The 57,171-nt window shown below is 63.0% G+C and carries 50 protein-coding genes, 1 tRNA gene and 1 riboswitch (1 of these 52 only partly in view); of the genes, 29 read left to right on the forward strand and 22 right to left on the reverse strand.

What is annotated here, in order from left to right; translation table 11 throughout:
* Positions 1-176: 176 nt before the first annotated feature.
* The 9 genes from bcaP to PQR42_RS37030 form a co-directional block, all read right to left on the reverse strand.
* The gene (gene bcaP, locus PQR42_RS36990) at positions 177-1,568 is read right to left on the reverse strand and encodes a branched-chain amino acid transporter BcaP (RefSeq protein WP_408390377.1); all 1,392 of its coding nucleotides are present in this window, start codon (positions 1,566-1,568) and stop codon (positions 177-179) included.
* A 305-nt stretch (positions 1,569-1,873) separates the two neighbouring features.
* Entirely contained in the window at positions 1,874-2,530 is a 657-nt protein-coding gene (rqpR, locus tag PQR42_RS36995; protein WP_408390374.1) for a response regulator transcription factor RqpR, read from the reverse strand.
* Positions 2,531-2,540: 10 nt separating this feature from the next.
* Positions 2,541-3,410: a sensor histidine kinase gene (locus PQR42_RS37000; protein WP_408390371.1), complete on the reverse strand. Its 870-nt coding sequence runs from the start codon at positions 3,408-3,410 to the stop codon at positions 2,541-2,543.
* 432 nt (positions 3,411-3,842) lie between these two features.
* Positions 3,843-4,613: a ferredoxin--NADP reductase gene (locus tag PQR42_RS37005; protein WP_408221150.1), complete on the reverse strand. Its 771-nt coding sequence runs from the start codon at positions 4,611-4,613 to the stop codon at positions 3,843-3,845.
* A gap of 658 nt (positions 4,614-5,271) precedes the next feature.
* The gene (locus PQR42_RS37010) at positions 5,272-6,231 is read right to left on the reverse strand and encodes an ABC transporter permease (RefSeq protein WP_408390368.1); all 960 of its coding nucleotides are present in this window, start codon (positions 6,229-6,231) and stop codon (positions 5,272-5,274) included.
* 36 nt (positions 6,232-6,267) lie between these two features.
* Complete coding sequence (locus tag PQR42_RS37015; protein ID WP_408390395.1) at positions 6,268-7,239, reverse strand: ABC transporter permease; 972 nt, start codon at positions 7,237-7,239, stop codon at positions 6,268-6,270.
* A gap of 55 nt (positions 7,240-7,294) precedes the next feature.
* Positions 7,295-8,869: a sugar ABC transporter ATP-binding protein gene (locus PQR42_RS37020; RefSeq protein WP_408390392.1), complete on the reverse strand. Its 1,575-nt coding sequence runs from the start codon at positions 8,867-8,869 to the stop codon at positions 7,295-7,297.
* A 435-nt stretch (positions 8,870-9,304) separates the two neighbouring features.
* Positions 9,305-10,324, reverse strand: coding sequence for an ABC transporter substrate-binding protein (locus PQR42_RS37025; RefSeq protein WP_408390365.1), 1,020 nt, complete (start codon positions 10,322-10,324; stop codon positions 9,305-9,307).
* A gap of 113 nt (positions 10,325-10,437) precedes the next feature.
* Positions 10,438-11,490: a LacI family DNA-binding transcriptional regulator gene (locus PQR42_RS37030; RefSeq protein ID WP_408221174.1), complete on the reverse strand. Its 1,053-nt coding sequence runs from the start codon at positions 11,488-11,490 to the stop codon at positions 10,438-10,440.
* A 338-nt stretch (positions 11,491-11,828) separates the two neighbouring features.
* Here PQR42_RS37030 and PQR42_RS37035 point away from each other — a divergent pair, with 338 nt between their 5' ends.
* Complete coding sequence (locus PQR42_RS37035) at positions 11,829-12,809, forward strand: aldose 1-epimerase (RefSeq protein ID WP_408390362.1); 981 nt, start codon at positions 11,829-11,831, stop codon at positions 12,807-12,809.
* Between the two features lie 24 nt (positions 12,810-12,833).
* On the opposite strand, the gene PQR42_RS37040 is transcribed toward PQR42_RS37035, so the two are convergent.
* Both PQR42_RS37040 and PQR42_RS37045 read right to left on the reverse strand, forming a co-directional pair.
* Positions 12,834-13,631, reverse strand: coding sequence for an endonuclease/exonuclease/phosphatase family protein (locus PQR42_RS37040; RefSeq protein WP_408180397.1), 798 nt, complete (start codon positions 13,629-13,631; stop codon positions 12,834-12,836).
* 88 nt (positions 13,632-13,719) lie between these two features.
* Positions 13,720-14,247, reverse strand: a complete 528-nt coding sequence (locus tag PQR42_RS37045; protein WP_132376357.1) for a hypothetical protein — start codon at positions 14,245-14,247, stop codon at positions 13,720-13,722.
* A 269-nt stretch (positions 14,248-14,516) separates the two neighbouring features.
* Here PQR42_RS37045 and PQR42_RS37050 point away from each other — a divergent pair, with 269 nt between their 5' ends.
* The 4 genes from PQR42_RS37050 to PQR42_RS37065 all read left to right on the forward strand — a co-directional run bounded on the left by PQR42_RS37050 (position 14,517) and on the right by PQR42_RS37065 (position 19,174).
* Positions 14,517-15,494, forward strand: a complete 978-nt coding sequence (locus PQR42_RS37050) for an AAA family ATPase (RefSeq protein ID WP_408221160.1) — start codon at positions 14,517-14,519, stop codon at positions 15,492-15,494.
* A 505-nt stretch (positions 15,495-15,999) separates the two neighbouring features.
* Positions 16,000-17,106, forward strand: a complete 1,107-nt coding sequence (locus tag PQR42_RS37055; protein WP_408390359.1) for an NAD(P)/FAD-dependent oxidoreductase — start codon at positions 16,000-16,002, stop codon at positions 17,104-17,106.
* A gap of 208 nt (positions 17,107-17,314) precedes the next feature.
* Complete coding sequence (locus PQR42_RS37060) at positions 17,315-17,626, forward strand: high-potential iron-sulfur protein (RefSeq protein WP_408221164.1); 312 nt, start codon at positions 17,315-17,317, stop codon at positions 17,624-17,626.
* 255 nt (positions 17,627-17,881) lie between these two features.
* On the forward strand, positions 17,882-19,174 hold the full coding sequence (locus PQR42_RS37065) for an MFS transporter (RefSeq protein WP_408221166.1): 1,293 nt from the start codon (positions 17,882-17,884) through the stop codon (positions 19,172-19,174).
* An 86-nt stretch (positions 19,175-19,260) separates the two neighbouring features.
* On the opposite strand, the gene PQR42_RS37070 is transcribed toward PQR42_RS37065, so the two are convergent.
* Both PQR42_RS37070 and PQR42_RS37075 read right to left on the reverse strand, forming a co-directional pair.
* Complete coding sequence (locus tag PQR42_RS37070; RefSeq protein ID WP_408390356.1) at positions 19,261-20,781, reverse strand: amidase; 1,521 nt, start codon at positions 20,779-20,781, stop codon at positions 19,261-19,263.
* A gap of 266 nt (positions 20,782-21,047) precedes the next feature.
* Positions 21,048-21,746, reverse strand: a complete 699-nt coding sequence (locus PQR42_RS37075; RefSeq protein WP_408219283.1) for a dienelactone hydrolase family protein — start codon at positions 21,744-21,746, stop codon at positions 21,048-21,050.
* A 254-nt stretch (positions 21,747-22,000) separates the two neighbouring features.
* Between PQR42_RS37075 and PQR42_RS37080 the strand changes: the two genes are divergently transcribed.
* The 3 genes from PQR42_RS37080 (at position 22,001) to PQR42_RS37090 (ending at position 25,822) form a co-directional block, all read left to right on the forward strand.
* Complete coding sequence (locus tag PQR42_RS37080; protein WP_408390353.1) at positions 22,001-23,104, forward strand: NAD(P)H-dependent flavin oxidoreductase; 1,104 nt, start codon at positions 22,001-22,003, stop codon at positions 23,102-23,104.
* A gap of 423 nt (positions 23,105-23,527) precedes the next feature.
* Complete coding sequence (locus tag PQR42_RS37085) at positions 23,528-24,673, forward strand: branched-chain amino acid ABC transporter substrate-binding protein (protein WP_408219277.1); 1,146 nt, start codon at positions 23,528-23,530, stop codon at positions 24,671-24,673.
* 132 nt (positions 24,674-24,805) lie between these two features.
* Positions 24,806-25,822, forward strand: a complete 1,017-nt coding sequence (locus PQR42_RS37090; RefSeq protein ID WP_408390350.1) for a cupin-like domain-containing protein — start codon at positions 24,806-24,808, stop codon at positions 25,820-25,822.
* Between the two features lie 21 nt (positions 25,823-25,843).
* On the opposite strand, the gene PQR42_RS37095 is transcribed toward PQR42_RS37090, so the two are convergent.
* Positions 25,844-27,055 carry an MFS transporter gene (locus PQR42_RS37095; RefSeq protein WP_408390347.1) on the reverse strand — a complete coding sequence of 404 codons (1,212 nt, stop codon included), beginning with the start codon at positions 27,053-27,055 and terminating at the stop codon, positions 25,844-25,846.
* Between the two features lie 212 nt (positions 27,056-27,267).
* On the opposite strand from PQR42_RS37095, the gene PQR42_RS37100 reads away from it, so the two are divergent.
* From PQR42_RS37100 to PQR42_RS37110, 3 genes are all read left to right on the forward strand, one after another.
* Positions 27,268-27,930 carry a HugZ family pyridoxamine 5'-phosphate oxidase gene (locus tag PQR42_RS37100; protein ID WP_408219267.1) on the forward strand — a complete coding sequence of 221 codons (663 nt, stop codon included), beginning with the start codon at positions 27,268-27,270 and terminating at the stop codon, positions 27,928-27,930.
* 399 nt (positions 27,931-28,329) lie between these two features.
* Positions 28,330-28,632, forward strand: a complete 303-nt coding sequence (locus tag PQR42_RS37105; RefSeq protein WP_132376344.1) for an H-NS histone family protein — start codon at positions 28,330-28,332, stop codon at positions 28,630-28,632.
* 307 nt (positions 28,633-28,939) lie between these two features.
* Positions 28,940-30,193, forward strand: coding sequence for a cation diffusion facilitator family transporter (locus PQR42_RS37110; protein WP_408390344.1), 1,254 nt, complete (start codon positions 28,940-28,942; stop codon positions 30,191-30,193).
* Positions 30,194-30,240: 47 nt separating this feature from the next.
* Here the strand turns inward: PQR42_RS37110 and PQR42_RS37115 are convergent, their stop codons facing one another.
* The 3 genes from PQR42_RS37115 to PQR42_RS37125 all read right to left on the reverse strand — a co-directional run bounded on the left by PQR42_RS37115 (position 30,241) and on the right by PQR42_RS37125 (position 32,060).
* Positions 30,241-30,699, reverse strand: a complete 459-nt coding sequence (locus tag PQR42_RS37115) for an Lrp/AsnC family transcriptional regulator (RefSeq protein WP_012431468.1) — start codon at positions 30,697-30,699, stop codon at positions 30,241-30,243.
* 90 nt (positions 30,700-30,789) lie between these two features.
* On the reverse strand, positions 30,790-31,419 hold the full coding sequence (locus PQR42_RS37120; protein ID WP_408219263.1) for a 3'-5' exonuclease family protein: 630 nt from the start codon (positions 31,417-31,419) through the stop codon (positions 30,790-30,792).
* On the reverse strand, positions 31,416-32,060 hold the full coding sequence (locus PQR42_RS37125) for an MBL fold metallo-hydrolase (RefSeq protein WP_408219261.1): 645 nt from the start codon (positions 32,058-32,060) through the stop codon (positions 31,416-31,418). The genes PQR42_RS37120 and PQR42_RS37125 overlap by 4 nt, the downstream gene beginning before the upstream one ends.
* Between PQR42_RS37125 and PQR42_RS37130 the strand changes: the two genes are divergently transcribed.
* Together PQR42_RS37130 and PQR42_RS37135 are read left to right on the forward strand one after the other, a co-directional pair.
* Positions 32,059-32,550 (forward strand): hypothetical protein, encoded by a 492-nt coding sequence (locus tag PQR42_RS37130; protein WP_408219258.1) that lies wholly within the window; start codon positions 32,059-32,061, stop codon positions 32,548-32,550. The genes PQR42_RS37125 and PQR42_RS37130 overlap by 2 nt on opposite strands.
* Positions 32,551-32,697: 147 nt before the next feature.
* Positions 32,698-33,300 (forward strand): septal ring lytic transglycosylase RlpA family protein, encoded by a 603-nt coding sequence (locus PQR42_RS37135; protein WP_408219255.1) that lies wholly within the window; start codon positions 32,698-32,700, stop codon positions 33,298-33,300.
* A 127-nt stretch (positions 33,301-33,427) separates the two neighbouring features.
* On the opposite strand, the gene rsmI is transcribed toward PQR42_RS37135, so the two are convergent.
* Positions 33,428-34,306 carry a 16S rRNA (cytidine(1402)-2'-O)-methyltransferase gene (rsmI, locus tag PQR42_RS37140; protein ID WP_408390341.1) on the reverse strand — a complete coding sequence of 293 codons (879 nt, stop codon included), beginning with the start codon at positions 34,304-34,306 and terminating at the stop codon, positions 33,428-33,430.
* On the opposite strand from rsmI, the gene PQR42_RS37145 reads away from it, so the two are divergent.
* The 7 genes from PQR42_RS37145 to PQR42_RS37175 all read left to right on the forward strand — a co-directional run bounded on the left by PQR42_RS37145 (position 34,305) and on the right by PQR42_RS37175 (position 38,223).
* Complete coding sequence (locus PQR42_RS37145) at positions 34,305-34,808, forward strand: YraN family protein (protein WP_408495124.1); 504 nt, start codon at positions 34,305-34,307, stop codon at positions 34,806-34,808. The two genes, rsmI and PQR42_RS37145, sit on opposite strands and share 2 nt — an antisense overlap.
* A 217-nt stretch (positions 34,809-35,025) precedes the next feature.
* Positions 35,026-35,613, forward strand: a complete 588-nt coding sequence (locus PQR42_RS37150) for a phosphoheptose isomerase (RefSeq protein ID WP_408219246.1) — start codon at positions 35,026-35,028, stop codon at positions 35,611-35,613.
* 26 nt (positions 35,614-35,639) lie between these two features.
* On the forward strand, positions 35,640-36,434 hold the full coding sequence (locus PQR42_RS37155; RefSeq protein WP_408390338.1) for a BON domain-containing protein: 795 nt from the start codon (positions 35,640-35,642) through the stop codon (positions 36,432-36,434).
* Complete coding sequence (locus PQR42_RS37160) at positions 36,431-36,781, forward strand: c-type cytochrome (protein ID WP_408219240.1); 351 nt, start codon at positions 36,431-36,433, stop codon at positions 36,779-36,781. The genes PQR42_RS37155 and PQR42_RS37160 overlap by 4 nt, the downstream gene beginning before the upstream one ends.
* A gap of 76 nt (positions 36,782-36,857) precedes the next feature.
* Positions 36,858-36,933, forward strand: a tRNA-Ala gene (locus PQR42_RS37165).
* 338 nt (positions 36,934-37,271) lie between these two features.
* A riboswitch (SAM-I-IV-variant riboswitch) is annotated at positions 37,272-37,376 on the forward strand.
* Positions 37,377-37,404: 28 nt separating this feature from the next.
* Positions 37,405-37,833 carry a DUF3293 domain-containing protein gene (locus PQR42_RS37170; RefSeq protein WP_408219237.1) on the forward strand — a complete coding sequence of 143 codons (429 nt, stop codon included), beginning with the start codon at positions 37,405-37,407 and terminating at the stop codon, positions 37,831-37,833.
* A 252-nt stretch (positions 37,834-38,085) separates the two neighbouring features.
* On the forward strand, positions 38,086-38,223 hold the full coding sequence (locus tag PQR42_RS37175) for a hypothetical protein (RefSeq protein ID WP_408392290.1): 138 nt from the start codon (positions 38,086-38,088) through the stop codon (positions 38,221-38,223).
* 114 nt (positions 38,224-38,337) lie between these two features.
* Here PQR42_RS37175 and PQR42_RS37180 read toward each other — a convergent pair whose 3' ends face one another.
* Complete coding sequence (locus tag PQR42_RS37180; RefSeq protein WP_408392294.1) at positions 38,338-40,011, reverse strand: methyl-accepting chemotaxis protein; 1,674 nt, start codon at positions 40,009-40,011, stop codon at positions 38,338-38,340.
* A gap of 462 nt (positions 40,012-40,473) precedes the next feature.
* Between PQR42_RS37180 and PQR42_RS37185 the strand changes: the two genes are divergently transcribed.
* The 7 genes from PQR42_RS37185 to PQR42_RS37215 all read left to right on the forward strand — a co-directional run bounded on the left by PQR42_RS37185 (position 40,474) and on the right by PQR42_RS37215 (position 48,711).
* A complete protein-coding gene (locus tag PQR42_RS37185) occupies positions 40,474-41,046 on the forward strand; it encodes a TetR/AcrR family transcriptional regulator (protein ID WP_408392287.1) in 573 nt (190 codons plus the stop codon).
* Between the two features lie 57 nt (positions 41,047-41,103).
* Positions 41,104-41,979, forward strand: a complete 876-nt coding sequence (locus PQR42_RS37190; RefSeq protein ID WP_408392284.1) for an SDR family NAD(P)-dependent oxidoreductase — start codon at positions 41,104-41,106, stop codon at positions 41,977-41,979.
* Between the two features lie 142 nt (positions 41,980-42,121).
* On the forward strand, positions 42,122-42,823 hold the full coding sequence (locus tag PQR42_RS37195) for an NAD(P)H-binding protein (protein ID WP_408392282.1): 702 nt from the start codon (positions 42,122-42,124) through the stop codon (positions 42,821-42,823).
* 165 nt (positions 42,824-42,988) lie between these two features.
* Entirely contained in the window at positions 42,989-44,521 is a 1,533-nt protein-coding gene (locus PQR42_RS37200) for a sensor domain-containing diguanylate cyclase (RefSeq protein WP_408219222.1), read from the forward strand.
* Between the two features lie 88 nt (positions 44,522-44,609).
* Positions 44,610-45,224: a DUF2239 family protein gene (locus PQR42_RS37205; RefSeq protein ID WP_408219219.1), complete on the forward strand. Its 615-nt coding sequence runs from the start codon at positions 44,610-44,612 to the stop codon at positions 45,222-45,224.
* 423 nt (positions 45,225-45,647) lie between these two features.
* Positions 45,648-47,213, forward strand: coding sequence for a methyl-accepting chemotaxis protein (locus tag PQR42_RS37210; protein WP_408219216.1), 1,566 nt, complete (start codon positions 45,648-45,650; stop codon positions 47,211-47,213).
* Between the two features lie 190 nt (positions 47,214-47,403).
* Positions 47,404-48,711, forward strand: coding sequence for a solute carrier family 23 protein (locus tag PQR42_RS37215; protein WP_408248672.1), 1,308 nt, complete (start codon positions 47,404-47,406; stop codon positions 48,709-48,711).
* Positions 48,712-48,842: 131 nt separating this feature from the next.
* Here the strand turns inward: PQR42_RS37215 and PQR42_RS37220 are convergent, their stop codons facing one another.
* On the reverse strand, positions 48,843-50,498 hold the full coding sequence (locus PQR42_RS37220) for a Na+/H+ antiporter (protein ID WP_408392279.1): 1,656 nt from the start codon (positions 50,496-50,498) through the stop codon (positions 48,843-48,845).
* 373 nt (positions 50,499-50,871) lie between these two features.
* Between PQR42_RS37220 and PQR42_RS37225 the strand changes: the two genes are divergently transcribed.
* Both PQR42_RS37225 and PQR42_RS37230 read left to right on the forward strand, forming a co-directional pair.
* The gene (locus PQR42_RS37225) at positions 50,872-52,143 is read left to right on the forward strand and encodes a sensor domain-containing phosphodiesterase (RefSeq protein ID WP_408219207.1); all 1,272 of its coding nucleotides are present in this window, start codon (positions 50,872-50,874) and stop codon (positions 52,141-52,143) included.
* Between the two features lie 119 nt (positions 52,144-52,262).
* A complete protein-coding gene (locus PQR42_RS37230; RefSeq protein ID WP_408392276.1) occupies positions 52,263-52,955 on the forward strand; it encodes a copper homeostasis protein CutC in 693 nt (230 codons plus the stop codon).
* A 95-nt stretch (positions 52,956-53,050) separates the two neighbouring features.
* Here PQR42_RS37230 and PQR42_RS37235 read toward each other — a convergent pair whose 3' ends face one another.
* Complete coding sequence (locus PQR42_RS37235) at positions 53,051-56,638, reverse strand: indolepyruvate ferredoxin oxidoreductase family protein (RefSeq protein WP_408392273.1); 3,588 nt, start codon at positions 56,636-56,638, stop codon at positions 53,051-53,053.
* Between the two features lie 291 nt (positions 56,639-56,929).
* Positions 56,930-57,171, reverse strand: the end of a protein-coding gene (locus PQR42_RS37240) for an ion channel (protein WP_408219198.1). It continues 730 nt past the right edge of the window; the window shows 242 of its 972 coding nt (coding positions 731-972); the start codon falls outside the window, past its right edge — the gene reads right to left on this strand; its stop codon occupies positions 56,930-56,932.

Raw genomic sequence — 57,171 nt, forward strand, 5'->3', positions numbered from 1 at the left:
GGTGCGGTACGAAACTTCGATTTATTAAAAACCCCTTTGTGGGTGTCCAAAGAGGCTTGACCACTCCAGGTGCCGCCCCGCACAGGGGCAACGCCAATAGACCACCGTGAACTCAAGGAAAGGCCAACACGGTAGAGTGCACAACAAAAAAACAACCCATCAAGCAGGCAAGAAAATCACTTGCTCAACTTGGAATGCCTCCGCGAATAACCGAAATAGATAACCATCCCAACGAGCAACCAGACAACAAAAGCCACCCAGGTCACCGCCTGAAGATTAACCATCAAAAACAGACAAGAGGCGACAGCCAAAACCGGCACAACCGGCACCCCAGGACACCGAAACGCCCTCGGCAAATCCGGATGCGTCTTCCGCAAAACAAGCACTGCAATCGACACCATCGAAAACGCGGCCAACGTACCGATATTGATCAGCTCAGCCAACACATTCAACGGCACGAGCGCCCCAATCAACCCGAAGAAAATCCCAACAAGCCAAGTAGTAAAAAACGGCGTAGCAAACCGCGGATGCACCTTCGAAAGCCTCGCCGGCAACAACCCATCGCGCGACATGGCGAAAATCACTCGCGTCTGCCCATAAGCCATCACGAGAATCACCGTCAGCATCCCCAGCACGGCGCCAAGGTCGATAAACCCCGCCACCCACTTCTGACCAGCCACCTGCAACGCATACGACACCGGGTGCGAAATATTCGCAAACTGCGCCGACGGCACAATACCGGTGACCACGGCAGCCACCGCCACGTACAACACCGCGCAAACGCCCAGCGACGCAATAATCCCGATCGGCAGATCGCGCTTCGGATCCTTCACCTCTTCCGCCGCGGACGACACCGAGTCGAAACCGATGAACGCGAAGAACATCACCGCCGCCGCGCCGAACACGCCGTTCCAGCCGTTCGGCATGAACGGATGCCAGTTGGCCGGCGTCACGTGAAACACGCCTACGCCGATCACCAGCAACACCACGACGACCTTGATCGCGACCATGATGTTGTTGATCCGCGCCGACTCACGCACGCCGACCGACAACAGTGCGGTGATCGCCATCATCACGAGAAAGGCGGGCAGATTGAAGAGCGTGTCATGGCCGGGCAACGCGCCCGGCGCCGCCGTCAGCGCCACCGGCAAGGACACGCCGAAGCCCGACAGCAAGGATTGCAGATAACCCGACCAGCCCACCGACACCGCGGAGGTGGCCAGCCCATACTCGAGCATCAAGTCCCAGCCGATGATCCACGCGGCCAGTTCGCCCAGCGTCGCATACGAGTACGTATAGATCGACCCGGCCACTGGAATCGTCGAGGCGAATTCGGCGTAGGCGAGCGCGGCAAAGCCGCAGGCGATCGCCGCGATCAGGAACGAGATCATCAGCGCCGGGCCGGCCTGCACGGCGCCCGTGCCGGTCAGCACGAAAATGCCGGTGCCGATAATCGCGCCGACACCGAGAAAGGTTAGATCGAGCGCGCCGAGCGCTTTCTTCAGGCCGGCGTTCTGAGCACTCGCGGCGATCATGTGCTCGACGCTCTTTTTGCGAAACAGGGACATTGGCGGGGTCTCCAGTAGTGCACGCGTGTTGCGCGCCGAATGTCGGGAAACCCACGATTTTAACGGATGCATGCCCTTGCACCATTTTGGGACGTGCTTTTTAGCGCCAGTACGCCGGGCCGAAAATCCCCGGCAGGCGCCATTCGAGCGGCGCCTTCGTCCGCGGGACAGGCAATGGCCGCAAAGCTTTCGCTCGATGCGTGGCCAACCGGGCGGGAATCGCACTCTTCACCCCGCCTCGGCGAGGGCGAGGGCGAGGGCGAGCTATTCAGCGGACAGAGCGCCGCCGGAGCGTCGACGGGACGTCAGCCCGCCATCGCCGGATTCAGGTCGATGAGCCGGTTGCTCATCACGTAGAACGTCAGCTCGGCGTTATTGCGCAGCTTCATTTTCTCGAGCAGCCGCGTACGGTACACGCTCACCGTCTTCACCGACAGCGAGAGCGCCACGGCGATATCCGTCAGCCGCTTGCCCGACGCGAGCATGCACAGCGTCTGATATTCGCGGTCGGAGAGTTTTTCGTGCGGCAACTGTTCGCCGTCGAAGGAAACGTAGTCGGCGAGCGCCTCGGCCATCGCCGGACTCACATATTTGCGGCCCGCCGCGACCTGCTTGATCGCGCTGATCATCTGCGCAGCGTCGACGGTTTTCGACAGGTAGCCGGCGGCCCCCGCCTTCAGGGCGCGCACGGCGTACTGGTCCTCGCGGTACATCGAGAACATCAGCACGGCCACGCGCGGCGCCTTGCGCTTCAGACGTTTGAGCACTTCCACGCCGTTCATGTCGGGCAGCGAAATGTCGAGCAGCACCACGTCGTAGCTGTGGCGGGCAGCGGCGTCGAGCGCTTCGGCGCCGCTTTGCGCTTCGGTGACTTCGCGCGCCACGCCGCGGTCGAGCAGCAACTGGCGTACGCCTTGGCGAACCACCGCGTGGTCGTCGGCGAGCAGAATGCGCAGACTCATGATGGCGTACTCACGATTGCAGCGCGTGCCGAGCGGCGCGCGGCGCGCGCGCCAGCATCGCGTCCCAGGCAAAGCGCGCGCGTACGAGGGTTCCGCGCGATGCCTTGCCGCTCTCGCCGAGCTCCGAACCGGCGCGCCGGGCGCTCACGCGCAGCGTGCCGTCGAAAGCCGCGCAGCGCGCCTGCATGCCGCTCAGGCCGAAATGGCCAAGGCGGCTGCGGGCGTTACGCGTGACGCCAACACCATCGTCGCTGATGATCAGCGTGAGGTGACGGCGGCTGGTTTCGATGCGCACGTCGGCCGATTCGGCGCGCGCGTGCTTGGCAATATTGTTCAACGCTTCCTGCGCGACGCGGAACACGGCCAGCGCGGCGTCGGCGGGCAGGCGCGTGAGACGCACGTCGGCGGCGCACACGAAGCTCGTGCGCAGTTGCGTGCGCGCGGCGAAGTCGCCGGTCCAGTGAGCCAGCGCGCCGACAATGCCGGCTTCGAGCGACGGCGCATGCAGTTCCGCGACAGCCTGACGGCTGGCCTCGCACACGGCGTCGAGCGACCGGTTCGCCACGGCAAGCGCGGCGGCACACTGCGGCGGCGCATCGGCCGGCAGCCAGGTTTCCACGCTGGCGAGCGCGAAACGCGTCGCCGTCAGCTCGGCGCCCACGCCATCGTGCAGCTCACGCGCCACATGGCGGCATGCGGCTTCCTGCGCCTGAACCAGTTCAGCCGAGAGTTCACGCACCCGGGCGCGCAGCCGCGCGAGTTCCCGTTCAGCCGGCGAGGCCAGCGCGGCGGGCTCGGCCGCGACGGACGCGTCGAATCCGTCACGTGCGGGTGACAAAGGAAGGGGGGCGGTGAACGGGACGACAGTCGACGTATCCATGACTTTCCCTCTCAGGAAGCGCTGTGGACAGCGAAGCGGATGCGCATCGGCGGCGCGAAGACGAAAGAACGCATGCGGGTCTCTGGCCTCCAGGTGCAGGCCGTCGCGCTTAGGACGCAACGGACGAATCGCTACAGTATGACGTAACGAAATTTACATTCAGTAACATGGCGGGTGGGCCATGACAGGCGTGTCAATTCGACTGATGATGCGCCGCGATCATATCTCATAAAAAGAAAAAATGCAGTCCCACCAAGGGTTAGCGACTGCATTTCATGCAATGGTTGATGATTCGCAACAGGAAATTTGTAGGAAGAATACTGACGCTGAATGTCAGTATAGGGATGCCAAATTGTAACCAGGCAAAAAAAAGGAGCCCGAAGGCTCCTTTTGCTGAATTCGCGGCGCAGGCCGCGAATTTTGGATCGTGAGTCAGCCGACGAAGGCCTTTTCGACCACGTAGTGGCCAGGCGCGTTGTTGCTGCCTTCCTGGAAGCCCGCTTCGTCGAGCAGCTTGCGCGTGTCGCGCAGCATGTGCGGGCTGCCGCAGAGCATGATGCGGTCGTTTTCGAGCGAGAAACCCGGCACGCCGAGGTCGGCGAACAGCTTTTCGGTTTCGATCAGCTCGGTGATGCGGCCGCGGTTCTGGAACGCTTCGCGCGTGACCGTCGGGTAGTACAGCAGCTTTTCCTGAACCAGCTCGCCCAGATGCTCGTGCGCCGGCAGGTGATCCGTGATGTATTCCTTGTACGCCAGCTCATCGACGAAACGGCAGGTGTGCGTGAGCACGACGCGCTCGTAGCGTTCGTAGATGTCCGGATCCTTGATGATCGACATGAACGGCGCGAGGCCCGTGCCGGTGGACAACAGCCACAGCGTCTTGCCCGGCAGCAGGTTGTCGGCCATCAGCGTGCCGACCGGCTTCTTGCCGATCAGGACTTCGTCGCCGACCTTCAGATGCTGCAAACGCGACGTGAGCGGGCCGTCCTGCACCTTGATGCTCAGGAATTCGAGATGCTCTTCATAGTTCGCACTCGCGAGGCTGTAGGCGCGGATCAGCGGCTTGCCGTCGACTTCGAGGCCCACCATCGTGAACTGGCCGTTTTCGAAACGGAACGACGGATCGCGCGTGCAGGTGAAGCTGAAAAGCGTATCGGTCCAGTGATGGACGCTCAGGACGGTTTGTGAATTCAGGTTGCTCATGGCTTCTTGGATAGTGCGAAAACAAAGGCGGCCAGTCGTTTTAGCCGGCCGGCACGGCAAGGGCGATGCTGCGCTAACCCATAAGGGAATCACGCGCAATCCGCTATTTTACCGCGCCCGCTGCCTGAGGGCTGCGGCGCGGCGGTTGAGCGTGGTAAAGCGGGTTACCGGACCTGGAAGCGTCGGCGCCGGCTGTCTTTGCGATCGGCGCCGTGCAATACGTTGGCGTGGTGCGGCTACGCGCTTCGGCAGGGGTGCGGCGATGGGCGAATGCCGCGCAGGGCGGCTGCCATCGGTTGTCCGGCATGCGCCGGGTAGGCGCGCCGCACGGGCAACATTTTCAGGATGATACCGAAACCCGCCATGCGCTGCAGCATTGACCCTGCTGATAAAACTGGCAAAAGCGTAACGAATGGTGATGAAACGGATCGTGGCGAGAAGCGCGGCGTGCGTGCGACCGCGTTCCCGTTGGGGCCGATCTAACCGTATCGGGTTGGTACACAAAGTCGATTGGGCGGCCGTTCAACATGGCCGAATCCTAGCTGAGTTAAGACTTCGGGCGGTTTTGGTTTTGATTACTCCGAGGCTCGCTAAAGTGAGCTCACAACCGCAGCGGACCCACGCCGTATCGATCAGCCACGCCGCGTGAATCCATCGATCACGCAGCAGCCGCGACCCGCTTTTTCCCGCGCTGCTTCAAGACACGAGCCTGCAACACGATCACCAGCAGCAGAAACACGCCCCGAATCACCGACTGCCAGTACGCCGAGAGACTGATAAACCCCAGCCCGTTCTCGAAGTTGAGCAGGTTGAACACCAGACCGAGCAACAACACGCCGGCAATCGTCATCGCGATCGAACCTTCGCCGCCCGTAAGCAACGTGCCGCCGAGCACGACCGCCGAGATCGCGAACAGCTCCCAGCCGACACCTTCGTTAGGCTGTCCCGCGCCGAACTGCGCGGCGAGGATCACGCCCGCCATGCCGGCGAGCAGGCCGCTCACCGCATACGCCATCACCAGCGTGCGATCGACGTTCAGGCCCATCAGCCGCGCGGCTTCCTCGCTGCCGCCGATCGCCAGCGAATGCCGGCCGAAGCGCGTGCTGCGCAGCGCGAGCCAGCCTGCTACCGCCGCCACCACGGCGACGATGCCCGGAATCGGCAGTCCGAACAGATCGCCCTGGCCGAAGTTGCCGAAGTTCGACTCGGCGGCAATGGACACTGCATCGTTCTTGCCGAGCAGCAGCGCGACGCCGTGCGCGCCGAGGCTCGTCGCGAGCGTGACGATGAACGGCAGGATTTTCAGACGCGTGATGATCAGCCCGTTCAGCACGCCGACCGCGAGTCCCGCGGCGCAGCCCGCCAGCACGGCGACCCAGCCGCCGTAGACGCTGGTCAGGGCGGCGACGACGCTCGCCAGCGCGGCCACGGTACCCACCGACAGGTCGATGCCGCCCGTGATGATCACGAACGCCATGCCGACCGAGATGAGCGCGAACATCGAGTTGTAGCGCCAGAACGACGTGATGTTGTACGCGGAGCCGAAATGCTCATAGCGCACGAGGCCGAATACGACGAGCGCGGCCAGCGCGAGCAGGATAGGGAGATTCTTTTTCATCGCTTCGAGTCCAGGAATGTCCTTGCCGCGTTAGCGTTAGCGCGAGCGCCGCTGCACATAAACCGCCGCGACGATGATGGCGGCCTTCACCACCAGCGCCGCCGCGTCGGGAATGCCGTGCGCGAGCAGCGTGTAGCGCAGCAACTGGATGATCAGCGCGCCGATCAGCGTGCCGCCGATGTACGCCTTGCCGCCGGTGAGCGCCGTGCCGCCGACGGCGACCGCGGCGATCGCATCGAGCTCGACGCCGAGCCCGACCACGTTCGCATCCGAGGACGAGTTCACGGAGATCGAGATCAGCCCCGCGAGCCCCGCGAGCGCCGCGCACAGCGTGTAGGCGATCAGCTTCACCGTGGCCGTCGGCACGCCGCACAGATAGGCGGCTTTTTCGTTGCCGCCGGTGATCAGCAGATACTGGCCGAACAGCGTCTTGCGCACGACCCACACGAATACGGCGACCAGCGCCAGCATCAGCAGCACCTGGAACGGTACGCCCGCGACTTTGCCCAGCGCGATCCATTGGAAGGCGGGCGTGTTGAACGCCTGCAGGCTGCCGTCGGTGACCACTTGCGCGATGCCGCGTCCGGCGATGAACAGCACCAGCGTCGCGACAATCGGCTGAACGGATAGCCTCGTCACCAGCAAGCCGTTGAACACGCCGCACAGCGCGGCGGCGAGCACCGGCAGCACGAACGCGAGCGCAATGCCGCCGGGTCCGGCAATGTTCAGAAACAGCATCGGCGCGAGCGCACCCGAGATCGCCATCGACGCGCCCACCGACAGATCGATGCCGCCCGTCGCCACCACCAGCGTCATGCCGATGCCGACGATCACGATCGTCACCACCTGCGTCATGTTGACGTTGAAGGTTTGCAGCGACCAGAAGTGCGGCGTGAAGATCAGATTGAAGAGCACCATCGCGAGCAGGACGATCACTTCCCGCTGCATGGCGAGATGGCGCCATTTACGCACCGTCGTTGCCGGGGTGGCGGGCGGCGCGGCCGTCATCTGCTGGGCGGTTTCGCTGAGGCGCGGCTCGGTATGCAGCGATTCGGTGTGCAACTTAAGCGCCATGACGGTCGCCCTCCAACGCGTCTTCGATGTGTGCGGCGTTCGCTGTTTGCGCGGCTTCGGCCAATTGCGAATGGCCGTCGCTGCCGTAGGCGATGGCGTCCATGATCGCGCTCTCGCTCATGTCGGCGCCGTTCAGTTCGGCGACCGTGCGGCCGTCGCGGATCACGACCGCGCGATCGGCCACGGCCGTCAGCTCTTCCAGTTCGGAAGCGGACAGCAGCACGGCGAGACCCGCGTCGCGCAACTCGCGCACGATCTTTGCCACATCCGCTTTGGCGCCGACGTCGATGCCGCGCGTCGGTTCGTCGAGCAGCAAGAGCGAAGGCTCGGCGGCCAGCCAGCGCGCCAGTAGAACCTTCTGCTGATTGCCGCCGGACAGTTCGCGGATCGGCTGATCGGCGGAACGCAGCTTGATGCCGAGCGACGCAATGAAGCGATCGACGATCGCCTGCTGTTTCTTCACGTCGACCACACCGTTCTTCGCCAGCGTGCGCAGACTGACGAGCGTGAGGTTGTCACGCACCGAAAGTTCGGGGACGATGCCCTCGGCCTTGCGGTCTTCGGTGAGATAGGCGAGGCCGCGCGCGATCGCGTCCTGCGGCGACTTCAGCGCCACCGCTTGGCCGCCGATCGAGAGCGAGCCTTGTTCCAGCGGATCAGCGCCGAACATCAGCCGCATGGTTTCGGTGCGGCCCGAGCCGAGCAAGCCCGCGAGACCGACTGCTTCGCCGGCGTGCACTTCGAGCGACACGTCGCTCACCTTCGGATGCGCGCTCACATGCGCGACCGCAATCGCCTGCTTGCCGCGCCGCGCGAGGTTCGCTTCGCGCGCGTCGGCGTCGTCCTGCACGACGGCGGCGAGCGTGCGGCCGAGCATCGTCGTGACGAGTTGCAGTTTGTCCATGTCCGCCATCGTGCTTTGCGCGACCGTCTGGCCGTCGCGCATCACCGTGACGCGGTCGCACAACGCGTACAGTTCGTCGAGCCGGTGCGACACGAAGATCACCGCGCGGCCGTCGTCGCGCAGCTTGCGCACCACGGTGAACAGCAACTCCACTTCGCGCTCGTCGAGCGACGAAGTGGACTCGTCCATGATGACCATCTTCGCATCCGACGACACCGCGCGCGCGAGCGCCACCATCTGCTGGATCGCGGTCGAATAGCGTCCGACCGGTTTCTTCACATCGATCTGCAAACCGAACGATTCGAGCAGCGCGGCGGCGCGTTGCTGCACCGCGCGCCAGTCGATCAGGCCGAAGCGGCGCGGCTCACGGCCGAGGAAAATGTTCTCCGCCACCGAACGGAACGGCACCAGATTGATCTCCTGATAGATCGTGCTGATGCCGGCCTCGCGCGCCTGCTTGGGCGTGCGGAAATCGACTTCGTGGCCTTCGAAGCGCACGCTGCCCGAGCCGCGCCGATACGCGCCGGTCAGGATCTTGATCATGGTCGACTTGCCCGCGCCGTTCTGGCCGATCAGCGCATGCACTTCGCCGGCGGCGACGCTCAGATTGGCGGCGCGCAATGCGGGTACGCCGCCGAAGCTGATGCCGATGTCCTGCATCTCGAGCAGCGGCGAACGGGTAAGGGGAGAGTGTGGCGTCTCTTTGCCGGATTCCGTCACGGGTGTCCTCCTGATGCAGGTGCTGCTTGATTTGCCGCGTGCGCGCTATGCGTTGCACGTGCGAGCCGGTGCGGCCCTTCGTTCGGGCTCTGATGCGGGCGATGTCGTCGAACCATGGTACGCCGCATAAAAGCGAAGCGACGGTTCGTGCTGCCACGAACGCGTCGCTCCGAACCCTTCCCGTCGCCCGCCCCCCGAGGAGACAGATTCGGGGCGGGGACGTCCTGCGAGGCAATCCGCCGATCCCGATGCATCAAACAGGACTTGCTTCGAGGCGGGGGACTTCCTTCTTCGGGGCGCCGCCGGAGCGGGTGAACGCTCCGCTACGGCACAGCGCTCAAACTTTAAAACCGCGCATACGGCGCCGATTCGCTATCAATAGCCGTACTGCATGTTCTGCTGCACGTTGCTCTTGTCGTAGAACTTGTCGGAGACCTTGACCCACGTCGGGATTTTTTCGCCCTTCGCGTAACGCTGTGCGACGTCGCAGGCGAGCGGGCCGAAGAACGGGCTCGACTGCACGCTCGCGCCGAGTTCGCCGGCCGCGATCGCGTCCATGCCGCCCTTGGTGCCGTCGATCGTGACGATCTGGATGTCTTTGCCCGGCTGCTTGCCGGCGGCCTTGATCGCGGCGATCGCGCCGAGCGCCATTTCGTCGTTGTGCGCGTAGACCGCGGTCACGTCCGGATGCGCCTGCAACAGCGTTTCCATGACCTGGCGGCCCTTGTCGCGCGCGAAGTCGCCGCTTTGCGACGCGATGATCGTCATGCCCGGATTCTTCGCGATGATTTCGTCGAAACCCTTCTTGCGATCGTTGGCGGCGGACGCGCCGGTGGTGCCTTCGAGTTCGATGATCTTCGCCTTGCCGCCGGTCGCCTTGACGAGCCAGTCAGCGGCGCGATGGCCCTGATCGATGAAGTCGGAGCCGATGAAGGTGATGTAGTCGCGACCCGCCTTGGCGACCGATTGATCGACGTCGCGGTCGACCAGGATCACTGGAATGCCGGCCTTTTTAGCTTGCAGCACGACCGGCGCAAGCGGCTTTTCTTCGCGCGGCGGGAACACCAGCAGATCGACGTGCTGCGCGATCATGTTCTGGATGTCCGATACCTGCTTGGAGTTCGAACTGTTGGCGTCGGTCATGACCAACTGCCAGCCGCACTTCGCGGCGATGTCCTTGAAGCTCTTGGTTTCCGCCAGACGCCACGGATTGTTGCTTTCGGTCTGCGCGAAGCCGACCTTCAGCGGAGTCTTGCTGGGCAACTTCGGCAGCGCGTCGTCGGCGTGCGCGGTGGCGACGCCGAAACCGATTGCCAGAGCCAGCAGCGAACCCGCCAGCGGACGAATCTGCTGCTTGCGCACGTGACCGCGCGACTGCGTGTTGAGCGACGCCATGTCTTCCTCCAGTACCTGGTGAGGTAGGTGTATTTGCTTTTAATTTCTCCTGCCGGCCGGCGTTGATCTGCCCTACCGGACGTGCCGATTATTCCATTCGGAATTATTATCGGTCAATCACTAATAATATTAATTATTGGCTTTTTCGCCTCGGTAATTACCCTGACCGAGCCGCGTTCGACGAGCGGACCGTCGAGCTTGACCATGCGATGCCGAACCGGCGCGCCGGCGGCACGGTTGTGTTCTTCCTGCAGCAAGGTCTCGACGGCCCAGCGCCCCAATTCGTAGTTCGGCAGCACGACCGTCGAGAGCGGCGGATGCGTGTGGCGGGCGATTTCCTGGTCGTCATAGCCGAGCACCGAGACGTCTTCGGGCACGCGCAGGCCGAGTTGCTTCAACGCTTCGATCGCGCCGATCGCGGTGAGGTCGTTGGCGCAGAAAATCGCGGTCGGCGGATTGGGCTCGCGCATCAGCGAGAGCGTCAGTTCGAAGCCGAGGCCCGAGCTCCAGTCGCCGTCGCGCACCATTTCCGGCGCGAAGGGCAGGTCGGCGGTCGCGAGTGCGGTGCGGTAGCCTTTGAGACGATCTTTCGAAGCGTCTTGCCAAGGCTCGCCGTTGATATAGCCGATCCGCCGATGCCCGGCTTGCAGCAGACAGTCGGTCGCCAGATGGCCGCCCGCCACTTCGGCGGGCACCACCGACGAAAACCCGCCTTCGCCCGTATAGCAGTTCAACAGCACGGTCGGCACCTGCGACAGCGCCGCCGGCGGTGTCACCTTGCGCGTATAGACGGTCGCGTAGATCACGCCGAACACATGCGGATTCGACAGCGTGGTGTCCAGCACCTGCTTCTCGATGTCGGCGTTGCCGTGCGTCGAATAGACCGCCAGCATCTTGCCGCTGGCGTAGGCCGCATCGCGCGCACCGTCGATGTTCACGACCGGATGCGGACTGGTGGAAATTTCGTCGGCGAGATAGACGATCAGATTGCGTTCGTCGGCCGAGGCCGACACCGGCTCGCGCAGCGACAGCCGGTAGCCGAGGTCGTGCGCGGCCTTCAGCACCTTGTTGCGGGTAGTCTCCGAGAACTTCGCGCCGGTCGCGTTGTTCAGCACCAGCGAGACAGTCGATTGCGACACGCCTGTGAGCTTGGCGATGTCGGTCATGGTCGGACGGCGTTGAGTCGATTTTTTCATTGTGCGGGCCGCTGCAGCGGCGCTAAAGCTGGGGCATGCCGTGGGCATCTCGGTGCTTGACGGTACCACTAATAATATGCGCGCGGCAACGCGCGCTAACCCGTCATTTGGGAGAGTTTCATCGCCGTTTGCGCAAGCGCGGCTCGACAAATTTATTACTAATAATATTGACGACTGCGCTTTGGCATGCGATTCTCGGTCGCGCGGATTGTGACAGTCCGCCGGCCGCGCGCTGTGCGCGGCACGTCATAGGAGACACCGATGCGCGTTCATGCCGCCATCCGCCTGAGGCCCCGACTTTTCTGACCATGCGCGACGTTTCCTTGAATTCGATCCGGCCGCTCGCGACCGGGCTCATGTGGCTCGACGATCCCGCGATCGTGCCCACGGTCGTCACGCTCTCGGCCGGCGCGCTGCGTGCCGTGATCGCCCCCGAAGTGGGCGGCGCGCTGGCGGCTTTCTACGAAACGACGCCCGACGGCCCGCTGCATTGGCTGCGGCCGGCCGCGCCGGCGGCCTTCGCTGAACGCGATCCGCTGCGCATGGCGAGCTTTCCGCTCTTTCCCTACTGCAACCGGATTCGCGACGCGCGTTTTGACTTCGACGGCCGTACGATCGATCTCACCGGCAACGACACGCGTTTCGGACATGCGCTGCATGGGAATGCGTGGCGGCATCCCTGGCAAGTCGGGGCGCGTACCGAAAGCTCGGTCGAACTGCACTTTGAACATGAACCGGATTCGCGCATCCCAGGCGACTGGCCGTTCCGCTATCGCGCGCGGCAGCGTATCGAGTTGAGCGGCGGCGCGTTGCGCATCACACTGTCAGCGCAAAACCTGGCCGGGCAGCCGATGCCGTTCGGCATGGGGCATCACCCGTACTATCCGCGCACTGCGCAGACTCGCGTGTACGCCGAGGTGGAAGCCATGTGGCACGCCGACGCCGACGTGCTGCCGACGCATCTCGGCCCGCATCCCGCTGTGAACGCGTTGCGCGAAGGCATGTCGCCGGACGCGTTCGATCTCGACAACAACTTCGCGAACTGGTCGCGCGAGGCGACCATTGCGTGGCCCGACGAACACCGTCGACTGACGATGACAGCCGACGCGCCGTTCGATCACATGGTGGTGTTCGCGCCGGCTAACGACGCGCAACTGTGCGTGGAACCGGTGACGAACACCACCGATTGCTTCAACGCGGTCGGCATGCACAAGCATGTGGGCGGCTGCGTGTTGCAGCCGGGCGAGGAGATTGCCGCGACGCTGAAATGGACGCCGCACAAGGACTAATGTGCGGCGCCTGAAGGATGGCCTCTATTCGACCCGCAAGCGAGCCATATACGGCAGGTGATCCGAGAGCCACGCGGTTTCCTGCGTCGGCTGGATCCATTCGATCGGCTTCATGCCGCGCACGAACATCTTGTCGAGCGCGAGTGCGGGTGAGAAAGCCGGAAAGGTGCGGCCGGACTCGCCGAGCAGCGTGGCCACTTCCTGCAAACCATGCTCGCCGAAGAGCGGCACGGAATCGTTGCGCCAGTCGTTGAAGTCGCCGGCCAGCACGAGCGGACCTTCGGGCGCTTCCTTCGCGATCCAGTGCGCGATCCAGTTCATCTGACGCAAGCGGGCCGAACGCGTGAGCGCGAGATGCGCGCACAGCAGCGTGACCGAGTGACCGCCGAAGGTGGCGCGCGCCACCAGCAAGCCGCGCTTTTCGAAGCGATGCGCGGAGATGTCCCAGCGTCCGCCGAGATCGAGCGGATGCGGCGAGAGAATCGCATTGCCATGCCGCCACGACGGTTTGAACACGTTCGGTCCGAGCGCGATTTCGAGTTCGAGTGCACGCGCGATTTCAGTGGCCTGACAATGCCACACATCGCTCAACGGATCGGAGAGCGGCGCGCCGAAACTGCTCGCCAGCACCGGCGACGGCATGCGCCGCGCCATCGCTTCCTGCAAAAAATAGGCGTCCGCGTGGGTCGATTGCACCCAGCGTTGCATGGCCTGCCAGGCCTGAAAGCCGAGCGGTGTGCGGCCTTTATGCAGGTTCCAGCTCACCGCAACGAAATCCTTGGGCGCTACGCTCTCGCGGATCAATTCTTCGGGGTTTCGCATGCCGCGTTGTCCACGTGTTCTGGTTGGGGGCGTCGGTTAGTCGCGCGTTGTTTGCGTGTTCTCTTGCGTGTGCTTTGCATCAGTGTGATCAGTTTGCCGTGTTGGCGCTGTCCGCGAGACTCGCACGCACGCGGTAGACCAGGTTCGGATCCTTATCGACGATGGTCCAACTGGCCCATTGCCCCGTCGCCACCTTCAGACCCGGATGGCTTGCGCTCACCTGACGCGGTTGCGGCGGCAGTTTGCAGCCGGTGTCGGTTTGCCGCGCGGCGTTTTCCTCGAACGTTTCCTGCGCTTCGATCGACAGTGTGACGCCGCTTGCATCCGCCTGCAGCGGCGAGACAGTTAGCGTGCGCGCCAGATCGATACTGCCGGCGGGTTGATCCTTGCAGCCGACGTTATGCTGCACGATCTTGTGATGCGTGTCGGTGCGCGCCTGGCCGACGGTGGTGGTGCCGTCGAACGCGTCGATTTGCTGGCCATCGCGCATGACCTGCAACTGCCATTGCACGACCTGCTGCGCCGGCCGTTGTTGTGCGCTTTGTTGTGCGCTCTGTTGTGCATTCGCAAGCAATGAGGTGCCGAGCAACACGGCCGCGATACTGGTTTTCCACATAGAAAAAGTCTCCGGTCACGGGATCCGGCAGCGTAGTCAGAGGGCCATCTTACCCCCGATAGGCGCAACGCCTTTCTGACACTTCAAACGGGGCCGGGTTCAGCAACAATCCATTTCAGATAAGGCTGGGAATCCCCAAAAACAACCCGCTGTTAGCAGCAGAGCGGCACGACTGCTGGCTTGCACGCGAATATGGCCTCGATACACTGGACCTGAAACGGCGCCATACAAGGAGCCGCAGCAGCAAGACCAGCCAGACGGGGTGAGCGATGACAACAGCAATGGTCAAACAGGAAATCGCCGTGGCGTCTTTCAGCAGGGTGTACGACCTCGATCAGGTCGAGACCGCGCTGAACGATCTCGGTGAAGGCGCGAACGAGGCATTGCGCGCGACATACGAAAAGATGCTGAAAACCGGCAATCTGCGCTTTTGCGTGAAGCCGAACCGCATGCCGTCGATCGACGATCTGATCGACGCGCTGCCCAACTTTTCCGCGCCGCTCGACGACATCCGCAAGCAGGTCGCCTTGTGTCTCGAAACAGAAGACCGGCTCGAACTGATGCCGATCCTCCTGCTCGGCGACCCTGGCATCGGCAAGACTCACTTCGCCAAGCAGTTGGCGCGCCTGCTCGGCACCGCGTATCAATACGTGGCGATGAGTTCGCTGACGGCGGGGTGGATTCTGTCGGGCGCCTCGTCGCAATGGAAGAACGCGAAGCCGGGCAAGGTGTTCGATGCGCTCGTGAACGGCAGCTACGCGAACCCGGTGATCGCCGTCGACGAAATCGACAAGGCCACCGGCGATTCGCAATACGATCCGCTCGGCGCGTTGTATGCGCTGCTGGAGCATGACACGGCGCAGACCTTCATCGACGAATTCGCCGAGATTCCGATCAATGCCGGCCACGTGATCTGGATCGCGACGGCGAACGACGAACGCTCGATTCCCGAGCCGATCCTGAACCGGATGAACGTGTACGAGATCCCGCCGCCGGATCGCGACGGCGCGCGCCGCATCGCGCAGGCGATCTACGACGAGATCCGCTGCGCGCACAACTGGGGCCTGCGCTTTCCCGAGGTGCTCGGCGACGCCGCGCTCGATGCGTTGATGCGGGCATCGCCACGTGAAATGCGCCGGGCGATTCTCAACGGCTTCGGCGCGGCGCGGATCGACGGACGGGACCATGTCGAAGCCGGCGACATTCGCCTGGACCACGGAAACCGGCGAAAACCCATCGGTTTTTGAGCATTTTTGCCGCTTTTTCGTAGGAAAGCCGCCTCCGGGCGGCTTTTTTTATCGTCAAAAGCGGGAATCTGTGCCCGAAATGCAGTGAATGCCGCGGCAAGTATTGCTATTAATGAGATGCTGAGTCGTTATCAATCGGGACCTCGTACCGTCTCGAAGTCTCCATATACGCGCAACCGAGCGGCGTGACACGCGCGCAAGTGCAAGCCCCAGCCGCCAGCCAGCTTCACCGGCCACGCGAAGAAGCGAGCGCTGCGACCCTCGACGGCGTACACTAATTAAGTCCGGCCGCTACGTTTGAGACCCGCTCAAGACCGCATGCCCGCAGTCATTGCCGACTGCGGGCATTTGTGTCTGTACGGCGTCGTACAATTTTACGTAGCGGTTGCGAATGGACAGGTGCGTTCGGCAGCGAGCGGTGTACGGCACGCAACAGCCGCACCCTGTCTTCATCTTGATCGGGTGAACGAGGTAGCGCGCGGCGACGTTGGCCGCGTCAAGGGACATGGACCAAATCGAATGTGTAGTGATCGGCGCCGGCGTGATCGGTCTCGCGGTGGCGCGCGCTCTGGCGGCGCGAGGCCGCGACGTCATCGTGCTGGAAGCGGCCGAAGCAATCGGCGTGGGCACCAGCTCGCGCAACAGTGAGGTGATTCACGCGGGCATCTACTATCCGCGTGGCTCGCTCAAAGCCGCGCTTTGCGTGCGCGGCCGTGAGATGCTCTACGACTACTGCGTCGAGCGTAACGTGCCGCATTCGCGCTGCGGCAAATTGCTGGTGGCCACTTCGCGCAACCAGATTCCTCAGCTCGAAAGCATCATGGCCAAAGGCCGCGACAATGGTGTGCTCGACCTGATGCGAATCACCGGCGACCAGGCGCAAGCGCTCGAACCCGCGCTCGAATGTGTCGAAGCGGTGTTCTCGCCGCAGACGGGCATCGTCGATAGTCATCAGTTCATGCTGGCGCTGCAGGGTGACGCCGAACGCGACGGCGCGGTGTGCGCGTTTCACGCGCCGGTCCAGGCGATCGAAGCGAGCAACGGCCGCTTCATCATCAAGGTGGGCGGCGCTGCGCCGACCACGATCAGCGCAGCGTGCGTGATCAACAGCGCCGGTTTGCAGGCGAACGCACTGGCACGCAAGATCCGCGGACTCGACGCGCGGCATGTGCCGCCGCTCTATCTCGCGCGCGGCAACTACTTCAGCATCTCGGGGCGCGCGCCATTCAGCCGCCTGATTTATCCGATGCCGAACGAGGCCGGCCTCGGCGTGCATCTGACCATCGACCTCGGCGGCCAGGCGCGTTTCGGTCCCGATGTCGAATGGGTCGATGCGATCAATTACGACGTCGATCCGCGTCGCGCGGAATCGTTTTATGCGGCGATCCGCGCCTATTGGCCCGCGCTTCCGGACGATGCATTGCAGCCCGCGTATGCGGGGATTCGTCCGAAGCTTTCCGGTCCCGGCGAACCTGCTGCCGACTTCGTGATTCAAGGTCCGGCCGCGCATGGTGTGCGTGGACTCGTCAATCTGTTCGGTATCGAGTCGCCGGGATTGACGGCGTCGCTTGCGATCGCGCAGCGCGTGTGCGAGTTGAGCGGACGCGCGTGATTCGCGCGCGGTTCGCATCGCGAGTTTCACCGCGAGTGCTCACCTCGCATGCGATCGATTCGCATTCCGCGCGACATTCAGACGCGCAGTCGTACCAATTCGGTTATCTCTATCATTTGGACCGTCACGCGTGACGGCTTCATTGCTATCCTTGGGGACCGCTGTCACCAGAACGGCGATCAGTTCAATATAAATGGAGTGAGTCCCCATGAAACCTTCCCGTCGTACGTTTTTGATCACCAGCATTGGTGTGGCATCCACTTTTGCGCTGTCGCGCCAGGCATTCGCCGACGCACCGAAAGTCGCCGAAACCGATCCGACCGCGCAAGCCCTCGGCTACAAGGAAGACGCCACGAAAGTCGACAAGGCGAAATTCGCCAAGTACGCACCAGGCCAGGACTGCGGCAACTGCAGCTTCTATCAGGCCAAGCCGACCGACGCTTACGGCGGCTGCCCAATGTTCGCCGGCAAGCAGGTCGCGAGCAAGGGTTGGTGCAGCGCATATAACAAGAAGGCCTGATTACCCATCAGCCGCACACGCACTCAGTCTTGCGCGAAACGCGCCGCAACATGGCGGTGCGCATTCGAAGTGCCCTCATTCAGGCGTCTGCCACCCCGCGCGGCAGACGCCTTTTTGCTGCTTGAAAACCGCTTGTACGCTCTTTACACTCCAAGGCGACCTCTACGGCTCGCGCTCTTTTTTCTCGCTCGCGCTAATACGGCATTGCACTAAAACGACGCACCACAGGATACTTTTGGCAGGCTGGAGATTCGAATGAAACCAGCGTCAAGGAGCCTTCATACGCGAGCCGTCGTCGCGGCTGTGATCGGCAATGCACTCGAGTGGTACGACTTCACCGTGTTCGGTTTTCTGACGGTGGTCATCGCGCAGTTGTTCTTCCCGGCCAGCAGCGACTATTCGTCGTTGCTCCTCGCTACCGCGACGTTCGGCGTCGCTTTCGTCATGCGGCCGATCGGCGGCATCGTACTCGGACTCTACGCGGATCGCGCGGGACGCAAGGCGGCGTTGTCGCTCGTCATCGCGCTGATGACGCTCGGCATTCTGGTGCTGGCGATCGCACCGCCGTATTCGGCGATCGGCATCGGCGCGCCGTTGATGATCGTAGTCGGACGCTCGCTGCAAGGCTTTTCCGCCGGCGGCGAGTTCGGCAGTTCGACGGCGTTGCTGATCGAAGCGGCGCCGTTTTCGAAGCGCGGCTTCTACGGCAGTTGGCAGATGGCGAGCCAGGCGGCGGCGCTGCTGCTCGGCGCACTAGTGGGCGCGTTGATCACGCGCGGACTGTCGCCCGAGGCGTTGAAATCCTGGGGCTGGCGAGTGCCGTTCATTCTGGGTTTGATCATCGGGCCGATCGGTTTTTATATCCGCCGGCATCTCGCGGATTCGGAAGCGTTTCTACTCGCGCAAAAAACCGCGCGGCGCGCGACGCTCGGCGAAGTCTTCCGGACTCACACCCGCGACGTGCTCTGCGGACTCGGCTCGGTGATCGCGCTCACGGTGACGATCTATGTGCTGATCAGCTATCTGCCGACCTTCGCGGTCAATCAACTGAAATTGCCCTACGCGCAATCCTTTTACGCGGTGATCGTCGGCAATCTGCTGTTGACGGTGCTGTCGCCATTGACCGGCGCATGGTCGGACCGGATCGGGCGCAAGGGGCTGTCGCTGTGGTCGCTGGTGATCACGCTCGTGATCATTTATCCGCTGTTCGCGTGGCTCGCGGCGGAGCCGAGCGTGTCGAAACTGATTCTGGTGCAGGCGCTGCTGTCGATCACGCTGTCCGGCTATTACGGACCGTTCGGCGCGCTGATCGCGGAGCTGTTTCCGGCGAACGTGCGCTCGACCGGTTTATCGCTGGCCTACAACATCGCGGTGATGGTGTTCGGCGGCTTCGGGCCGTTCGTCGTGACGTGGCTCATCAACACTACCGGCTCGCCGCTCGCGCCGACTTACTACGTGATGGGTGGACTGGCGCTATCGATCGTCGCGGTCGCCTGCATTCCGGGCAAGCGCCACGCGGATCTCGACGCGCATCGCAAACCGGCCTGAACGGCGGCGGGTTTTAGTCAGGCTTTGATGCCGGCAGCGAGCCATTGCCGCTACTTCGTTGAGATACCTTCTCCCATACCGCTCGTCTAGTTGCGTGCCTGTATCAACGGCGGCCGTTTGTCGAACCACGGCCGTGCCGTTTCGAGCTGCGCGGCCAGACGCAGAAGCGTCGCCTCGCCGCCGTCGCGCGCGGCGAATTGCACGCCGATCGGCAGCCCGCGCGCATTCCAGTAAAGCGGCACCGACATCGCCGGCTGGCCACTCAGATTGAACAATTCCGTGCAACCGGCCCAAGTAAACGCCTTGTTCGACGCCTCCATCAGCACCTTTTTCATCAGCGCTTCGAGCGGCATGGCGGTGACGGCGCGCATCTGCATGCGTTCAGCCGACGTGGGATGCATCTCGCCGATCTTGATCGGCGGCGCGGCGAGCGTGGCGCACAGAATCACATCGTAGCGATTCAGCAGATCGGTGAGCCGCGCGGTGATGCGGCGCTGTTCCTCGAGCGCGGCGGGCAGGCCGCGTTCACCGAGTTTGCGGCCCACATGCGCCATCGCCCACGTCGAAATTTCGAATTCGGCGCGTAGCGGTTTGCGGCCGCTGATGCGCTCGGCATTCAGCACCAGATCTTCCGCCGTCACGGACCAGAGCGTGAGGAACGCGTGGCGAACCGCCGCGAAGTCGATGCCGAGCGACACCGGCTCGATGTTATGGCCGAGCGAGCTGGCGAGTTGCGCAGCGTCTTCGAGCGCGGCGCGCGCGTCGGCGGAAAGCGACGGCGCGAGCATCGGCTCAGTGACGTACGCAATATTCAGCGGCTTGCACGGCTCGCGGCTCGCGCTCAGAAACGTGCCCGGCGCGCCGAGCGGCCGGTCGGCATTGCCGCCAAGCAGATCGAGCAGCAACGCACTGTCGCGCACACTGCGCGACACCGCATGATCGACGCCGAGTTCGCCGGCCTCAGCCTGCGCGGTCGCACGCGGCACACGTCCGCGTGAAGGTTTCAGGCCGAAGAGTCCGCAGCATGACGCCGGAATGCGGATCGAGCCGCCGCCGTCCGACGCATGCGCGAGCGGCACGATGCCGGCGGCAACCGCCGCCGCCGCGCCACCGCTCGAACCGCCAGGCGTATGGTCGAGATTCCATGGATTGCGGCACGCGCCGAACAGTTCGGGCTCCGTATAAGGCATCTGGCCGAGCTCGGACGTGCTGGTCTTGGCGAAGATGTTGAGGCCGGCCGCTTTCGCCAGCGCGACCACTGGCGCGTCTTCGGTGGGAATGAAATGGCGGTAGTGGCGGCTGCCCATGGCCATGCGCAGTCCGGCGACCGGCGCGCCGAGGTCCTTGATCAGATAGGGCACGCCGGCCAGTGCTGTTTGCGCGCTGACGCCATCGGCGTTGTTTGCACCGTTCGCCCGACTCGCGTCGTCACGTGAAGCGCGTTGACGGGCTGCATCGTAGTCCTTCAGGACAATCGCATTGATCGCGGGGTTGACGGCTTCGGTGCGTGAAATCGCGATGTCGAGCAACTCGCGCGCGCTTGCTTCGCGCTTGCGTACCAGTTCGGCGAGGCCGGTGGCGTCATGGGCGAGATAGTCTGAATGCACGACGGATGAGCCCTCACTATCGAGTGTTGAATCGGCCGGCGCTCCATGCGCGCGATGAACCGCGCCGCGAGGTTTCGTCGCCCGGATTGATTGCCGCACATGGAAAAGACGGCGTGCCACTGACACGCCGTCTTTGAGAGAGTAACTGAGTTATGCGCGCCAGTTACTGACGCACATGAAAAGCGCCAACAAAAAGGCGCAATTGACGCGTGCAGATAAGCGACGCGAATCGCGGCACAAATCAGCGCGCGAATTAAAACCGCGCGTTACAGACGTTCGCCGAGGAACGTCAGCGTGCGGCCATGCGCCAACGCGGCGGCGCGCTGGTTATACGATGCGCGGTCCGAACAGTTGAAGCCGTGATCGGCGTTCGGATAGATGTGGAATTCGGCGTCGGTGCGGCCGGCGAAGCGTTCCTGAATCTGACCGACGGCCGACACCGGGATATGCGCGTCGAGTTCGCCGTAGTGGAACTGCATCGGCACCTTGATCTTCGCGGCTTCGTCGAGCTGGTTCTGGATGCCGCCGCCGTAGTAGGCGACCGCGCCGTCGAGCGTGCCTTGCGCCGCCGCCAGATACGCGAGCCGGCCGCCGAAGCAGAAGCCGATTGCCGCGATCTTGCCGGTCACTTCCGGCATGGCGCGCAGCGCGGCGGCGGCTGCGCCGATATCGGCCACGGCTTCGTCGACCTTGAGTTTCTGCATCAACTCGATACCCTTCTCGCGATCGGCGCCGTCATACGTCAATTCCACGCGCGGTTGCACGCGCCAGAACACGTCCGGTGCAAGCGCGACGTAGCCGTCTTGCGCGTACTGATCCGCGACCGAACGGATATGGCTGTTCACGCCGAAGATTTCCTGAATGATGATGACGGCCGGTCCCTTGCCGCCTTTGGGCAACGCCAGGTAGCCGCCGAAACTGTCGTTACCGGCGGGAATGTCGATCCATCGGGAAGTGGTGCTCATGTTGCTCTCCATTGACTCGCGCGCGGCTCGCGCGAGGTCGGTCCGAGTGAAGGCCAGAGGCCTGAATGCCTGAAGCGGGGCGGTCAGTTTGCCACCAAAAGAAACGCCGTGCAGCGCGGCTCCGTGAGGCGGAAATCTCGTAAGGCGATTGAAACGTTCTCGATAATTCATTTTTCCCGCGCGGGCCGCCTCGGTACATTGAAGCGTGTTGGCTCGCTCACATGGCGAGCGCATTGACGGGAAAGGAATCCATCATGAGTGAAGGCAGTTTTGTGACGCCGTTTGCGGAGCGTTTCGGGTTGCGTGTGCCGGTCGTCCAGGCGCCGATGGCGGGCGGCGCGACGACGCCGGCAATGGTGGCCGCGGTATCGAATGCCGGTGGTCTCGGTTTTCTGGCGGGCGCGGCGCTCTCGCCCGAGAAGATCGCGAGCGAAGTCGCGGCGATTCGCGCGCTGACGGATCGTCCGTTCGGCGTGAATCTGTTCGTGCTCGCGCCGGCCACGCCGGACGACGCGACCGTGCGTACCGCGCTCGAAGCTATCGATCCCTTGCGCCACGACCTCGGTTTGCCGCCGGGCGCTCCACTCGCACGCTACGCGCCGGATTTCCGCGGGCAACTGGACATGCTGATCGAATTGCGCGTGCCGCTCGCGAGTTTCACATTCGGATTGCTCCCGGCCGACGAGGTCGCCCGGCTGCACGCCAACGGTCTATATGTCATCGGCACCGCGACGCATGCCGCCGAAGGCGTGGCCTGGCGCGACGCGGGCGCCGATGCGATTGCCGCGCAAGGCGCGGAGGCGGGCGCGCATCGCGGTACATTCATCGGCGCATTCGAAGACGCGCTGGTCGGCACGATGGCGCTCGTGCCGCAGCTCGTCGACGCGACCGGGCTGCCGGTGCTCGCGGCAGGCGGCATCATGGACGGACGCGGCATCGTCGCGGCGCTCGCGCTCGGCGCGCAAGCCGCGGTGATGGGCACCGCGTTTCTCACTTGTCACGAGAGCGCGATCCCGCAGGTATGGAAAACCCGCGTGCGGTCCACGTCCGACACGTCGACTTCGGTCACGCGCGCGATCACCGGCCGCCATGCGCGCGGCATACGCAATCCATTGATGCAGCGTTTGAGCGAAGCGGCGCAGAAGATCGCGCCGTATCCGGTGCAAAACGCGTTGACGCAGGAGCTGCGGCAAGCCGCGAGCCGCGCGGAAAACGGCGACTATCTCTCGCTATGGTCAGGTCAGGGCGCGCCTTTGGGCCGCGCCCGCCGCGAAGGTCTCGGCGCCGCCGAACTGATGGGCCAACTCGAACACGAATGGCGCGAGGCAACGGCGCGCATCGCCGCGTTCAAACGCTGATTCAGCACGATCCGGACGGGGTCCGGACGTGCCTCCTTTTCAAGCACGAAGCCTATTCGGATGATTAACGGTTTAACACGCTAAAAGCTTTAGGCCATGCTGTTAGACGAAAGCCTCACATAGCGGAAACCCGCATGGGCTGGTGCTTTCCAGTCACTCTCTCCAGCCGGAATCAGCGCCTGTTGGATAAACGCTATTAGTGTTCATCCCACTTCCTCAAAAAAGCCCCACAAATTAATTTGATGGCCTACACTTGCGCGCAAGTACGGTTTGCCGCCTGCCACAAACAGTCCGGCGAGCGTGCTGGCCAAGTGCATGAACGATGCAACCGGCGTGGTCGTCCACGGGACTGAGCGACACGTGTTGGGGAAGCGGGGGCACAGGGCGATTACGTTGTTTTTGGGACCGAAACTGGAGACTTACATGAACATCAAGATTCAAAAGCTGTTGCCGATCAGCGCTGCGGCGATGCTGTTCGCGACGTTGGCAACTTCGGCTGCAGCCGACACGGTCGTCAAGATCGGTCACGTTGCACCGCTGACCGGCGGTATCGCTCACCTGGGTAAAGACAACGAAAACGGCGCGCGCCTGGCAGTTGAAGAAATCAACGCCAAGGGCCTGACGATCGGTGGCCAGAAAATCACGCTGCAACTCGATCCGCAAGACGACGCAGCCGACCCGCGCACGGCAACTCAAGTCGCGCAGAAGCTGGTCGACGATAAGGTCGTCGCAGTGGTGGGCCACTTGAATTCGGGCACGTCGATCCCGGCTTCGAAGATCTATAGCGATGCTGGCATCGTGCAGATCTCGCCGTCGGCAACGAACCCGGCCTACACGCAACAAGGTTTCAAGACGACGTACCGCGTCGTGGCGACCGATGCGCAACAAGGTCCGGCACTGGCTAACTACGCAGCGAAGGGTCTGAAAGTGAAGAGCGTCGCGATCGTCGACGACTCGACCGCTTATGGCCAGGGTCTGGCAAACGAATTCGAAAAGACCGCCAAGTCGCTGGGCCTGAACGTGATGTCGCATGACGCGACGAACGACAAGGCTGTCGACTTCCGCGCGATTCTGACGAAGATCAAGGGCGAAAACCCGGACGCGATCATGTACGGCGGCATGGACGCCACCGGCGGCCCGTTCGCCAAGCAAGCCAAGCAGCTCGGCCTGCGCGCGAAGGTGCTGGCAGGCGACGGCGTGTGTACCGACAAGCTGTCGGACCTGGCTGGCGACGCAACCGACAACATCGTCTGCTCGGAAGCCGGTATGGCGCTCGAGAAGATGTCTGGCGGCTCGGCGTTCCTCGCCAAGTATCAGAAGCGTTTCGGTCAGCCGATCCAGATCTACGCTCCGTTCACGTATGACGCTGTGTACATCATCGTCGACGCTATGAAGCGTTCGAACTCGACCGATCCGGCGAAGATCCTGGCAGCGATGCCGAGCACGGATTACAAGGGTGTGATCGGCGAAACCACGTTCGACTCGAAGGGCGACCTTCAACACGGCGTGATCTCGCTGTACAACTACAAGGCAGGCAAGAAGACGCTGCTCGACGTAGTGAAGATGTAACAACCGCGTGACCGAAGGCAGTATGTTGTCTGTCTTCGGTTGCAGGGAAAAAAGGCACGCGCGCCGCGAGGTTCGCGTGCCTTTTCTTTTGCCGTTTTTCTTTGCGGATCCGCATCGCTCGGAGAGAATGCCGTGACCACTGTGACCCGTTCGTTCGACGACGCGTGGCGCCGCTGGATTGCCGAGAATCTGCTGCTCGACGCACCGTCGTCCGCGGTGCATGGCGCTCTGGTCGGCCACGGTTTCGCCGCAGCCGATGCCACGCGAGAAATCGATGCGGCGCTCGCGAGTCCTTATTTTCACGGCGCAACGCGTCTGCGCAATCGTTTGCGTAAGCGCGAATGGATCTTGTCAGTGTACGGCGAGCTCAATCGCATGCGCGCGACGAGCGGCGTAATCGAACGGCGCGAACGTTTATCGCGCGACGTGTTCTTTGAGCAGTACTACTTTCAGAACCGGCCGGTGATCATCACCGGAGCATTCGATTTCTGGCCTGCGCGTTCGCGGTGGACGTGGGATTACTTTCGCGAGCGGTGCGGCGATTGTGAAGTGGAAGTGCAGTTCGGCCGTGAATCGGACGCGAATTACGAAATCAATCAGCTCACGCTCAGGCGCATGATGCGCTTTGCCGATTATGTCGATCTCGTCGAGCAGAGCGGACCGACTAACGATTTCTACATGACCGCCAATAACACCTCGCACAATCGCGCGGCGCTTGCGGCGTTATGGTCCGATGTGCCGCCAATCGACGAATATCTCGACGCCGCGTCGCCCGACACCGGTTTCTTCTGGATGGGGCCGGCTGGAACAAAGACGCCGTTTCACCACGACCTGACCAACAACTTCATGGCGCAGGTGATCGGCCGCAAACAGATCAAACTCGTGCCGCTGTCCGATACGCCGCATATGGCCAACCATCTGCATTGCTATTCGCAAGTGGACGGCGGCGCGATCGACTACGACAGTTTCCCGTCGATGCGGCAAGCGCGGTTGATCGAATGCACGCTCGCGCCCGGTGAATTGCTGTTTCTGCCGATCGGCTGGTGGCATTACGTGGAAGGACTCGACGCATCGGCGACGATGACGTTCACGAATTTTCTCCGCGGTAACGACTTCTCGCGTCACTACGATACTTATCACGAACTGTGACGGGCGCGGCGCGCCTTCGCGTCAGATCTTCAAACGCCGCAGCACCTTCGGACCGACGAGCGCGATCAACGCGGAACAGATGGCCACCACCGACAACCCAATCGGCAAACTGGTCACCTGCGTCACCGCGCCGATGATCACCGGCCCGAGCAGCAGCCCGAAGTACGCCAACCCGGCAACGTGCGCGAGTCCTTCCGCCGCATGAATGCCTTTGACGTTCGCCGCCGCCGCGAACAGCACAGGCATCATGTTCGCCAGACCGAGACCCATCAGCGTGAAGCCGATCAGCGCAACAACCGGATTCGGCAGCAACAGCGCGCCGACCATCCCGACGCAAGCGAGCGTCGCGCTTGCCATGACCAGTTGCGGCGCGCCGAAGCGGGCGCGCACTGCGTCGCCGGCAAACCGCGCGGCCGCCATGCCGCCCGAGAACGCCGCGTAGGCCGCGCTCGCGAGCGCGGGCGTGGCCAGCACGACGTCGCGCATATAGACGGTGGCCCAGTCGTACATCGCGCCTTCCGCGATTAGCGCGACCAGCGCCATCGCGCCGAGCGCCCACAACGCCGGCGAGCGCCAGCGATTCGCACGCGGCGTGGCGGAATCGGGATGATCGGCGTGCGGCACGTGCGGCAGCACGGAAGGACAGGCGGCGATCAGCACGAGCGCGCTGACCGCGGCAGCCAGCACGAGGTGCACCGCCGGCGCCATGCCGCGCGACAGCAGCGCGCCGCCGACCGCCGCACCGAACATCCCGCCGACGCTGAACATGCCGTGCAACGACGACATGATCGGCTTGCCGAGCGCTTTCTCGACGGCGCTGGCCTCGGCGTTCATCGCGACATCGAGCGTGGCCATGCCGGCGCCGAAGGTGGCCAGCACGACCAGCAGCAGCCAGTAAGTGGGCACGACCAGAATCAGCGCGGCGCACACGGCCATCACGAGACCGCCGGTGAGGCACGCGCGGCGCGTGCCGACCCGCGCGATCCACGACGCATTGGCCGCCATCGCGCCGATCGAGCCGCCCGCCACGGCCAGCAGCGCAAAGGAGAGCAACGCAGCGTTCAGATGGAAACGGTCGCGCACCGTCGGTACGTGCACTCCCCACGACGCGTACATCATGCCGGCGATGAAAAACACCGCCATCGTGGCGATACGGGCTCGCTGCCGGGCGGTATCGGACAGGTCGCGGTGAGCGGCGGGGAGGGCGGCGAATTTGGAGGAGCGGTCTGACACGGAAATCTCGTGGAGGGTGATGCGGGAGAAAGCAGCGGAGGAAAGCACGTTGAAAGCGAATTTCCGATTCTAACGAAGCGGGCTGTCTTATGCTTGGAAGGCCGAGTCCGTACATTTGCGCTTGTTCGGCTCGGACATGACAGGCATTGGGCGTTGTGGTCTGCTGGCCGGTCTTTTTGTGATTCGACGCTCATCTATCGAGGAACGCGCACTTGAATATTCCCGCTCACGCTCCGCTACATCTGCTGCACACAGCCGCTGTCGGCACGCTCGCCACTCACGCGCGCCAGCCGGAGGGTTTCCCTTATCCGTCCGTGCTGCCGTTCGCACCGGACCCGCAGCATCGTCCGACGATCCTCGTAAGCCGGCTCGCCGAGCATACCCATAACCTGCACGCCGACCCGCGCGCCGGTTTTCTGGCCGTCGACGCCCCCGACGGCGACGTGCTGAGCGGCCAGCGCGTCACCTTGCTAGGCACCTTCGAACCGGTCGACTCGACGCCCGAGGTGGTGCAGCGCTATCTGCGCTATCACCCGGACGCGGAGCGCTACCTTGTGCTCGGCGATTTCACGTTCTGGGCAATGAGGCTTGAGCGGCTGCGTTATATCGGCGGCTTCGGCGCAATGGGATGGCTCGCCGGCGCCGAACTCGATCCATTGCCGCCACTCGGTTTCGATGAAGAGAACGCGCTGATCGCGCAATTCGCTAGCCATTCCGGGAGCAAGGGCGAATTTCAACTGCTCGGTGTCGATCGATATGGCGCCGATCTGAAACTGAACGGTGGGCGCAGCCGTTTTGTCTTCGACGACGCCAAACTCAATACCAAAACCTTGCACGCGGCGCTTGAAGATTGCATGCAGCGCTACATGAAATAGTTTTTTTACCGTGCCGTTCGGGGAAACACTCATGCGTAATAACAGCGCAGAACGCCTGTCGCAATATGTTACGACGTTTCATGTTAAAGCTCTCATGGCGTGAAATGTTGATGCCAAATCTCGATCTTAATTTTCATTTTTTGATAGTTAATCCCATAATTACTGATGCCGACTGCGTTTTTCAGCAAAATGCGAAATCAGCTATTTGAAAGGGAGCGGTGTAACGCGGTGGCGGATGGAAATTTTTTGAAACGAATTGGGATTAATTTAACACGCGCGCTTTTGTAATCTTTCTATTTTGTGTTAATCTCGCCATCAAATTCCGAGGCATGATCCACCTTCAAAGGGCAAGCTGGCTTAAGACTGGCAGTCATTTAATCCAAACCACAAAGGGAACCTATGTCTTCCTACAAGGAACTACTCGCTCAACGCGAGAAGCTCGAAAAGCAGATCGAAGAAGCGAAGTCGCGTGAATACGCTGAAGTGTTGAATGAGATCAAGCAGAAAATGACCGACTACGGCATTTCTCTGACAGAACTCGGTGGTGGTCGTGCCGCCAAGGGTGCTAAAGCCGCGCGTCCGCGCGCAGGTGTCGCACCGAAGTATCGCGACCCGGATAGCGGCAGCACGTGGTCTGGCCGTGGCAAGCCGCCGCGCTGGATCGCAGGTCTGGATCGCGAGAAGTTTCTGATCCAGAAGTAATGCTTTGGCCAGCAGCTTTTGCCCGCAGGTAATGCTTCTGGCCGTCAAGTAATACGAATAGCTTCAATCAGATGCACTTATCGCGTCTGCCGTTGCAAGAGAGAACCGCGTACCGTCGAGGACGCGGTTTTTTATTGCCCGTCCAAAGCCGTGGTTTTTTGTCGCATGAACTCCGCCCAACTTGAACGCGAATGCTTTTCGTTTAGATAAGCGGCTGATTTAAAAGGAATTTTTTTAGGCGTCTCCAGCGCGTTTCGAGATGCGCCGGGTAGAATGCAGGGATTGAACTTTTCATTTCGCTTCAGAGATGCCTGCCGCCGCCGCTGCCCAATCCGCCGAAAAACATCGCGTTGCGCGCAAAAGTACCTTTGTCAGTATTGCGCTCAATACAGTGTTGATGACGCTGCAAATCGTCATCGGTGTGTTTGCTCACTCGCAGGCATTGGTCGCCGACGGTGTCCATTCCCTCGCCGATCTGATTTCCGATTTTGTCGTGCTGATTGCCAATCGGCACAGCGGCGCAAAGCCCGACGCGGATCACAATTACGGGCATAGCCGCTATGAAACTGTGGCGTCGTTATTTTTGGGCGCGCTTCTGATCGCGGTGGGCGTCGGCATGTTGTGGCGGGCCGGTACGCGTCTCGCCGATTTGCAAAACATCCCCGCCGTGCATATGAGCGCGCTCGCGGTCGCGGTGCTGGTTCTGATTTCCAAAGAGAGTTTGTTTCGCTACATGCTGCGCGAAGCGCAACGCGTGCGATCCGCCATGTTGATCGCGAATGCGTGGCACGCGCGCTCCGATGCGGCGTCGTCGTTGGTGGTCGCGATCGGTATTGTCGGCAGCCTCGCCGGCGTGCGCCTGCTCGATCCGATTGCCGCGGCGATCGTCGGCTTCATGGTGGCGCGGATGGGCTGGATGTTCGGCTGGGACGCGCTGCAGGATCTTTCCGACCGCGCGCTCGACGACGCGGCCACCGCCGACATGCGCGCGCTACTGCTCTCGACGCCCGGCGTGCGCGACGTGCACGAAATGCGCACGCGCAAGATGGGCGACTTCGCGCTCGTCGACGCGCACATTCTGGTCGATCCGTTGATTTCGGTATCGGAAGGGCACTACATCGCCGAGTCGGCGCGTTCGCGCGTGTTGACGGACAACCGCGTGCTCGACGCGTTGATTCATGTCGATCCCGAGAACGATGCGCTTGCGCATCCGCCCGTCGATCTGCCTACGCGCGAGCGGGTAATCGCCGAAGTGAACGCCGCATTGGCGCCTCACGGCATCAAGGCAGCGGCGGTGAATATCCACTACCTGAGCACGGGACTGGATGTCGAAGTGGTACTGCCGGATGCACCGTCATCGCGCGCGTTGGACAGCGAAACGCAACGGCTCGGGCGGGTGGATTTGGCGGCGCTCAAGGCGCGCGTGGGCGCGCGCAGAGTGGACCTGTTACAAGCGCTGGGCGCGGTGTCGGCCGAAGCCGATCCGGCGACGCTCGGCCCAAAGGCCGGCGGGGCCCTTGAAGAACGTACGAAGGCGACAGAACCGCATAGCGCCACCTGATACCGCGCGTGCATGCTGCTGCGTGGCGGCGCCGAGCCGTCGATGGATCACAGCGGCAATTGCGTATCGAACTTGATTTCGCGCAGCACGACGCTCGTGCGAACCTGCGCGACGGCGGGAATCTTGAAGATGCGTTCGTGCAGAAAGCTGTCGTACGCCTTGATGTCCGGTGCGACGATCTTGAGAATGTAGTCGGATTCGCCGGTCGTGCTGTAGCACTCGGTGACTTCCGGGCAGGTAGCGATTTCCCGCTCGAACTGTTCCACGCCGCCTTCGGTGTGCCGCGTGAGGTGAATATGCGCGAGGGCGCACACGTGCAGCCCAAGCTTTTCCCGATCCAGCAGCGCCGTGTAGCGCTGGATGACCCCCGACTGTTCCATGTCCTTAATACGACGCCAGCATGGCGTGCTCGACAGGCCGACCTGGTCGGAAATTTCTTGCACCGAGCGGCGTGCGTCGAGCTGCAAAAGGCGCAGGATTTTTTGAGAGAACGTATCGAGTGTCAACTGCGCCTCCGTTTGCGTCGCCGTATCAACGCATGGTAGAGGGCGCGAAAACGAAACGCAATGTAAAACGGTCCCAGCGAGGGAGATTACCTAATTTGCCGGTTCCTCGGTGGTGTTTTGTCCTGTGCCGTCCCCATCTTTACCGGCTGCCAGCGTGATCGCCTGACTTGCGCGCAGATCCTTCAACATGTTGCAGAAAAGCGCGCCTTGTTCGATCGCGTCGTCCAGCGCGACATGCGTGTGCGGATGTTCATCGAACCAGTGTTTGGGAAAGCGCGGCTTGATGTTCTTGCGATACGGCAAGCCGGTCATGGCGAACGCCAGCGTCTTGATGTCGAGCGCCGACCAGGAAAACGGACAGCGGCCGACAAACCGCATCATGTACCAGAACATATAAGTGAAGTCGAAGCCGGCCGGCATGGCAACGAACACTGGTTTGCCAGGCAAGGCTTCCACCCAGTCGACATACGCCGTCAACGCGGCTTGAGGTGTCTGCAAGTCCTTGCGGCAGGCTTCCCATGCTTCGGGCTGCGTCTTCCACCACGCTTCCTGCACGGGATGCGCCTTGGCTCCCTCGAGCAACTCGAGATTCGCCGAGAAGGTGGCGATCAGCTGCTTGTCTTCGGTGTAAGCGGCGGAGGCGAAACTGAGCATGGAATGCGGACCGGGAATCGGGCCGTCCGCTTCGACATCGGTGCTCACGTAGATTTCGCTGCTCATGCCTCGACTCCGTCGGCGACGTACGGATTGGTGCGGCGTTCAGCGCCGAACGTCGAAGTGGGACCGTGGCCCGGAACGAAGGTGATGTCGTCGCCGAGCGGCCAGAGTTTTTCGCGGATCGAGCGAACCAGATCCGCATGATTGCCGCGCGGAAAATCCGTGCGCCCGATCGAGCCGGCGAACAGCACGTCGCCCACCAGCGCGAGCCGATGCGCGCGGCTGAAGAACACCACGTGGCCCGGCGTGTGGCCCGGGCAATGGTAGACCTCGAGCGTTTCGTCGCCGAATTGCACGGTCTCGCCGTTCTGCAACCAGCGATCCGGTTCGAACGCTTCGGCGGCCGGAAAGCCGAAGCGCGTGCTTTGATCCGGCAGCTTGTCGAGCCAGAAGTGTTCGTCGGGATGCGGGCCTTCGATCGGCACGCCGTAGTGCGTGGCCAGCGTCTTCGCGCCCGCGCAGTGATCGATGTGGCCGTGTGTGAGAAAAACTTTTTCGACCGTCACGTTCTGCCGCGCGATTTCGCCCTGGATGATGTCGAGGTCGCCGCCCGGATCGACGACGGCCGCGCGTCCGGTTGCCTCGCAAACGAGCAGCGAGCTGTTCTGCTGGAACGGCGTGACGGGGATCAAGGTGACTTTCATGGATGACGGCGCCGCTGGAAAAACGTTGATTGTACCGGCGTCTCGCGCATGCTCGCCGAGGGCGCTGAAGCCCGGCGCAGCGGGCTTTGGCCTGCTCATTTTTGCAGCAGGAGTGAAAATTCATCAAGGTTTTCAGTCGCTTGCCATCCCAGAATTCTGTTTTAGGTATAATGCACTCCATGCACAGGGAATTGTGCATGCCACAAGGCGATGCGTCCCCATCAAAAATGGGCGCGCGGATTGCCACTCAAGTATGGGCTGTCGCACTTTTGGACGGCCATCAAGTATCGATGCTTTCGATGCACACGTCTTGCCCAGCCAGGCGCCGCGCGCCTGCTACGGACTTAACTGCCGTGACGCTGGGTGGGGCCTACGCCGCCGTTCCTGCGCGCTGAGTTTCGCGCGCAAGAACGTGTTTGCCACGTTCGATGGCGGCATGTGGGGTCTGGTCAGGCTGCCGGGGACAGGTTGCGCCAGACGTGAAAATTAACCGTGCGGTAGCGGCTGAGTGAGCCGCATCCGGGCTTTGACGTACTGCGCTCGTCTGCGCGGCGCGTTGTCGTCCATTGCCGCCGGAGTCGCAGGCAACACGCTCAACTTTCGCGTGATGCGGCTCGACAATGTGATTGCACGTCTTATGAAAACTCGGTTATCCCGTGGTCTGGGGACTCTTTTTGCCTTTTTTGTGCTGGCGGGTTGCGCCACGCCTCCGGGCGCTGGCAACACGTCGGAAAGCGGCGTGCCGCAAAGCACGAAATTGACGCAAGCGGGCTCCTTCGGGCCGCAAGCTTTCGGTAGCGCGCCGGACTCCGACGCGACCGCCAAGAGCTCTTCGCTGGCCGACGCAAAGCCTCTCACGGATGAAGGTTCCGGCATTTCGGACTTTCATCAGACCGGCCGCGCTTCGTGGTACGGCCGCGGCTTCCATGGCCGCCGTACCGCCAACGGCGAACGCTACGACATGCACGCGCTGACCGCGGCGCATCGTACGTTGCCGCTGGGCTCCTATGTGCGCGTGACCAATCCGGCCACGTCGCGCTCGGTCGTCGTGCGTATCAACGACCGTGGTCCTTATGCACGTGGCCGCGTGATCGATCTGTCCATGGCTGCCGCGTCCGTGCTCGACATGCGCCACGCCGGTACGGCGCGGGTGCAGATCGAAGGTCTGACGCAGCAGGAAGCACGTGACGCGCGCAATGAAATGCTGGCTTCGAACTCGGATTCGAGCGCCCAGAAGTGATGTAACGGCGGCGAGCGCGGGTCAGGCGCGCTCCTCGTAGCGCCGCGCAGCACGGCGGCCGCTTGGGTTGTGTCCGCAGAAAAACGAAGGGCCGCATCGCGCGGCCCTTTTCGTTTGTCCGTCAGTTTTACTCTTCGTCTTTCTTCAGCGCCAAGGCGCGCGTGTACAGCGCGTTGCGCGATGCTCCGGTGATGGCCGCCGCCACTTTGGCCGCGCTGCTCACCGTCAACTCCTCCAGCAGAATGCCTAGCAGCGCGTCGTGATCGTGTTCGCCGACGGCTTCCGGCTGCGCGCCTTCCACCACCAGCACGAATTCGCCACGTTGCCGGTTCGGATCGGCGGCGAGCCACGCTGGCCCTTCGGCCAGGGTGCCGCGATGCAGCGCTTCATGTAACTTCGTCAATTCCCGTGCGATGAGCAGCTTGCGCTCGCCGCCGAATGCGTCGGCCAGCGCCTGCACCGTTTCGACGATCCGATGCGGCGCTTCGTAGAACACCATCGCGTGAGGATGGGTCGCGAGCGGCTGCAGCGCCGCGGCGCGGGCTTTTGCCTTCGGCGGCAGGAAGCCGAGGAAGGAGAACGTCGCGACCCAGTCGCCGGCGGCGCTCAACGCAGTCGCGAGCGCGCTTGCGCCGGGAAGGGGAATGACGGGAAATCCGGCTTCACGGACCGCGTCGACGAGTTTCGCGCCGGGGTCCGAGATGCCGGGCGTGCCCGCGTCGGACACGTAGGCCACGCGTTCGCCCGCTTGCAGATGTTCGATCAGACGCAGTGCCGCGGCCCGTTCGTTGTGCTGGTGCACGGCGACGAGCGGCTTCGAGATGCCGTAGCGCGCGAGCAACTGACCGGTGTTGCGGGTGTCTTCGGCGGCGATACGATCCACCAGTCCGAGTACATGCAGCGCGCGCAGCGTGACGTCGGCGATGTTGCCGATCGGCGTGGCCACCACATACAGCGCGGCGGTGGGGTACTGCTGCCCTTGCGCGAGTTCGGAGAGAGGAGTCATGAGGCAGAAGACACAAACAGACGGAACGAGGCCGCCATTGTGCCACGCAGTGTCACGCGGCCCGCGCGGCGGCCCGGCCGTGAGCGCGGCGGCGCCGATCGGTGCCTGCGCCACGCCGCACAACTTTTCGGGACGCGCCGGGTCCAAACTCGTCGGCGCGGCTTTCGAGGCGCGTGCGCAGGAATTTTTGCAGCGCCAGCGTCTGCGGTTCGTCGCGCGCAATGTGTCGTGCCGCGGCGGCGAGATCGATCTGGTGATGCGCGAGCGTGACGGCGCGCTGGTGTTCGTCGAAGTCCGCGCGCGTGCGCAGCGCCGATATGGTGGCGCCGCGGCGAGTATCGGCTGGCAGAAGAAGCAGCGCATCGTACGCGCCGCGCAGCATTTTCTGGTGACCCGTGCCTCGCGCTGGCAGGATCAACCCGCTTGCCGGTTCGACGTGATTGCGTTCGAAGCCGGCCGGCTCGTGTGGTTGCGCGACGCGTTCCGTGCCGACGAAGTCTGACGCCGCGTGCGGAGAACGCGCGTGAGTGCGATAAACTTGCGCTCGCGTGCAGGCCACGGGGAAACGTCGGCAACGCAGGAAGCAGCGCAATTTGCAGTGATTTTGCGGGCATGCACCGCGTTGTTGGCCAGGTTCATCGGAGCGGCACGACTTCGCAATACGACTTCACAACACGGCCGCGCAGTGCGGTCCATTCGCGGTAGAAGATAGAGACTCGATGTCAGTCGAACGCATTCAACAACACTTCCGCGACAGCGCGGCAGTCAAACTCGAAGCCCTCGAAACCCTGTCGATGCCGATCGCCGCTGCGATCGACACGATGTTCGCCGCGCTCGCCAACGGCAATCGCATTCTCGCGTGTGGCAACGGCGGCTCGGCGGCCGACGCGCAACACTTCGCCGCCGAACTGATCGGCCGCTTCGAGCGCGAGAGGCCGGGCTTGCCGGCGATCGCGCTGACCACTGACACGTCAGTGTTGACCGCCATCGCCAATGACTATTCGTTCGAGCAGATTTTCTCGAAGCAGGTCTGGGCGCTCGGCCAGCCGGGCGACGTGCTGCTGGCGATCACCACGTCCGGCAATTCCGCCAACGTGCTCGCCGCGATCGAGGCCGCGCACGAGCGCGAAATGATCGTGGTCGCGTTGACCGGCAAGGGCGGCGGACGCATGCAGGAAGTATTGAGCGATACCGATATCCATGTATGCGTGCCGTCGGATCGCACCGCGCGTATTCAGGAAGTGCATTTGCTGACCATCCATTGTCTGTGCGACGGCATCGATGCCATGTTGCTGGGCGAAGACTGAGACTGATTCCGAAGGAGAGCTAGTTGATGAGCGTATTCCGCGTCAAGAAGACACTGGTGAGAACCGTGCTGGTGGTTGGGTTCGCGGCGGGGCTGTCCGCAACGTTGCAGGGTTGCTTTCTCGCCGTTGCCGGCGCGGCGGGCGGCGGCGCGCTGGTGGCGACCGACCGGCGCACGCTCGGCGCGCAGACCGAGGATCGCGAGTTGCAGGTGAAGGCGCTCTCGCAGATCAGCCAGAACTTGCCCGACAACGCGCACGTCAACGTGGCGGTGTTCAACCGCCGCGTGCTGCTGACCGGCGAAGTGGCGGGGGACGTGTCGAAGCAACGCGCGGAGACCATCGTGCGCGGCCTGAACAACGTCAGCACGATTGTCAACGAACTGACTATCATGCCGGCCAGCTCGTTCTCGTCACGCACCAATGACACTTACCTGGAGACGCGTGTGAAGACCGCGCTGATCGCCGAGAAGAACATTTCGGCGAACAACTTCAAGGTGGTGGCCGAGCGTGGCTCGGTGTATCTGATGGGCCTCGTCACCATGGACGAAGGCAATCGCGGCGCCGACGTCGCGAGCCGTGTGCCGGGCGTGGTGCAGGTGGTGAAGGTGTTCCAGTACATCCAGCCGGCGGAAGCCGCGGCGGCTGCCGCCGCAGCGGGGACGGCGCCCGTGGCGGCTTCGCAACCGGACGCGAATGCGGCGACCGTTGGCGCTATTCCTGATTCGTCGGTGAGTTCGCGGCCGCTCGAACAGCAGGCGCCCGCGCCGGTCACCAATTCGAACGCCGTGCATCCGGGTAATCCGAAGGCGACGGCGCCATGATGCGGGGTGTTGCCGTCGCAGTAGGCGCGCTGATGCTTGGCGCGCTGGCGGGTGTTGTCGCACCGGCTGCGCGTGCCGCCGATGCGCCGCGTGGCCAACTGGTCGCCAACGCGAATGCCTGCATGGGATGTCACGCGGTGGATCGCAAACTGGTCGGCCCATCGTTCCAGCAGGTCGCCGCGAAGTACAAGGGCGATGCGCAAGCGCCGGCGAAATTGTCGCGCAAGGTGAAGGATGGCGGCTCCGGCGTGTGGGGCATGATTCCGATGCCCGCGCATCAATCGATGAGCGATGCGGATATTCGTTCGGTGGTGGACTGGGTGCTTGCTGGCGCGCCGTCGAAGTGATGGTTTGCTGCCGTTTTTCTGGGGCCAGCGGGCTTGGCAAAACGGAAAATGCTTGTGCTAGAATTGTTTGCACGTTGGGGGGGTAGCTCAGCTGGGAGAGCGTCGCGTTCGCAATGCGAAGGTCGGGAGTTCGATCCTCCTCCTCTCCACCACGAAGTTCTTAAGAAACAACGCACTACGTCTCGCGATGTAGTGCGTTGTTTTGCATTCTGGCCCACGTTTTTGCGCGTCGAATGGCTGGCAGATTTGTGGCTACGCTTGGCGCCACGCGGCTCGCATGAGCGTCCGTCCATGGCACCACACTGCCGAAGCGTGGGGAAGTCGAATCTTAAGCTCTGCGCGCTGGGCCAACACCTCGAGACCACGATGCCCGGACGTTGCCTCAAGCCGCAATCAGGACGACAAAAGCGCAGCTCCAACCAGTCGGCCACACCCAAGAATCGCCATCTCCGCGCCACCTTGACAACCGCGCCCCGCACATGCTCCAATCCACGCACATTTTGAATTGGGTCGACGCCCAAGCCAACCTGCCTCCCGGGCAAGGTGGATCGCGAAAGCGGATGTGGCTCCCGAGTGAGCAATCAAACGGGTAAAGCGTCGACCCTCCTTGAACGGAGGGTTTTTTGTTTTCTGACTCAGACATTCCCCGCGAGACGATCCAGGCCTATCTGGAAACGCACTACCGTGTTCACGGCGACAAGCCCACCACATTAAAGATCGGCGAAAACAACCCGACGCTGGCAACGCTGCACGAAGCTCATCACACCGAGTGCAGTGCATTCATCACCGCCTGCAATCCCTTCAGCCAGAACGCTAGCGACGAGTTCAATGCCGCCAGACAACAGGCGCTCGCCAAGGAGTTCAAGCAGCTTGGCCTGACCTTTATCGACGGCATCGGTCAACATCCATCGAACAATTGGCCTGGCGAAGCGAGCTTCCTTGTATTGGGACTCTCGCTTGAGGCTGCAAAGACACTCGGCACCCGGTATGGTCAGAACGCCATCGTCTGGTCAGGCGCTGACGCCACACCTCAGCTTGTCCTGTTGCGATGAATCGTTGTTGATTCGACTCGGCTGGTTCGCCGCCCTACACGGCATCATGCGCACCTAAACATCAATAACTTGAGGATACGTTGGTACTGCCGCACGTATCCATCGTCCTACAGTCGGGGCGAGCAAACTTGTCGATCGGAAATGTCTTTACTGAACTGAGGCTACACACCGAATTCAACGCCGAACCGGCGGTCTCGTTGGCGATGCCGTCGGCGTTGGCTATGAATTTCGTCCGCGCTCTGGAGGCTACATATGACCCAATCGCTGGAGCAGATCCATCAGGAACTGGAGCAAACGCCTCAGCCGCAACTCAAGGTGGCATCTCTCGAGCGCGTATACGCCCCGGGACCGTTCGCGTGCGACGTGTCCGAGGCGGATCGCAGGTGGTAACGCACTGCGTTCGTGCGTTGCCGGCCTAAGCGTGTCGCCTAAGCCGCTTTGCTTCACGAAACATGCCTGGTTCGAGCGCCGCCATACGAGCACGGCGCTCGAGAAGAAACAAACTCAAAACTTATCCCACCCATCTTCCGCACCGACCGCTGCCGTCGCCAATGCGGCAACCGGCGCAGCCGTCGCGCGCGCAGTACGCCGCACAGGCGCGACGTGCAGTTCACGCCGCGGCGTCTCCTTATGCAGCGGACCCGCAGAAACAAAACCCGCACCACCACCACTCAAAATCTGAAAGAACGCCACGGCCTCATTCAACTGCTGCCCCTGATCTTCCATCGACCGCGAAGCCGCCGCCGCTTCTTCCACCAAAGCGGCATTCTGTTGCGTGACGTTATCCATCTGCGTGATCGCGAGATTGACCTGCTCGATGCCACGGCTTTGTTCACTCGATGCCGCCGCGATCTCCGACATGATGTCCGTCACCCGCGTCACCGCCAGGGTGACTTCGGCCATCGTCTTGCCCGCTTCGCCCGCAAGCGCCGAGCCGTCGCGGATCTTGTCCACGGACGTGGCAATCAGATCCTTGATCTCCTTCGCCGCGCTCGATGAGCGCTGCGCCAGGCTTCTGACTTCGCTCGCCACCACCGCGAAACCGCGGCCCTGCTCACCGGCGCGCGCGGCTTCGACGGCCGCGTTGAGCGCGAGAATGTTCGTCTGGAACGCAATGCCTTCGATGATGCCCGTGATGTCCGCGATCTTGGTCGAGCTATCGCTGATGTCGTGCATCGTGCTCACCACCTGGCCGACCACCTCGCTGCCTTTCTGCGCGACCGACGAAGCATTCGCGGCCAGCATGCTGCCTTGCTGCGCATTGTCGGCGTTCTGCTTCACCGTGGACGTGAGTTCTTCCATGCTCGACGCCGTTTCCTGCAGCGACGCCGCCTGTTGTTCGGTGCGCTGGCTCAGGTCCATATTGCCCGCGGCGATCTCGCGCGCCGCGCCGGCGATGCTCGTGCTGCTGTCGCGCACGCGTCCGACGATCGTCGTCAACCGTTCGTTCATCTCGCGCAGGGCGCCCAGCAGCTTGCTGGTTTCATCGCTGCCGTCGACGGTGATGCGCGTGCGCAAATCGCCTTCCGACACGGTACGCGCGACGTCGATCGCCTGGCGCAGCGGTCCGGTCACCGCGCGCGTGATCAGCACGCATGCGCCGATCGCAAGCGCCACCGCGATCAGGCTGATCGCGATCAGCAGATTGCGCTGGTTCTCATAGTGCGCCGCGTACTCGTTGATGATCTGTTCCTGGCGGCCATGCGTGTAGTCGGCATACGCGTTGGTCGCGCGAATCAGCGCGGCGAGCAACGGCCGGCATTGCTCGTCCATCTTGACGATCGCTTCGTCGCGTTTGCTGGTCAGCGCGAGATTGACGATGTCGGTGGCGACCGGTCCATACGACGCCTCCACCCGGTTGATCTCGGCGACGAGACTGCGCGCTTTCTCCGACGTGTCGGTTGCGGTCGCGATCATGTCGTTGAGCTTCTTCAGATCGGTCTGCACATCTTCGTGCGCACGCAGCACATCGGCTTTCTCTATGTCGAGATCCTGAGGTTTGGCCACGAGCACGAGGTTACGCGCGGCGATAGCCCGGCGATCGACCGCGGTTCGCACCTGCACCGCCATGTCCGCGCGAGCGTTGATGCCGTGCACGAAGCTGGAAAATCCATCGGTCGAGTCACTGAGCGCCTTCAGGGAAAGTCCGGAAACCGCGACGACGATAAGGGACAGCATGCCAAAACCGGCAATGAGTTTTGCTTTGATGGTGAGGTGCTTCAGAGTCACGATTTTTTTCTCCAATAACGAAACGTGGATGCGTTCGCAATGGACTCTCAGGTCCGGGCATGGGAGCGTCTATACGACCGCCGTACATCGCGGCGGGCTCGCGCGGTCTATCCCTTCGGTGTCTCACGTCGATGCATGCGTGAAAGCGCATCGGCGTGAGACACAAAATAGGTATCCCATTTACCGGATATCGGTTCGCACGCTCGAGTACTTGAGGTGGATCGGATATATCTTTGTAAGGTTTGCACGCGATGACCGAAGAAAGTGGGATTTCGTGCCAATTGAATATATTTAGGCGCGTGATGAAAGCATCCCGTCGAGCAAGCTATCGAAAACCGCTTGAACGAGCTACTGTTCATGTATATGATTGAGCAATCACTCATTTATTGACCGCAGCAGAACCGAATCCGCATGGCCCGACCCAAGAGCGAAGACAAACGTAACGCCATCCTTGCTGCTGCAGCCGAGGTCATCGCCGAGCAGGGGCTGGGCGCGCCCACCTCGCGCATCGCCAAAGTGGCGGGCGTGGCGGAAGGCACGCTGTTCACGTACTTCGACAACAAGGACGACTTGCTGAACGTCCTGTATCTCGACATCAAGGCCGAACTGCGCGAAGTGATGGTGGCCGGCTATCCGAAGCACGCCAGCGTGCGCGAGCGCGCGCAGCATGTGTGGAACAGGTTCGTAGACTGGGGCGTCGCGCAGCCGAACAAGCGCCGCGCCATGGCTCAACTGGCCGTGTCTGAGCGCTTGACCAACCACACGCGAGCGACGGGCATGCAGTCGTTCGCCGATATCAACGCCATGATTCAGGCAAGCGTGGCGAGCGGCGCGTTGCGGGATCATCCGCCGGCTTTTCTGTCGGCGATCATGGGCGCTTTGGCGGAAACGACCATGGACTTCATCGCTCGGGAACCGGCTGAGGCCGAGCGTTATCGCCAGGCGGGCTTCGACGCGTTCTGGAATGCGATCGCCCGCCACTGAGTTTTTTTGTCGTATTAATGAGTGATTACTTGCTCAACTAATTTCAAGGAGTGCAATATGGCTAAGGTCTGGTTGGTTACCGGCAGTGCGCGTGGACTTGGGCGCGAGATTGTCGAAGCAGCGTTGCAGGCAGGCGAGCAGGTCGTCGCGACCGCGCGCGATCCGCGTCAGTTGGCCGATCTGACTGCGCGTCATGGCGGGCGGGTCCGCGCGGTCGCGCTCGACGTCACGGATTCGCAGGCGGCGCGCCAAGCCGTGCAAGCCGCCGTCGACGCGTTCGGCCGGCTGGACGTGGTGGTCAACAATGCGGGCTTCGGGCATCTGGTGCCGTTCGAGCAAAGCTCCGAGGACGATTTCCGCGCGCAGATCGACACCAACTTCTACGGCGTCGTCAACGTGACGCGCGCGGCCTTGCCGGTGCTGCGAGAGCAGCGCGCCGGGCACATCATCCAGATTTCCTCGGTGGGCGGGCGCGTGGGGATTGCCGGATTGAGCGCTTACCAGGCGGCGAAGTGGGCCGTCGGCGGCTTCACCGAGGTGATCCGGCAGGAGCTCGCGCCGTTCGGCGTCCATGTCACCGCGCTCGAACCGGGCGGCATGAAAACAGAGTGGGGCCTTGAGGCGGCTGGCGCCACGCCGGAATTGTGGCCAGATTACGTGCCGTCGGTCGGTGCCGTAGTGGATATGCTGTCGCAGTACATCGGCCACGAAGCCAGCAATCCGGCGAAGGTCGCGCAAGTGGTCCTCAAGCTCGCTTATCACGATGCTTTGCCAGCGCACCTTTTGTTGGGCACCGACGCATTGCACTACTGTGGAGAAGGCGAGAAGGCGCGCGCGGCTGACGCACAAGCGTGGCGTGCCGTCAGTGAGTCGACGGATTTCTCCGCGCCGTCGCCGCTGCCGGCGTTTCCGGCCGCATCGGCGAAAGCTTGAGCGCCGAGCCGGGCCGAGCCGAGCCGGGCAAGCGGCCCACGGGCCGCAGGCCGCAGGACAAGGCGGTCGCCGCCCGCTTGTGGGCGATATCCGAAGCACTGACTAACGCACGCAGGCCGTGCGCGACCATGGAGCATGCATCATGAAGGTTCTCATTTTTGGCGCGACCGGCATGGTCGGGCAGGGCGTGTTGCGCGAGTGTCTACGCGCACCCGACGTTGAAGCGGTCCAGACGGTCGGCCGCACTCGCACAGGCCAGCTCGATCCACGGCTCATCGAAGTGGTTCAGCCGGACCTGATGGACTATCGCGCGCTGGAAGCGTCGCTCACGGGCTTCGACGCGTGTTTCTTCTGCCTGGGCGTGTCGTCGGTGGGCATGCAGGAAGCGGAGTATTCGCGCCTCACCTACGACCTCACGCTGGCGGCGGCGCAGACGCTCGCCCGTCTCAATCCGCAGATGACCTTCGTCTACGTGTCCGGCGCGAGCACCGACAGCACGGAGCAAGGCCGCAGCATGTGGGCGCGCGTCAAGGGCAAGACTGAGAACGCGTTGCAGCGGCTGCCCTTCAAGGGCGTCTATCTGTTCCGTCCGGGCGTGATTCAACCGCTGAACGGCGCGCGCTCCAAGACCCGCTCGTACCAGCTGTTCTACACACTGGCGCGGCCCGTCCTATCGACGCTGCGTGCGCTTTTCCCCAACCAGATTCTGAGTACCGAAGACATCGGTCTCGCCATGCTGGCGGTCGCCCGCCACGGCGCCGACAAGGCGGTGCTCGAGACCGCCGACATCCGCGCGTTGAGCCGGTCAGCATCCGGGCCCATGCTCGATCTGCATACCGGCTGAGCACGGGCGAGCGGCGTCAAGCTCGCCCACCCGGCAAAAACCCATCTTTTCGTTGATTCGGCGCGGCACATCGTCTGGTACGCTACCGGTTCACGGCGCGCGCCGGTCTGGACGCGGCCCTCTTCTTCACGCGCGTAGGTCAGCGCATGTTTGAACGAAAAGCCCATGGTGACGCGCCGACCGAACATCGTGATTGCGATCAGTATCGTGCTGGCCAGTGCGATCCTTGCGATCGCCGTGTGGGTGCTGGCTCAGATGCGCGACGACGCTTTGCGGCGCGCCCAGGATTCGGTCTTTAACGTCTCGCTGCTGGTCGAGCGCGACGTGTCGCGCAATCTGGAGATTTACGATCTCTCGCTGCGCGCGGTGATCGACGGCCTGAAACAGCCCGGCGTGCTGGACCTGAAGCCGGCCATCCGCCAGATGGTGTTGTTCGACGGCTCGGCGAGCGCCAAAGACTTGGGTTCGATCCTCGTGACCGACGAAGCCGGCAACATCAGGTTCGACTCGCAAGCCTCTCCGCCGCGCCACGTCAATCTCGCCGACCGCGATTACTTCAAGGTGCAGCGGGACTCTCCCAACGTCGGCCTGTACATCAGCCATCCGTTCATGCCGAAGATCAGCGGCAAGGAAGTCAGCATCGCGCTGAGCCGGCGTATCACGCGGCCGGACGGCAGTTTCGGCGGCGTGGTGGCCGGCACTATGCGCCTCACCTATTTCCGCAGCCTGTTCGCCGGCATGAATCTCGGCGCCGGCGGCTCGATGGCGCTGATGCTCAACGACGGCACGATGCTGATGCGGCGTCCTTACGATCCGAAAATCATCGGTATCAATCTGACCGGCACCGCCAATTACTCGCGTTTCACCCAGCAGCCGAGCGGGGACTTCTTCGGCACGGCGGCGATCGACGGCGTCGAGCGCTGGTACGCGTTCCGCCATATCGACATGTATCCGCTGATTCTCGACGTCGCGCTGTCCACGCACGATATCTACGTGGAGTGGCGGCACCGCGCGTGGATCATCGGTTCGCTGATCGCCGCGCTCGACGTGACGATCATCGCGCTGGCGGTGCTGTTCTCGCATCAGTTGCGGCATCGCCGCGCGGCCGAAGAAGAGTTGCGCGTGCTGGCGCGCACCGACGGGCTGACCGGCCTGAACAATCGCCGCACCTTCGAGGAACATGCGGAAGAGGAGTGGCGCCGCGCGCAGCGCAACGCGTGGCCGCTGTCGATGCTGCTGATCGACGTCGACAGTTTCAAGGGCTTCAACGACCTGTACGGCCATTCCGCCGGCGACGACGCGCTCACCGGCGTGGCCCGCTGTATCGCGCAGAGCGTACGGCGTCCGGGCGACACGGCGGCGCGCTACGGCGGCGAAGAGTTCGCCGTGCTGCTGCCGGACACCGACGAAACCGGCGCGGCTTTCATCGCCGAAAAAATTCGCGCTGCGGTTCAGGCACTGCAGCTTCGCCACGTGGCGAGTTCGCATCATGTGCTGACGGTCAGCATCGGCATCGCCACCACGCGAGGCCAGGCATTCGCAACGAGCCGCGCCCTCCTGAATGCCGCCGACGACGCCCTATACGAAGCCAAAGATGCGGGCCGCAATCGCGTGCTGTGCTATCGCACCGTGACGCACGCGTCGCCCCGCGGCGCCGCCACGGTGGCGCCGGGAACCGAAGCGCGGAACTCCGCATGAGGGGTACTGCATAAATTTACCCGGGTAATATGTTGCATTTGAATTTAACCCGGATATAATTCGACAAATTCTTGTTCCGGAGTTTGTCATGACCGTCCATTCACTCACCTGCACCGCGTTCGAAGGCCATCGCCGCATCGCGTCGGGCGCCTTGCCCGACGTGGCGCTTGCGGTAAGAGAAGTGCTCGCGCGCGGTGAACAGGCGCCGGTCCTGGTCTTCGACGACGTCACCAGCCGGCCGGTCGAATTCGATCTGCGTGGCTCGGCCGACGAGATCGTCGCGCGCCTGGCAAGCCAAAATGATGGCGCCGAAACCACGCACGCCACCGCCGACGCAGCGGAGGACGCCCCGCGCGGCCGTGGCCGGCCCAAGCTCGGTGTGGTGGCGAGAGAAGTCACCTTGTTGCCGCGTCATTGGGAATGGCTGAACGGGCAGTCGGGCGGCGCTTCGGTCGCGCTACGCAAACTGGTCGATGCGGCACGCGTTGCCGGCGAGGACAAGGACCGCCAACGCGCGGCGCAGGAAGCCGTGTACCGCTTCATGACCGCGCTGGCGGGCAATCTGCCGCGCTATGAGGATGCCACCCGCGCGCTGTACGCGGCCGATCGCCCGCGGTTTGAAGAGATCGTCGCGGCATGGCCGAACGACGTGCGCGACTACACCTTGCGACTCGCAAACGCCGCTTTCGCGACACACGCATAAAGACCGGCGCGTCACAGCATCTTCGCCAGCGCAAACAACGGATCGCACAGACGAAAAAAAACCGCTCACACCGGGGAAGCGTGAGCGGAAAAGTCGGAGAGTTACAACAACATCGCATGCGCTTACTCATGGGGGTCAACGCAGCAGAACAAGTCTAAGAGCTTGCCTTGTTCCGATAAATCAGACGAATCCCAAACATATCGCCGATACTCCGCCAGCGCGGCGTCTCGCGACTGGGCCGCGTGCGCTAAGCATTGCTTACAACATCCTGTCCCGGTTATTCCTGACATTTATCGCATCAAGTCTCCGTGATGGCCGCCGTAAATGAGGTGGGAGCGTCGCTACGTATCCAGAAGATCGCGAAAGGTTTCGCGATGGCGCGGCGGCGCGAGCGTCCCGTCGTGACTCATGAAGGATGGTGAAATGAAGTGGTTCGACCGCATGCCCGTGTTCAGGAAACTGCTGCTGGCGTTTGCCGTGGTGATTGGTTTTTGCGTCGTGATCGGCGCGACGTCGCTGAGTACGCTGTCGTCGATGCACGGCATTACCGACGCCATCTGCGATAAACACATGGACGGCCTGTACTGGATGGAAGAGGCGAACCGCCACAAGATCGATTCCGATCTGGCCGCCGCGAATCTCGGCTACGCCGCCGACGACGCCGGCCGTCAAAAGTTGAAGGACAGCATTGTCGGCTCACTCAAGGAGATGCACGCCGCCTACGACCAGTATCGCGCGACCATCGAAACGGGCAAGGGCCAGGAAATGTTCGACGACGTGCTGCGCAAGTCGGCGGTGTGGGAAGGCATCGTGCATCAGCAGATCGGTCTCGAACCGATTCCGGCGGGCGTCGACAACAACGAACTCGTGCGCCGCGCGATTGCGGCGAGCGAGGCGCTGCGCGATCGCATCACGGCGCTGATCGACTATCGCCGCCAACAAGCCAACCAAGCGCAGTTGGAAGCGTCCACCGGCTATCAACATATGCGCATCGTCATGAGCGCGCTGGTGCTGGGCGCGATCGTCGCGGGCATGCTGCTCGCCACTGTGATCGCGCGCCGGCTGTCCGGGCAACTCGGCGGCGAACCGGATTACGCGATGCAGATCGCCAACCGCATCGCGGACGGCGACCTGAGCGTGCGCGTCGAAACCCGTGCAGGCGACTCTCACAGCTTGCTGTTCGCGTTGCGCAACATGCGTGAGCGGCTGGCGGGCATCGTGTCGGGCATCAGCGAATCGAGCGAATCGATCCTGATGGCGTCGGGCGAAATCGCGCAGGGCAATACGGATCTGTCGCAACGCACCGAGGAACAAGCCGCCGCGCTGCAGGAGACCGCGTCGAGCATGCAGGAGCTGACGTCGACGGTGAAGATGAACGCCGAGAATGCGCAGCAGGCGGGCGGTGTCGCGCACGGCGCGTCGGAAGTCGCGGCGCGCGGCAGCCATCTCGTCGGCGACGTGGTCGAAACGATGCGCGAGCTGGCGGCCGGCTCGAAGCGCATGACGGACATCATCGCGGTGATCGAAGGGATCGCGTTCCAGACCAACATCCTCGCGCTGAACGCGGCGGTTGAAGCGGCGCGCGCCGGCGAACAAGGGCGCGGCTTCGCGGTGGTGGCGGGAGAAGTGCGCTCGCTCGCGCAGCGCAGCGCGGTGTCGGCGAAGGAGATCAAGGAGCTGATCGAGAGCTCGACGGCACGTGTGGGCAGCGGCGCCGAACTCGCCGAGCGCGCCGGGCAGACGATGGCGGAAGTCACGCACGCGGTGAAACGCGTGACCGACATCATGGGCGAGATTTCGTCGGCGTCGCAGGAGCAGAGCACCGGCATCGAAGAAGTCAATCGCGCGGTCGCGCAGATGGACGACGTGACCCAGCAGAACGCGGCGCTGGTCGAGCAGGCGGCCGCCGCGGCGGCGTCGATGGCGGATCAGGCGAGGCAGTTGCAGGCGGCTGTGACGGTGTTTTCGCTGGAAACGCGGCACGGCTGAGGGCGCGGGTGATCGTTACGGGCGCGAAGGATCGCGCCCGGTTCCAGCATTCACCCCACACCCCGCCGCGCATTTCCCCGAGCTTGCCAGGCCCAATGGCACTCCGTACACTCGCGCCTAATTCCTGGGCGGCGCCTCGTGCCGGCGCCGCGCCACCATAAATAGCGCCGAACAGAGGAGAACCCCCGCCATGGCCGATTCCTACTTCCCCCGCTGGCGTGCCCAGTCCGCGGCTGCCGAGGGCCGCATCGTCGGCACCGACGAGCGGCTCGCGTGGCCGCAGATGTTCGCGATGGGCGTGCAACACGTCGTCGCGATGTTCGGCTCGACGGTGCTCGCGCCGTTGCTGATGGGCTTCGATCCGAACCTGTGCATCTTCATGTCGGGCATCGGCACACTATTGTTCTTCGTGCTGGTGGGCGGCCGCGTGCCGAGCTATCTCGGCTCCAGCTTCGCGTTCATCGGTCTGGTGATCGCGGTGACGGGTTACGGCGGCCACGGCCCGAACATGAACATTCCAGTGGCGCTGGGCGGGATCATCGCGTGCGGCGTGGTGTACGCGCTTATCGGCCTGATCGTGTCGGCGGTCGGCACCACATGGATCGAGACGCTGATGCCGCCGGTGGTGACGGGCGCGATCGTCTGCGTGATCGGTTTGAATCTCGCGCCGATCGCGGTGCATGGCGTGAGCGGCAGCAACTTCGATTCGTGGATGGCGCTCGTCACCGTGCTGTGCGTGGGAGCGGTCGCGGTGTTCGCGCGCGGCATGCTGCAGCGTCTGCTGATTCTGGTCGGCCTGCTGATGGCATACGTGATTTACGCGATCGTCACGAACGGTCTCGGCATGGGCAAGCCGATCGATTTCGCCATCGTCGCGAACGCGGCGTGGTTCGGTATGCCGCACTTCACGGCGCCGGTGTTCAACATACAGGCCATGACCTTGCTCGCGCCGATCGCGGTGATTCTGGTGGCGGAGAACCTCGGGCATATCAAGGCAGTGAGCGCGATGACGGGCCAGAATCTGGACCGCTACGTCGGCCGCGCATTTCTCGGCGACGGACTCGCGACGATCGTGTCCGGCTTCGCCGGCGGCACCGGTGTCACGACTTATGCCGAGAACATCGGCGTGATGGCCGTCACCAAGATTTATTCGACGCTGGTCTTCGTGATCGCCGCGCTGATCGCGCTGGTGCTGGGTTTTTCGCCGAAGTTCGGCGCGGTGATCCAGACCATTCCGGGGCCGGTGCTGGGCGGCGTGTCGATCGTCGTGTTCGGACTGATCGCCGTGACCGGCGCGCGCATCTGGGTCGTCAACAAAGTGGACTTCTCCGACAACCGCAATCTCATCGTGGCCGCGGTCACGCTCGTGCTCGGCGCCGGCGACTTCTCGTTGAAGCTCGGCGGCTTTGGTCTGGGCGGCATCGGCACCGCGACGTTCGGCGCGATCATTCTCTACGCTTTACTGAGAAGAAAGCCGGCGCAAGGTCCGGTGGCGTGATTTTTCTCTGGCGCTGAACCACTTGTTTCTATGGGTTCGTCGGCAGCGCGGGCTTTTTTCTTTCGCACGTTGTCTCGATCGAAGAAAAAGCCTTCGCCGCCGAAATCGCAACGACTCAGCGCGAACGCGCGTCACTTCCTTCGCGCCGTCAGCGCAGTCTCCGACAAATCCACTTCGCGCATCAGCTTGTTCAACGTCTCGTCGTTGATCTCCTGACTGCTGCGCAGCGCCAGCAGCGTCTTGCGCTCGGCTCGCATGGCCGCGAGCTTCATCCTGAATTCCAGCGCATCGGCGCGGCGCGCCAGCTCGCGCGGTTCCTTTTCTTCATCGAGCGTGGCGAGGCGGCGCCGATAGAGGTCCATCACCCGCGCGGTGACATCCGCCGCATACGCCGAGGCCGACTCGTCCAGATTCGCGCACTCGGTGTCGTGCACTTCGTCGACAGCACGAATCGCGGCTTGCGCGGCCATCGTCCGTGCGAGCGCCTCCTCGGCGGCATGCGGATCCTTGCCGCGACGCCAGCCGCTCAGCAGCAACGGCAACGCCACTACGGCCACCAGCAGCGAAAGCAGAATCACGCCCGACGCGATGAAAATCGCCAGATCGCGGCCCGGGAGCGGAGCGCCACCCGGTAACACTTCCGGCAACGACAGCACGCCCGCAAGCGTCACGGCGCCGCGTACGCCGGCCACCGTCGTCACCGCGGCCGTGCGCAAGCCCGGCACCGCGTTCGCCACGCCTTGCTTGGCGGCGCTGCGGCTCGCGAACCAGCGCAGCAGCCACACCCACACGAAGCGCATCGCATAGAGGGCGGCCGCCACCGCGGCGATATAGCCGATCAGCAGCCAGACCTGCACGTTGCTGGTTTCGTGCGCGTCGAGCAAGGCCCGGCCGAGAATGTGCGGAAACTGCAGTCCCAGCAGAATGAACACCATGCCGTTGAAGACGAACTCGATCATCGTCCACGTGCTGTTGGCGCGCACCCGCGATGACGCCGGCCCGGCGTTCGCAATGGTCGAGTAGTTCATCATCATGCCGGCGGCGACCGCGGCCAGAATGCCCGACAATTCGAAACGCTCGGCGATCAGATAAGCGGCGAACGGAATCAGCAGTGTCATCACGACGCCAGGCGCCGGATCGCCTTCTTCCGTCAGACTCAGAAAGCGCGCCGACACGAAGCTGAACAGCCAGCTCACTGCCGCACCCGTCGCGAGGCCGCCCGCAGCGATGATCACGAAACTGATCGACGCGTCGCGCAACGAAAACACGCCGGTCAGCGCGGCGGCAATCGCGAACTTCAACGCGACCAGTCCCGACGCGTCGTTCATCAACGCCTCGCCTTCGAGGATATGCATCAGCCGCCCCGGAATCTTGCCCTTGCCGGCGATGCCGGACAGCGCCACCGCATCGGTCGGCGACAACACCGCGGCCAGCGCGAACGCGACCGGCAGCGAGATCGACGGCACCAGCGCATGCACGAAGTAGCCGACCACCAGCACCGTCATGAAGACGAGGCCGAGCGCGAGCATCAGGATCGAGCGGCGCGCCATGAAGAATTCGCGCTTGGGAATGCGCCATCCATCCGCGAACAGCAGCGGCGGAATGAACAGCATCATGAAAATTTCCGGATCGAACGTGACGTGCAGCCCGAGCCTTGGCCATGCGAGCAACGCGCCGATCGCGATCTGCACGAGCGGCAGCGGCAAGGCGATCGGCAGGATGCGGGTGACGACGCCCGACGCGGCGACGGCGAGCAAAAGAATCAATACGGTAAAGACAATGTCCATCGGTCTATTTCTGGGGATATAACGGTGTTACTTCGGTGATCTTCGACGATGCGGCCACGCGATGCTGACGAAGCGTAAGGCCGAAGTTTAGCCCGACGACGCGTTACGCCTCGGTCAGGGCGACATGCCGCGCCGCCAACCAGGCGCGGGAGTGTCTTCACGAGGCAGTGCACCTTAACGGTGCGCGCCACGCCCACGCGCGGCGCATGCTCCCTGTCACGGGTCCAATCTTTCGAACAAATTTCATTGGAATGTGCGTCAGCGTGCGCATGGAGCTTGCTTAAGGTATATCGATGACGCACATTTGAGAGACGGCGCCGAGGTTGTTCGCTTCCGCGTTCGGACCGGCCCGGCTCTCGCGTGAGAGGATTGCATGACGATTGCGCAACAGGAAAGGACGGCCAGCGCGCCGCATGGCTTCGGTGTCGAGATGACGTCGGGGCTCGAACGCTTTACGGTGCAGCATGGCGAACTCACGCTGAGCAGCGTGTTTCAACCGATTTTCAGCCTGTCGCATATGCGGGCGGTCGGTTACGAAGGGCTGCTGCGCGCGCACGACGCGCTCGACCGGCCCGTGTCGCCGCTCGACGTATTTGGCGAGGCCGCGCGCCTCGGCGATGTGCTACAGGTCGACAAGCTGGCCCAGACCCTGCATCTGGAAAATTTCAAGGTGCTCGGCGCCGAGCGCGAGTGGTTGTTCCTGAATGTGCATCCCGGGGCGCTCACCGATCCGTATCTCGCCGCCGCCTTGCTGGCCACGCTGAAACGGGTCGATCTGCCGCCGCGGCGCATCGTGCTCGAAGTGCTCGAGCATCGCGCCGAAGATCTGGAACGTCTCGCCGACGCCGTGCGCCAGTTCCGCGAGCGCGGTTTCCTGATCGCGCTCGACGATTTCGGCGCGGGACACTCGAACGTCGAACGGATCTGGCAATTGAATCCCGACATCGTGAAGCTCGACCGCATCATGCTGTCGCACGCCGCGCATCGTGCCGACATGGCGACGATTCTGCCGGGCCTCGTGGCGCTGCTGCACGAAGCGGGCAAGCTGGTGCTGGTGGAAGGCGTGGAAACCGAGCATGAGGCGCAGATGGCGCTCGCTTGCAACGCGGACTTCGTGCAGGGCTTTTTCTTCGGCCGTCCGAACCCCGGGGCGGCCGACGCGTTGCACGCGACCACATGCATCAGCGAACTCACCGAGCGTTATCGCGATCAGGCCGATGCGCGCGAGCGTCGCAATGCCAGCCGGCTCGCGCCATACTTGCGGGCTTTCGAGCGGGCGGCGGAACGGCTCGCGGCCGGCGAACCGCTCGAGGAAGTGTGCTGGAATTTTCTCGCGCTCGACCATGCCGCGCGCTGCTTCCTGCTCGACGCGAAGGGCAAGCAGGCAGGCCGCAACGTCGTGCTGCGCGCCGATCGCGCGGCGCATGAAACGCGCTTTCTGCCGCTTGCTGACGCGCAAGGGGCGAACTGGCTGCGTCGTCCGTATTTCCGCGATGCGATCAATGCGCCGGAGCGCGTGCATGTGACGCGGCCGTATCTGTCGATCAACGAGGCGTTGCCGTGCGTGACGCTTTCGGTGGCGACGCGTGTCGGCGAGCAGACCTGCGTGCTGTGCGGCGACATCGACTGGGTGGACGAAGAGTAGTATTGAGTGCCCCCTACCTGTCGCTCTGCGCCAGTCCCCCCAAGGGGGACAAGAATACTTGGGGCGGCCCGGCGTATTCTTGAGAGATCATGTCGTTTTAACGACACTCAGCCGCGCTTATGTCCGTCCTTCTCGAAGTCATTGCCACAACCGTTGCCGACGCGCGCCTCGCTGCGCAAGCCGGCGCTGACCGTCTCGAACTTGTTACCGCGATGGGCGAGGGCGGCCTGACGCCGAGTCTCGGCTTGATCGAAGCGGTGGTGGCGGCGGTCGAGATTCCCGTGAACGTGATCGTGCGGCCGCATAGCCGCTCGTTCGTGTACGACGCCGACGACTACGCGGTGATGCTGCGCGACGTGCGGGCGGTGAAGGCGGCGGGCGCGAATGGCGTGGTGGTCGGCATGCTGAACACCACTGGCGAGATCGACCGCGAGGGCCTCGCGCGTGTGATCGATACGGCGGATGGACTGGCTATCACCTTCCATCGTGCGTTCGATGAAGCGCGTGATTTGCGCCAATCGCTCGATGTATTGCTCGGTTTCGAGGCCGTGACGAATGTGTTGACCTCGGGTGGGCAACCTTCGGTATTGAATGCGGAAGCCACGATCCGCGAACTGGTGCGGCAGGCGGCCGGTTCGCATTGCACGATATTGGCTGGCGCGGGTTTGACGTTGAATGCCATCGGCGGTTTCGTGAGCAGGACACAAGTTGAAGCGGTGCATTTCGGCTCGGGCGTTCGCGTGGACAGCAACGGTCTCGCGCCGGTCGATCCGCAAAAGGTTGCGAAGGTCAGAGCACTGCTGAATGCATGACGCATTAGTTAAACCAACAAAGCAAAGAAAAATGCCGCGTCGAGATCGCTCTCGAAGCGGCATTCTTTTTTCTGCGTCTACGGCGCCAAGAAAAACTACTTCGCCACGACCACCGGAATCCCGCGCAACTGCCCCGCGCCCTTTACCTCTTCCAGTGATTTCCGCACCGACTCACCCGTTGCCGCATCGATCTGCAAACGTGTGGCCAGATCGCGTTCACCACGCTTCACGCCCGCCAGATTCGCGAGTTTCACGTGACCATAACCGCGCACACGAGCGTGCAGGTCGGCGAGCTTCGCCACGTCTTCCAGATTGCCGGCATCGAGCTTCGCGAGCGCACGCTGCAATGTGGTTTCGTAATCGCCCGCGAGTTCGCGTTCCATCTTGCGCTCCAGCGTGCGGCCGAACGGATCGAGCGTCGTGCCGCGCAGGCTGCTGAATTTCGCCAGCGTGCCGAGCACCGGCCACATCCATTGGCCGAAAGTTTTTTTAGAAGGATTCTTGCCGGGTTCAGGACGCGTAAGCGTCGGCGGCGCAAGATTGAACTTGATGCCGAAGTCTTTGCCGGCCACGCCTTCGAATTGCGCTTCCAATGCTTCACGGAATGCGATATCCGAATGCAGGCGCGCCACTTCGTATTCGTCCTTTACCGCAAGCAGACGATAGAACGTGGTCGCCACCGCACGCGTCACGCGCTCGCTTTTTGCGTCCACGGCGGTTTCCGCGCGACGTGCCGCGTCGACCAGCGCGCGATAACGCTTCACATAGCTCGCGCCGCCGTAGGTCTGCAGACGCCCTTCGCGATGCGCGATCAATTCGTCGAGCGTATCGACGCGCACGGTTTGCTTCGCCAGATGCCGCGCTTGCCACAACGCTTCGAGAGCGGCCGGATCTTCGGCGGCGAGGCGGCCGATCGAAAACGCCAACTGATTCATCTGCACCGCGACGTTGTTCAATTCGATCGCGCGCATCATCGCGCCGAACGATACCGGCACGAGTCCTAGTTGCCAGGCATAGCCGAGCATCAGAATGTTCGCGCCGATGGTGTCGCCGAGAAAACGCGTGGCGAGCGCTTGGGCATCGCACGTCGACATACGCTCCGGACCAGCCGCGTGACGCATCTTGTCGAGCAGCGCGTCGGCGTGCAGCGTTGCGTCCGGATTCGTCACGAATGTGGCGTTCGGAATCGCATGCGTATTCACGACGATGCGCGTGCGGCCATGACGCACCGTTTGCAGCGCATCGGCACTTGCGCCAACCACCATGTCGCAGGCGAGCAGCACGTCGGCCTGTTGCGTGTCGATACGCACCTGGTTGAGCCACTCGTCGCGCGCGGCGAAGCGCACGAACGACAGCACCGAGCCGCCCTTTTGCGCGAAGCCCATGAAGTCGAGCACCGACGCGCTCTTGCCTTCCAGATGCGCCGCCATGCTGATCAATGCGCCCACCGTCACGACGCCCGTGCCGCCGACGCCCGTCACCAGAATGTCGTACGGCGCGGCGTCGAGATGCGTGGCGGGAATCGGCAAGGCTTCGACGCGAGCGGCGAGTGCCGCCGGATCGAACGCGGCGCCCGCGGCTTTCTTCAGCTTGCCGCCTTCCACCGTGACGAAACTCGGGCAGAAGCCGTTCACGCACGAGTAGTCTTTGTTGCACGACGACTGATCGATGCGGCGTTTGCGGCCCAATGCCGTTTCAACCGGTTCCACCGACAGGCAATTCGACTGCACACCGCAATCGCCGCAGCCTTCGCAGACTTCCTCGTTGATGAAGAGGCGCTTGTCCGGATCAGGGAATTCGCCTTTTTTCCGGCGCCGGCGTTTTTCCGCCGCACAGGTCTGGTCGTAGATCAGCACGGTCACGCCGTCGGTGTCGCGCAGTTGGCGCTGGACGGTGTCCATCTCGCTGCGATGGTGAAACGTGGTGCCCTTCGGGAACTGGTCGTGATGGCCGTCGTATTTCTCCGGCTCGTCGCTGACCACGACGAAGCGCGACACGCCTTCGGCTTCCACCTGGCGCGCGATCTGCGGCACTGAGATGCTGCCGTCGACCGGTTGGCCGCCCGTCATCGCGACGGCGTCGTTATAGAGAATCTTGTACGTGATGGTGGTTTTCGCGGCCACGGCCTGGCGGATCGCCAGAATGCCCGAGTGGAAGTAGGTGCCGTCGCCGAGATTCTGGAACACGTGGCGCGTTTTCGTGAACATCGAATGCGACGCCCAGTCCACGCCTTCACCGCCCATCTGGATGAGACCGGTCGTGTCGCGTTCCATCCACGACGCCATGAAGTGACAGCCGATCCCCGCATGCGCGATCGATCCTTCCGGCACTTTGGTCGAGGTGTTGTGCGGGCAACCCGAGCAGAAGTACGGCGTGCGCTTCACGCTGTCCGCGGCGTTCGAGAGAATTTGCGGCGCGACCAGATCGACCACGCGTTCGCGGCGATCGAGCGCGGGCTTGTGCTTCGCGAGCCAGTTGGCGAACACCGGCAGAATGCGCGACGGCCGCAATTCACCGAGCGACGATAGCAGCATCGTGCCGTCCTCTGCGTTCTTGCCGACCACGATCGGCCGCGTGCCTTGCGTGCGGTTGTACAGATAGTCCTTGATCTGCTGTTCGATGACCGGGCCTTTCTCCTCGATAACCAGCACTTCGGACAGGCCGGAGACGAACGCGTCGATACGCGTCATCTCCAGCGGAAACGACAGGCCGACCTTGTAGATCCGCACGCCGGCCGCTTCCAGATCGGCGACCGTCAGATCGAGGCGGCGCAGCGTTTCCATCAGGTCCAGATGCGCCTTGCCGCACGTCACGATCCCCACGTTCGCATGCGGGCTCGGCGCAATCCATTTGTCGATGCTGTTCACGCGCGCGAAGTGGCGCACCGCGTCGAGCTTCGCGTGCATCCGTGATTCGATCGTCAGGCTCGGCAGATCGGGCCAGCGATTGTGCAGGCCACCGGCCGGCGCTTCGAAATCCTGCGGCATGGTCCAGTCGGTGCGCAGCGCGTCGAGATCGACCGTCGAGCCGGATTCGACCGTTTCGGAGATCGCTTTGTAGCCGACCCACGCGCCCGAGAAGCGCGACAGCTCCCAGCCATACAAGCCGAACTCGAGCATGTCGGCGATGTTCGACGGATTCACGACCGGCATGTGCCACGCCATCATCGCGAAGTCGCTCTGATGCGGCATCGACGACGACACGCAGCCGTGGTCGTCACCAGCCACCACCAAGACGCCGCCGTGCGGCGACGAGCCGTAGGCGTTGCCGTGCTTCAGCGCGTCGCCGGCGCGGTCCACGCCCGGGCCCTTGCCGTACCACATCGCGAACACGCCTTCGACGGTGCGCTCCGGGTCCGATTCCACCCGCTGCGTGCCGAGCACGGCGGTGCCGCCGAGTTCTTCGTTGATGGCGGGCAAGAAGCGAATATCACTCGCCGTGAGCAGCTTTTGCGCTTTCCACAACTGCTGGTCGACCATGCCGAGCGGCGAGCCGCGATAGCCGCTGATGAAGCCGGCGGTGTTCATGCCGCGCGCCTTGTCGGCGGCGCGCTGCATGAGCGCGAGACGCACCAGCGCCTGCGTGCCGGTCAGGAAGATGCGGCCGCGCGTCGCGGTGAGGTTATCGGAAAGCTTGTAATCGGCCAGTGCGGGCGTGCCGTCGATGGGCAGGCGAGCGGTCATGGGTGAGTCTCCATTGTTTGGCATCCGCGCGCGGTGGTGGGGACCACGAAGGTGACGCAGCGAAAGAGACTCTATTTTTTAGCGCCGATTGGAGTGGATTTTTTCTACTTTGACCGGCCGTTCACGAATAGGCGAGAAGACCCGCGCGTTTTAATGAAGTTTTGAGATGGATCTGCCACGCAGCGATGGCATTCGGGTAAGCCCTGGTGCGTTTTGGGGGTTAATCGGGAAGAAGGCGGCGCGATCGGCGGCACGCGCGAGGGAAGTGCGGTGCGCCGCGATTCAGGCGGCTTACGGCGCCGGCGCTACCGACTTGACGGCGGCAATGGGCGCCTCGTCTAGCGGCTCGATCTCGTCGAACCGCGCGTAATCGATATGGCTCACGCCGTCCTGCTCGGTCATGATGTCCGCGAAACGGTGATGCCAGTAGATCTGCTCGCACGGCCACGTGTGACGGGCCTGCATGGTTTGCGATGTCGATTCGTCGACACCTTCCAGCGTCAGAATCAACATCGTGTCGCGGCGCTTGAGCG

Origin of the sequence: Paraburkholderia sediminicola (assembly GCF_046027355.1) — a bacterium.
Classification (GTDB): domain Bacteria; phylum Pseudomonadota; class Gammaproteobacteria; order Burkholderiales; family Burkholderiaceae; genus Paraburkholderia; species Paraburkholderia sediminicola_B.

Bases quoted from the DNA above. Each gene is read 5' to 3' on its own strand.
- bcaP (WP_408390377.1), bottom strand. From the start codon at position 1,568: ATGTCCCTGTTTCGCAAAAAGAGCGTCGAGCACATGATCGCCGCGAGT.
- rqpR (WP_408390374.1), bottom strand. From the start codon at position 2,530: ATGAGTCTGCGCATTCTGCTCGCCGACGACCACGCGGTGGTTCGCCAA.
- PQR42_RS37000 (WP_408390371.1), bottom strand. From the start codon at position 3,410: ATGGATACGTCGACTGTCGTCCCGTTCACCGCCCCCCTTCCTTTGTCA.
- PQR42_RS37005 (WP_408221150.1), bottom strand. From the start codon at position 4,613: ATGAGCAACCTGAATTCACAAACCGTCCTGAGCGTCCATCACTGGACC.
- PQR42_RS37010 (WP_408390368.1), bottom strand. From the start codon at position 6,231: ATGAAAAAGAATCTCCCTATCCTGCTCGCGCTGGCCGCGCTCGTCGTA.
- PQR42_RS37015 (WP_408390395.1), bottom strand. From the start codon at position 7,239: ATGACGGCCGCGCCGCCCGCCACCCCGGCAACGACGGTGCGTAAATGG.
- PQR42_RS37020 (WP_408390392.1), bottom strand. From the start codon at position 8,869: ATGCAGGACATCGGCATCAGCTTCGGCGGCGTACCCGCATTGCGCGCC.
- PQR42_RS37025 (WP_408390365.1), bottom strand. From the start codon at position 10,324: ATGGCGTCGCTCAACACGCAGTCGCGCGGTCACGTGCGCAAGCAGCAG.
- PQR42_RS37030 (WP_408221174.1), bottom strand. From the start codon at position 11,490: ATGACCGACATCGCCAAGCTCACAGGCGTGTCGCAATCGACTGTCTCG.
- PQR42_RS37035 (WP_408390362.1), top strand. From the start codon at position 11,829: ATGCGCGACGTTTCCTTGAATTCGATCCGGCCGCTCGCGACCGGGCTC.
- PQR42_RS37040 (WP_408180397.1), bottom strand. From the start codon at position 13,631: ATGCGAAACCCCGAAGAATTGATCCGCGAGAGCGTAGCGCCCAAGGAT.
- PQR42_RS37045 (WP_132376357.1), bottom strand. From the start codon at position 14,247: ATGTGGAAAACCAGTATCGCGGCCGTGTTGCTCGGCACCTCATTGCTT.
- PQR42_RS37050 (WP_408221160.1), top strand. From the start codon at position 14,517: ATGACAACAGCAATGGTCAAACAGGAAATCGCCGTGGCGTCTTTCAGC.
- PQR42_RS37055 (WP_408390359.1), top strand. From the start codon at position 16,000: ATGGACCAAATCGAATGTGTAGTGATCGGCGCCGGCGTGATCGGTCTC.
- PQR42_RS37060 (WP_408221164.1), top strand. From the start codon at position 17,315: ATGAAACCTTCCCGTCGTACGTTTTTGATCACCAGCATTGGTGTGGCA.
- PQR42_RS37065 (WP_408221166.1), top strand. From the start codon at position 17,882: ATGAAACCAGCGTCAAGGAGCCTTCATACGCGAGCCGTCGTCGCGGCT.
- PQR42_RS37075 (WP_408219283.1), bottom strand. From the start codon at position 21,746: ATGAGCACCACTTCCCGATGGATCGACATTCCCGCCGGTAACGACAGT.
- PQR42_RS37080 (WP_408390353.1), top strand. From the start codon at position 22,001: ATGAGTGAAGGCAGTTTTGTGACGCCGTTTGCGGAGCGTTTCGGGTTG.
- PQR42_RS37085 (WP_408219277.1), top strand. From the start codon at position 23,528: ATGAACATCAAGATTCAAAAGCTGTTGCCGATCAGCGCTGCGGCGATG.
- PQR42_RS37105 (WP_132376344.1), top strand. From the start codon at position 28,330: ATGTCTTCCTACAAGGAACTACTCGCTCAACGCGAGAAGCTCGAAAAG.
- PQR42_RS37110 (WP_408390344.1), top strand. From the start codon at position 28,940: ATGCCTGCCGCCGCCGCTGCCCAATCCGCCGAAAAACATCGCGTTGCG.
- PQR42_RS37120 (WP_408219263.1), bottom strand. From the start codon at position 31,419: ATGAGCAGCGAAATCTACGTGAGCACCGATGTCGAAGCGGACGGCCCG.
- PQR42_RS37130 (WP_408219258.1), top strand. From the start codon at position 32,059: ATGGATGACGGCGCCGCTGGAAAAACGTTGATTGTACCGGCGTCTCGC.
- PQR42_RS37125 (WP_408219261.1), bottom strand. From the start codon at position 32,060: ATGAAAGTCACCTTGATCCCCGTCACGCCGTTCCAGCAGAACAGCTCG.
- PQR42_RS37135 (WP_408219255.1), top strand. From the start codon at position 32,698: ATGAAAACTCGGTTATCCCGTGGTCTGGGGACTCTTTTTGCCTTTTTT.
- PQR42_RS37145 (WP_408495124.1), top strand. From the start codon at position 34,305: ATGAGGCAGAAGACACAAACAGACGGAACGAGGCCGCCATTGTGCCAC.
- rsmI (WP_408390341.1), bottom strand. From the start codon at position 34,306: ATGACTCCTCTCTCCGAACTCGCGCAAGGGCAGCAGTACCCCACCGCC.
- PQR42_RS37150 (WP_408219246.1), top strand. From the start codon at position 35,026: ATGTCAGTCGAACGCATTCAACAACACTTCCGCGACAGCGCGGCAGTC.
- PQR42_RS37155 (WP_408390338.1), top strand. From the start codon at position 35,640: ATGAGCGTATTCCGCGTCAAGAAGACACTGGTGAGAACCGTGCTGGTG.
- PQR42_RS37160 (WP_408219240.1), top strand. From the start codon at position 36,431: ATGATGCGGGGTGTTGCCGTCGCAGTAGGCGCGCTGATGCTTGGCGCG.
- PQR42_RS37175 (WP_408392290.1), top strand. From the start codon at position 38,086: ATGACCCAATCGCTGGAGCAGATCCATCAGGAACTGGAGCAAACGCCT.
- PQR42_RS37180 (WP_408392294.1), bottom strand. From the start codon at position 40,011: ATGCTGTCCCTTATCGTCGTCGCGGTTTCCGGACTTTCCCTGAAGGCG.
- PQR42_RS37185 (WP_408392287.1), top strand. From the start codon at position 40,474: ATGGCCCGACCCAAGAGCGAAGACAAACGTAACGCCATCCTTGCTGCT.
- PQR42_RS37190 (WP_408392284.1), top strand. From the start codon at position 41,104: ATGGCTAAGGTCTGGTTGGTTACCGGCAGTGCGCGTGGACTTGGGCGC.
- PQR42_RS37195 (WP_408392282.1), top strand. From the start codon at position 42,122: ATGAAGGTTCTCATTTTTGGCGCGACCGGCATGGTCGGGCAGGGCGTG.
- PQR42_RS37200 (WP_408219222.1), top strand. From the start codon at position 42,989: ATGGTGACGCGCCGACCGAACATCGTGATTGCGATCAGTATCGTGCTG.
- PQR42_RS37205 (WP_408219219.1), top strand. From the start codon at position 44,610: ATGACCGTCCATTCACTCACCTGCACCGCGTTCGAAGGCCATCGCCGC.
- PQR42_RS37210 (WP_408219216.1), top strand. From the start codon at position 45,648: ATGAAGTGGTTCGACCGCATGCCCGTGTTCAGGAAACTGCTGCTGGCG.
- PQR42_RS37215 (WP_408248672.1), top strand. From the start codon at position 47,404: ATGGCCGATTCCTACTTCCCCCGCTGGCGTGCCCAGTCCGCGGCTGCC.
- PQR42_RS37220 (WP_408392279.1), bottom strand. From the start codon at position 50,498: ATGGACATTGTCTTTACCGTATTGATTCTTTTGCTCGCCGTCGCCGCG.
- PQR42_RS37225 (WP_408219207.1), top strand. From the start codon at position 50,872: ATGACGATTGCGCAACAGGAAAGGACGGCCAGCGCGCCGCATGGCTTC.
- PQR42_RS37230 (WP_408392276.1), top strand. From the start codon at position 52,263: ATGTCCGTCCTTCTCGAAGTCATTGCCACAACCGTTGCCGACGCGCGC.
- PQR42_RS37235 (WP_408392273.1), bottom strand. From the start codon at position 56,638: ATGACCGCTCGCCTGCCCATCGACGGCACGCCCGCACTGGCCGATTAC.